This is a genomic window from Sphingomonas sp. (assembly GCF_031361285.1).
In the GTDB taxonomy this organism is placed as follows: domain Bacteria; phylum Pseudomonadota; class Alphaproteobacteria; order Sphingomonadales; family Sphingomonadaceae; genus Sphingomicrobium.
The window spans coordinates 56133-111921 of record NZ_JANMCO010000036.1; the positions used below are offsets into that span (position 1 = coordinate 56133).

The 55789-nt window shown below is 63.2% G+C and carries 58 protein-coding genes, 3 tRNA genes and 1 pseudogene (2 of these 62 only partly in view); 23 read left to right on the forward strand and 39 right to left on the reverse strand.

Translation table 11 applies throughout. From position 1 onward, the window contains the following. The 4 genes and pseudogenes from coaBC to RMO25_RS03695 all read right to left on the reverse strand — a co-directional run. A pseudogene (coaBC, locus tag RMO25_RS03680) lies at nt 1–712 on the reverse strand (bifunctional phosphopantothenoylcysteine decarboxylase/phosphopantothenate--cysteine ligase CoaBC) (it extends 463 nt beyond the left edge of the window). Nucleotides 713–722: 10 nt separating this feature from the next. Further along, nucleotides 723–2345: a DUF885 family protein gene (locus tag RMO25_RS03685; RefSeq protein ID WP_309661252.1), complete on the reverse strand. Its 1623-nt coding sequence runs from the start codon at nt 2343–2345 to the stop codon at nt 723–725. A 75-nt stretch (nt 2346–2420) separates the two neighbouring features. Next, on the reverse strand, nt 2421–3950 hold the full coding sequence (gene ubiB / locus RMO25_RS03690) for a 2-polyprenylphenol 6-hydroxylase (RefSeq protein ID WP_309661253.1): 1530 nt from the start codon (nt 3948–3950) through the stop codon (nt 2421–2423). Then, nucleotides 3947–4678, reverse strand: coding sequence for a class I SAM-dependent methyltransferase (locus RMO25_RS03695; RefSeq protein ID WP_309661254.1), 732 nt, complete (start codon nt 4676–4678; stop codon nt 3947–3949). The genes ubiB and RMO25_RS03695 overlap by 4 nt, the downstream gene beginning before the upstream one ends. A gap of 47 nt (nt 4679–4725) precedes the next feature. Here RMO25_RS03695 and mutM point away from each other — a divergent pair, with 47 nt between their 5' ends. The 3 genes from mutM (at nt 4726) to dnaA (ending at nt 7718) form a co-directional block, all read left to right on the forward strand. Then, nucleotides 4726–5538 carry a bifunctional DNA-formamidopyrimidine glycosylase/DNA-(apurinic or apyrimidinic site) lyase gene (gene mutM, locus RMO25_RS03700; protein WP_309661255.1) on the forward strand — a complete coding sequence of 271 codons (813 nt, stop codon included), beginning with the start codon at nt 4726–4728 and terminating at the stop codon, nt 5536–5538. A gap of 124 nt (nt 5539–5662) precedes the next feature. Next, nucleotides 5663–5926 carry a 30S ribosomal protein S20 gene (gene rpsT, locus RMO25_RS03705; protein ID WP_309661256.1) on the forward strand — a complete coding sequence of 88 codons (264 nt, stop codon included), beginning with the start codon at nt 5663–5665 and terminating at the stop codon, nt 5924–5926. Nucleotides 5927–6317: 391 nt separating this feature from the next. After that, the gene (gene dnaA, locus RMO25_RS03710) at nt 6318–7718 is read left to right on the forward strand and encodes a chromosomal replication initiator protein DnaA (RefSeq protein WP_309661257.1); all 1401 of its coding nucleotides are present in this window, start codon (nt 6318–6320) and stop codon (nt 7716–7718) included. A gap of 96 nt (nt 7719–7814) precedes the next feature. Here dnaA and RMO25_RS03715 read toward each other — a convergent pair whose 3' ends face one another. From RMO25_RS03715 to secB, 4 genes are all read right to left on the reverse strand, one after another. After that, nucleotides 7815–8501, reverse strand: a complete 687-nt coding sequence (locus RMO25_RS03715; protein WP_309661258.1) for a DUF4136 domain-containing protein — start codon at nt 8499–8501, stop codon at nt 7815–7817. A 69-nt stretch (nt 8502–8570) separates the two neighbouring features. Next, complete coding sequence (trpS, locus tag RMO25_RS03720) at nt 8571–9578, reverse strand: tryptophan--tRNA ligase (protein ID WP_309661364.1); 1008 nt, start codon at nt 9576–9578, stop codon at nt 8571–8573. 16 nt (nt 9579–9594) lie between these two features. Further along, complete coding sequence (gene murJ / locus RMO25_RS03725) at nt 9595–11217, reverse strand: murein biosynthesis integral membrane protein MurJ (RefSeq protein ID WP_309661259.1); 1623 nt, start codon at nt 11215–11217, stop codon at nt 9595–9597. Then, nucleotides 11183–11767 carry a protein-export chaperone SecB gene (gene secB, locus RMO25_RS03730; protein ID WP_309661260.1) on the reverse strand — a complete coding sequence of 195 codons (585 nt, stop codon included), beginning with the start codon at nt 11765–11767 and terminating at the stop codon, nt 11183–11185. The genes murJ and secB overlap by 35 nt, the downstream gene beginning before the upstream one ends. A gap of 228 nt (nt 11768–11995) precedes the next feature. On the opposite strand from secB, the gene RMO25_RS03735 reads away from it, so the two are divergent. From RMO25_RS03735 to RMO25_RS03750, 4 genes are all read left to right on the forward strand, one after another. Then, entirely contained in the window at nt 11996–12649 is a 654-nt protein-coding gene (locus tag RMO25_RS03735; protein WP_309661261.1) for a Tim44/TimA family putative adaptor protein, read from the forward strand. Nucleotides 12650–12948: 299 nt separating this feature from the next. After that, nucleotides 12949–13854 carry a murein transglycosylase A gene (locus RMO25_RS03740; protein ID WP_405051832.1) on the forward strand — a complete coding sequence of 302 codons (906 nt, stop codon included), beginning with the start codon at nt 12949–12951 and terminating at the stop codon, nt 13852–13854. Continuing rightward, the gene (locus tag RMO25_RS03745; RefSeq protein WP_309661263.1) at nt 13835–14344 is read left to right on the forward strand and encodes a Smr/MutS family protein; all 510 of its coding nucleotides are present in this window, start codon (nt 13835–13837) and stop codon (nt 14342–14344) included. Before RMO25_RS03740 ends, RMO25_RS03745 begins: the two co-directional genes overlap by 20 nt. 85 nt (nt 14345–14429) lie before the next feature. Then, the gene (locus RMO25_RS03750; protein WP_309661264.1) at nt 14430–16112 is read left to right on the forward strand and encodes an EAL domain-containing protein; all 1683 of its coding nucleotides are present in this window, start codon (nt 14430–14432) and stop codon (nt 16110–16112) included. A 3-nt stretch (nt 16113–16115) separates the two neighbouring features. Here RMO25_RS03750 and RMO25_RS03755 read toward each other — a convergent pair whose 3' ends face one another. From RMO25_RS03755 to dapE, 4 genes are all read right to left on the reverse strand, one after another. Then, complete coding sequence (locus RMO25_RS03755) at nt 16116–17696, reverse strand: sulfotransferase (protein ID WP_309661265.1); 1581 nt, start codon at nt 17694–17696, stop codon at nt 16116–16118. Between the two features lie 3 nt (nt 17697–17699). Then, the gene (locus RMO25_RS03760) at nt 17700–18509 is read right to left on the reverse strand and encodes a hypothetical protein (RefSeq protein ID WP_309661266.1); all 810 of its coding nucleotides are present in this window, start codon (nt 18507–18509) and stop codon (nt 17700–17702) included. A 77-nt stretch (nt 18510–18586) separates the two neighbouring features. Beyond that, on the reverse strand, nt 18587–21826 hold the full coding sequence (locus RMO25_RS03765) for a TonB-dependent receptor domain-containing protein (protein ID WP_309661267.1): 3240 nt from the start codon (nt 21824–21826) through the stop codon (nt 18587–18589). Between the two features lie 201 nt (nt 21827–22027). Further along, the gene (dapE, locus tag RMO25_RS03770) at nt 22028–23152 is read right to left on the reverse strand and encodes a succinyl-diaminopimelate desuccinylase (RefSeq protein ID WP_309661268.1); all 1125 of its coding nucleotides are present in this window, start codon (nt 23150–23152) and stop codon (nt 22028–22030) included. 27 nt (nt 23153–23179) lie between these two features. Between dapE and RMO25_RS03775 the strand changes: the two genes are divergently transcribed. Beyond that, nucleotides 23180–23626 (forward strand): cupin domain-containing protein, encoded by a 447-nt coding sequence (locus tag RMO25_RS03775; RefSeq protein ID WP_309661269.1) that lies wholly within the window; start codon nt 23180–23182, stop codon nt 23624–23626. Here RMO25_RS03775 and RMO25_RS03780 read toward each other — a convergent pair. The 7 genes from RMO25_RS03780 to RMO25_RS03810 form a co-directional block, all read right to left on the reverse strand. Continuing rightward, on the reverse strand, nt 23623–24285 hold the full coding sequence (locus RMO25_RS03780) for a glutathione S-transferase family protein (protein ID WP_309661270.1): 663 nt from the start codon (nt 24283–24285) through the stop codon (nt 23623–23625). The genes RMO25_RS03775 and RMO25_RS03780 overlap by 4 nt on opposite strands. A gap of 12 nt (nt 24286–24297) precedes the next feature. Then, the gene (yihA, locus tag RMO25_RS03785) at nt 24298–24933 is read right to left on the reverse strand and encodes a ribosome biogenesis GTP-binding protein YihA/YsxC (protein WP_309661271.1); all 636 of its coding nucleotides are present in this window, start codon (nt 24931–24933) and stop codon (nt 24298–24300) included. Next, nucleotides 24933–26684, reverse strand: coding sequence for a membrane protein insertase YidC (yidC, locus tag RMO25_RS03790; RefSeq protein ID WP_309661365.1), 1752 nt, complete (start codon nt 26682–26684; stop codon nt 24933–24935). The genes yihA and yidC overlap by 1 nt, the downstream gene beginning before the upstream one ends. Nucleotides 26685–26697: 13 nt before the next feature. Continuing rightward, the gene (yidD, locus tag RMO25_RS03795; RefSeq protein ID WP_309661272.1) at nt 26698–26910 is read right to left on the reverse strand and encodes a membrane protein insertion efficiency factor YidD; all 213 of its coding nucleotides are present in this window, start codon (nt 26908–26910) and stop codon (nt 26698–26700) included. Beyond that, nucleotides 26907–27173 carry a ribonuclease P protein component gene (gene rnpA / locus RMO25_RS03800; RefSeq protein WP_405051833.1) on the reverse strand — a complete coding sequence of 89 codons (267 nt, stop codon included), beginning with the start codon at nt 27171–27173 and terminating at the stop codon, nt 26907–26909. Before rnpA ends, yidD begins: the two co-directional genes overlap by 4 nt. Before the next feature lie 56 nt (nt 27174–27229). Continuing rightward, nucleotides 27230–27364, reverse strand: a complete 135-nt coding sequence (gene rpmH / locus RMO25_RS03805) for a 50S ribosomal protein L34 (RefSeq protein WP_309661273.1) — start codon at nt 27362–27364, stop codon at nt 27230–27232. A gap of 104 nt (nt 27365–27468) precedes the next feature. Beyond that, a complete protein-coding gene (locus tag RMO25_RS03810; protein WP_309661274.1) occupies nt 27469–27801 on the reverse strand; it encodes a hypothetical protein in 333 nt (110 codons plus the stop codon). 136 nt (nt 27802–27937) lie between these two features. Between RMO25_RS03810 and RMO25_RS03815 the strand changes: the two genes are divergently transcribed. Then, on the forward strand, nt 27938–29446 hold the full coding sequence (locus RMO25_RS03815; RefSeq protein WP_309661275.1) for a YifB family Mg chelatase-like AAA ATPase: 1509 nt from the start codon (nt 27938–27940) through the stop codon (nt 29444–29446). A 34-nt stretch (nt 29447–29480) separates the two neighbouring features. Here RMO25_RS03815 and RMO25_RS03820 read toward each other — a convergent pair whose 3' ends face one another. Then, nucleotides 29481–29822 (reverse strand): hypothetical protein, encoded by a 342-nt coding sequence (locus tag RMO25_RS03820; RefSeq protein ID WP_309661276.1) that lies wholly within the window; start codon nt 29820–29822, stop codon nt 29481–29483. Nucleotides 29823–29938: 116 nt separating this feature from the next. Here RMO25_RS03820 and RMO25_RS03825 point away from each other — a divergent pair. Next, nucleotides 29939–30022, forward strand: a tRNA-Leu gene (locus RMO25_RS03825). Here the strand turns inward: RMO25_RS03825 and RMO25_RS03830 are convergent. The 3 genes from RMO25_RS03830 to RMO25_RS03840 form a co-directional block, all read right to left on the reverse strand. Beyond that, nucleotides 30023–30718, reverse strand: coding sequence for a glutathione S-transferase N-terminal domain-containing protein (locus RMO25_RS03830; RefSeq protein ID WP_309661277.1), 696 nt, complete (start codon nt 30716–30718; stop codon nt 30023–30025). Nucleotides 30719–31170: 452 nt separating this feature from the next. After that, nucleotides 31171–31644 (reverse strand): hypothetical protein, encoded by a 474-nt coding sequence (locus RMO25_RS03835; protein WP_309661278.1) that lies wholly within the window; start codon nt 31642–31644, stop codon nt 31171–31173. A gap of 255 nt (nt 31645–31899) precedes the next feature. Continuing rightward, on the reverse strand, nt 31900–32598 hold the full coding sequence (locus tag RMO25_RS03840; protein WP_309661279.1) for a transposase: 699 nt from the start codon (nt 32596–32598) through the stop codon (nt 31900–31902). A gap of 433 nt (nt 32599–33031) precedes the next feature. Here RMO25_RS03840 and RMO25_RS03845 point away from each other — a divergent pair, with 433 nt between their 5' ends. From RMO25_RS03845 to RMO25_RS03855, 3 genes are all read left to right on the forward strand, one after another. Next, complete coding sequence (locus RMO25_RS03845) at nt 33032–34249, forward strand: AI-2E family transporter (RefSeq protein ID WP_309661280.1); 1218 nt, start codon at nt 33032–33034, stop codon at nt 34247–34249. 42 nt (nt 34250–34291) lie between these two features. Beyond that, a tRNA-Asp gene (locus RMO25_RS03850) sits at nt 34292–34368 on the forward strand. Between the two features lie 173 nt (nt 34369–34541). Next, complete coding sequence (locus RMO25_RS03855) at nt 34542–36086, forward strand: asparagine synthase C-terminal domain-containing protein (RefSeq protein WP_309661281.1); 1545 nt, start codon at nt 34542–34544, stop codon at nt 36084–36086. Here RMO25_RS03855 and RMO25_RS03860 read toward each other — a convergent pair. Further along, the gene (locus RMO25_RS03860; protein ID WP_309661282.1) at nt 36083–37390 is read right to left on the reverse strand and encodes a UDP-glucose/GDP-mannose dehydrogenase family protein; all 1308 of its coding nucleotides are present in this window, start codon (nt 37388–37390) and stop codon (nt 36083–36085) included. The two genes, RMO25_RS03855 and RMO25_RS03860, sit on opposite strands and share 4 nt — an antisense overlap. Nucleotides 37391–38080: 690 nt before the next feature. Here RMO25_RS03860 and RMO25_RS03865 point away from each other — a divergent pair. Both RMO25_RS03865 and RMO25_RS03870 read left to right on the forward strand, forming a co-directional pair. After that, the gene (locus RMO25_RS03865; protein ID WP_309661283.1) at nt 38081–39124 is read left to right on the forward strand and encodes an SDR family oxidoreductase; all 1044 of its coding nucleotides are present in this window, start codon (nt 38081–38083) and stop codon (nt 39122–39124) included. Further along, nucleotides 39121–39471 carry a hypothetical protein gene (locus RMO25_RS03870; protein ID WP_309661284.1) on the forward strand — a complete coding sequence of 117 codons (351 nt, stop codon included), beginning with the start codon at nt 39121–39123 and terminating at the stop codon, nt 39469–39471. The genes RMO25_RS03865 and RMO25_RS03870 overlap by 4 nt, the downstream gene beginning before the upstream one ends. On the opposite strand, the gene surE is transcribed toward RMO25_RS03870, so the two are convergent. Continuing rightward, on the reverse strand, nt 39468–40235 hold the full coding sequence (gene surE, locus RMO25_RS03875; protein WP_309661285.1) for a 5'/3'-nucleotidase SurE: 768 nt from the start codon (nt 40233–40235) through the stop codon (nt 39468–39470). The genes RMO25_RS03870 and surE overlap by 4 nt on opposite strands. 310 nt (nt 40236–40545) lie before the next feature. On the opposite strand from surE, the gene dksA reads away from it, so the two are divergent. Then, nucleotides 40546–41010, forward strand: a complete 465-nt coding sequence (dksA, locus tag RMO25_RS03880) for an RNA polymerase-binding protein DksA (protein WP_405051834.1) — start codon at nt 40546–40548, stop codon at nt 41008–41010. Nucleotides 41011–41040: 30 nt separating this feature from the next. Here dksA and RMO25_RS03885 read toward each other — a convergent pair whose 3' ends face one another. Further along, nucleotides 41041–41196, reverse strand: coding sequence for a YdcH family protein (locus RMO25_RS03885; RefSeq protein WP_309661286.1), 156 nt, complete (start codon nt 41194–41196; stop codon nt 41041–41043). Nucleotides 41197–41372: 176 nt separating this feature from the next. On the opposite strand from RMO25_RS03885, the gene RMO25_RS03890 reads away from it, so the two are divergent. From RMO25_RS03890 to RMO25_RS03905, 4 genes are all read left to right on the forward strand, one after another. Then, nucleotides 41373–41573 carry a DUF465 domain-containing protein gene (locus RMO25_RS03890; RefSeq protein ID WP_309661287.1) on the forward strand — a complete coding sequence of 67 codons (201 nt, stop codon included), beginning with the start codon at nt 41373–41375 and terminating at the stop codon, nt 41571–41573. Between the two features lie 94 nt (nt 41574–41667). Further along, nucleotides 41668–42156, forward strand: coding sequence for a DUF1465 family protein (locus RMO25_RS03895; RefSeq protein ID WP_309661288.1), 489 nt, complete (start codon nt 41668–41670; stop codon nt 42154–42156). Nucleotides 42157–42179: 23 nt separating this feature from the next. After that, complete coding sequence (locus RMO25_RS03900) at nt 42180–43325, forward strand: iron-containing alcohol dehydrogenase (protein WP_309661289.1); 1146 nt, start codon at nt 42180–42182, stop codon at nt 43323–43325. Next, nucleotides 43322–43756, forward strand: coding sequence for a thioesterase family protein (locus RMO25_RS03905; RefSeq protein ID WP_309661290.1), 435 nt, complete (start codon nt 43322–43324; stop codon nt 43754–43756). The genes RMO25_RS03900 and RMO25_RS03905 overlap by 4 nt, the downstream gene beginning before the upstream one ends. On the opposite strand, the gene RMO25_RS03910 is transcribed toward RMO25_RS03905, so the two are convergent. Further along, nucleotides 43753–44712 carry a nitronate monooxygenase family protein gene (locus RMO25_RS03910; RefSeq protein WP_309661291.1) on the reverse strand — a complete coding sequence of 320 codons (960 nt, stop codon included), beginning with the start codon at nt 44710–44712 and terminating at the stop codon, nt 43753–43755. The genes RMO25_RS03905 and RMO25_RS03910 overlap by 4 nt on opposite strands. A 71-nt stretch (nt 44713–44783) precedes the next feature. On the opposite strand from RMO25_RS03910, the gene RMO25_RS03915 reads away from it, so the two are divergent. Continuing rightward, nucleotides 44784–46127: a glycoside hydrolase family 43 protein gene (locus RMO25_RS03915; protein ID WP_309661292.1), complete on the forward strand. Its 1344-nt coding sequence runs from the start codon at nt 44784–44786 to the stop codon at nt 46125–46127. Nucleotides 46128–46233: 106 nt separating this feature from the next. Here the strand turns inward: RMO25_RS03915 and RMO25_RS03920 are convergent, their stop codons facing one another. The 10 genes from RMO25_RS03920 to RMO25_RS03965 all read right to left on the reverse strand — a co-directional run bounded on the left by RMO25_RS03920 (nt 46234) and on the right by RMO25_RS03965 (nt 53260). After that, nucleotides 46234–47448, reverse strand: coding sequence for a molybdopterin molybdotransferase MoeA (locus RMO25_RS03920; RefSeq protein WP_309661293.1), 1215 nt, complete (start codon nt 47446–47448; stop codon nt 46234–46236). After that, nucleotides 47445–47915, reverse strand: a complete 471-nt coding sequence (moaC, locus tag RMO25_RS03925) for a cyclic pyranopterin monophosphate synthase MoaC (RefSeq protein ID WP_309661294.1) — start codon at nt 47913–47915, stop codon at nt 47445–47447. Before moaC ends, RMO25_RS03920 begins: the two co-directional genes overlap by 4 nt. Beyond that, entirely contained in the window at nt 47912–48487 is a 576-nt protein-coding gene (gene moaB, locus RMO25_RS03930; protein ID WP_309661295.1) for a molybdenum cofactor biosynthesis protein B, read from the reverse strand. The genes moaC and moaB overlap by 4 nt, the downstream gene beginning before the upstream one ends. Beyond that, nucleotides 48427–48882 (reverse strand): molybdenum cofactor biosynthesis protein MoaE, encoded by a 456-nt coding sequence (locus RMO25_RS03935; protein WP_309661296.1) that lies wholly within the window; start codon nt 48880–48882, stop codon nt 48427–48429. Before RMO25_RS03935 ends, moaB begins: the two co-directional genes overlap by 61 nt. Continuing rightward, nucleotides 48879–49115 (reverse strand): MoaD/ThiS family protein, encoded by a 237-nt coding sequence (locus tag RMO25_RS03940; protein WP_309661297.1) that lies wholly within the window; start codon nt 49113–49115, stop codon nt 48879–48881. Before RMO25_RS03940 ends, RMO25_RS03935 begins: the two co-directional genes overlap by 4 nt. Continuing rightward, nucleotides 49112–50095 (reverse strand): GTP 3',8-cyclase MoaA, encoded by a 984-nt coding sequence (gene moaA / locus RMO25_RS03945; protein ID WP_309661298.1) that lies wholly within the window; start codon nt 50093–50095, stop codon nt 49112–49114. The genes RMO25_RS03940 and moaA overlap by 4 nt, the downstream gene beginning before the upstream one ends. Next, nucleotides 50092–50862 (reverse strand): sulfite exporter TauE/SafE family protein, encoded by a 771-nt coding sequence (locus RMO25_RS03950; protein WP_309661299.1) that lies wholly within the window; start codon nt 50860–50862, stop codon nt 50092–50094. Before RMO25_RS03950 ends, moaA begins: the two co-directional genes overlap by 4 nt. A gap of 18 nt (nt 50863–50880) precedes the next feature. Beyond that, nucleotides 50881–51510: a DUF1223 domain-containing protein gene (locus RMO25_RS03955; RefSeq protein WP_309661300.1), complete on the reverse strand. Its 630-nt coding sequence runs from the start codon at nt 51508–51510 to the stop codon at nt 50881–50883. A gap of 71 nt (nt 51511–51581) precedes the next feature. Continuing rightward, a complete protein-coding gene (locus RMO25_RS03960) occupies nt 51582–52340 on the reverse strand; it encodes a molybdopterin-dependent oxidoreductase (protein ID WP_309661301.1) in 759 nt (252 codons plus the stop codon). After that, complete coding sequence (locus RMO25_RS03965) at nt 52337–53260, reverse strand: cytochrome b/b6 domain-containing protein (protein WP_309661302.1); 924 nt, start codon at nt 53258–53260, stop codon at nt 52337–52339. The genes RMO25_RS03960 and RMO25_RS03965 overlap by 4 nt, the downstream gene beginning before the upstream one ends. Nucleotides 53261–53300: 40 nt before the next feature. Between RMO25_RS03965 and RMO25_RS03970 the strand changes: the two genes are divergently transcribed. Together RMO25_RS03970 and RMO25_RS03975 are read left to right on the forward strand one after the other, a co-directional pair. Continuing rightward, nucleotides 53301–53939, forward strand: coding sequence for a TetR/AcrR family transcriptional regulator (locus RMO25_RS03970; RefSeq protein ID WP_309661303.1), 639 nt, complete (start codon nt 53301–53303; stop codon nt 53937–53939). Nucleotides 53940–54116: 177 nt separating this feature from the next. After that, nucleotides 54117–54192, forward strand: a tRNA-Lys gene (locus tag RMO25_RS03975). Between the two features lie 24 nt (nt 54193–54216). Here RMO25_RS03975 and rodA read toward each other — a convergent pair. Together rodA and mrdA are read right to left on the reverse strand one after the other, a co-directional pair. Further along, entirely contained in the window at nt 54217–55329 is a 1113-nt protein-coding gene (rodA, locus tag RMO25_RS03980) for a rod shape-determining protein RodA (protein WP_309661304.1), read from the reverse strand. Next, nucleotides 55326–55789, reverse strand: partial view of a penicillin-binding protein 2 gene (gene mrdA, locus RMO25_RS03985; protein WP_309661305.1) — the 3' portion only. The gene runs 1477 nt beyond the window's last position; 464 of the gene's 1941 nt are visible here — the last part of the coding sequence; its start codon lies off the right edge, out of view; its stop codon occupies nt 55326–55328. Before mrdA ends, rodA begins: the two co-directional genes overlap by 4 nt.

A 55789-nucleotide genomic window follows, 5' to 3' on the forward strand; every position in this document is an offset into this window, starting at 1 on the left:
TCCAAAGCGACCGGACCGGCGATTAACGTCACCCGCGCGCCGGCCTCAGCGGCGGCGGCGGCGATGGCGAAACCCTGGCGTCCGGATGACCGATTGGCGATCACGCGAACCGGATCGATTGGCTCGTGGGTGGGGCCGGCGGTGACGAGTATGTGCTTGTCGTGGATGGTCACTTGGCGGTCAGAAACTCGGCGCCGAGCCAGGCCATAATCGCCGACGGCTCGGGCAGGCGCCCCGGTCCGAATTCGCCGCACGCCATGTCGCCTTCGTCGGGCTCAATGACCATGACGCCATCGGCCTTGAGCTGCGCGACATTGCGCTGGGTCGCGGGGTGCAGCCACATACGCACATTCATTGCTGGCGCGACCACCACGGGCTTGTCGGTGGCCAGCAGCAAGGTCGAGGCGAGGTCGTCGGCGACCCCGTGCGCCATCTTCGCCATCAGGTCCGCGGTCGCCGGGCAGACAAGCACGAAATCGGCCGCGCGGCTCAATTCGATATGGCCCATTTCGACCTCGTCCTTGAGGTCCCACAGGCTGGTGTAAACCGGACTCTGCGCCAGCGCTCCCAAGGTCATCGAAGTGACGAAATGCTCGCCGCCTTTGGTCAGCACAGGCGTCACCTGGTGGCCGGCCTTCTTCAAAAGCCGCACCAGTTCGAGCGACTTGTAGGCGGCAATGCCGCCGCCGACGATGAGCAGGACGCGGGCCATGCGTTTCGGCCTAGCGTTTGGGCGCCACTTCCGCCACCTCATCCTCGATGATTGCCGGTGGGACGATTCCGGAATCGAGGATTGCGGCGAAGGCGTCGCGGAACACGAACGGCATCTTTTGTTGTTCTGCGCGGTGCGCGGCTTGGGCGAGCAGCCGGTCGAGCTGGAGCTTGCCGATGATATAGCTGGGTCCGTAGCCGGGCTGGCGCAGGTACAGCAGTTGCTCAAACCCGACGAGGCGGCTCGCCGCGTCAGACCAGCCACGCGGGGTCCATGCGGCGTGAAACTTGCCGGCCTCGTCGAGCCCGATCTCGTTCGACTGGACGCGCAGCGAGGCGAGCCCGCGCGCGGCGCGGTTGGCGAGCATGATCCAGACCAGCTCGCGGCCATGCGGGATGTCGTCGTAGAGGCCGGCCTGCGCGACCAATTCCTCCATCGCCGTTGCCCAGCCTTCGGAGCGGTCCTCGAAGATGTTGAACAAGGGCGGAGTCTGTCGGATCGGGCTCGGATGCGGCTCGTGGTGCAGCCGCGCAAGTTCGATCCAGTGCGTCTGGTGGCTCGACAGGGGCAGTGGGTCGAGCGCGGTGACATGCGTGAAGAAATTGCGCTCGGCGGGCGGGGTGTAGTCGCCAAGCTGGGCAGTCAGCGCCGAGCGATAATAAGGTTGGTCGGCAATGAAGCCGGCATCGACCAGCAAGCGGTAGAGCTTCTCGTTATGCGCTTCGCCGAAGCGGCGGTAGGCGGCGGAGTCGCTGATTTCCGCGATCGGCGGCAACGCGCGGTTGCGAACTTCCTCGAGCCGGAGCGAGGCAAGCGAGCGGTCGAGCTCGCGCTGGAGCAAGGTCTGCTGCTGGTCGAAATCATAAGGGCTCAGCAGGACACGTTTGAGGTACCAGTTATAATGGTCCTTGCCGACGCCCGACGGGCCGCCGCGGCGCGGCGCTTCGGCCTTGACCCAGCGCGCGAATTCCTCGCTGGCCAGCCGGGCGTCCTGGACCGCGGCGCGCAAGCCGGGGCTGGCGCCGTCAAGGCTCGCGCTGCGCTTCCCACCGAGGTCGTTCATGACCAGCGTCCCCGCCTCGAGCTTTTCGAGCACTTCGGCCTGCTCGATGAATGCCCGGTCGCCATAGGCCCACAAATCATGTGCCTGGCTGGCGGCGAGGTTGCGTTTGGCGTCGGCAAGCAGAGCTGGCACTGCGTCCAGCAATTCCGTCAGCTTGACATCGTCGGCCGGCGTCAGCGGGTAAGTGAAATTGTGCAAATCGACATTGGGCTCGGCCGACGGGCCCTCATGCGCGGGCACGTCGCTCAATTCCGCAAACACAGTCTGGTAAAATCCGGGGTCGCGGGCCCAAGGGCGAAGCACGCGCAGGAAGAAGTCGAGCCCGTTCATCTCAGCTTCGACCAGGCGATGGTCGCCGCGTTGGGACGCACTCCAGCCCGCCGTGCCGATGGCTGCCAGACGCGCCCGAAAATCGGGCAAGCGCGCGGCCTTGGCGGTCATTGCCCGCGCCGAATAATCGGGCTTGCCGCGGACGATTCGCGGATGGTTGAACGACCGCCATTCGGCGAACAATTGCACGAGCTGCGTGTGGCCGGTGGCGGCAGGCGCGGTGGCTGCGATTGCGGGCACGGCTGTCATAGCAACCGGCGCCAAGATTGCCAGTCTGACGAAAAAACGAAGCATCTCAACACCTTTCCTATAGAATTAAACAATGATTATTAGAAATACGGCGATTGCGGCCCCGACCGCACCCGCTAGTGCGTAGCCCCACCAATAGCGCCGCTCGATGACCGCAATGGCGGGCAGCGGTGGCGGCGGCGGGGCGGCTCCGCGCGGCGGGTAATATTCGTTGATCCGTTTGATGAGTTGCGGGACCAGTTTCAACGCTCGCACCGCGTCGATTATGCGGTCGGCAAGATAGGCTTCGGGGCCAAGTTCCGACCGCAGCCAGTCCTTGAGGAACGGCTCGGCGGTCTCCCACATGTTGATGTCGGGATCGAGGTTGGTGGCGACGCCTTCCTCCATCACCATGGTCTTTTGCAGCAACAGCAAGTGCGGCTGGGTCGGCATGTCGAAGTCGCGGGTGATCGCAAACAGGCTTTCGAGCATCCGCCCGACCGAGATGTCTTTGACCGGCAAGCCCCGGATCGGCTCGCCGGCGGCCCGCAATGCGGTTGCGAACTCCTCCACGTTATGATGCGGTGGCACATATTGCGCCTCGAAATGGATTTCGGCGACGCGTCGGTAATTGCCGGTGATGAGGCCGTACAGAATCTCCGCCAGCCACATCCGCGCCCGCCGGTCGATTCGCCCCATGATCCCGAAATCGATGACGGCTATCCGTCCGTCGGCCAGCGCGAACAAATTACCCTGGTGGAGGTCGGCGTGAAAAAAGCCGTCGACGACTGCCTGGCGCAGGAAAGCGCGAACTAGGATCGCGGCGAGCGCCTTACAATCGTGGCCGGCGGCGACCAGCGCCTCGCGGTCGTTCAGTTTGACCCCGTCGAGCCATTCGAGCGTCAGGACTCGCCGGGCCGTGCGTTGCCAATCAATCTCCGGAACGAAGAAGCCCGGCTCGGCGACCATATTCTCGCGCAATTCCGAGGCCGACGCAGCCTCACGCTGCAGGTCAAGTTCGCGCGCCGTCCATTGCTTGAAATGCGCCACAACTAGCCGTGGCCGCAGCCGCTCAAGCTCGCCGCCGCTATTTTCGACATGCGCGGCCGCCCATTCGTAGGTTTCGATCGCTTGCGCGAACTCCTCCTCGATGCCTGGCCGGAGCACCTTGACCGCGACGTCGTGCCCCTCGGTGGTCACGGCGCGGTGCACCTGGGCGATCGACGCGGCACCGATCGGAACTGGATCGAAGCTTGCGTACAATTGGTCGAGCGGCGTGCCGAACGCGGCTTCGATCGTCGCTTTGATCGCCGGGAAAGGAGAGGGCGGAAGGTCGTCCTGGAGCCGCGACAGATTTTCCGCCGCGCGGTCGCCGACCAGGTCAGGGCGGGTCGACAGCGCCTGGCCGAGCTTGATCGCGGCCGGGCCGATCTCCTGCAGCGCCTTGGCGTAGTCTGGTGTGGGTGGAGCCGACAGTCCGAAGCTAACGATTTTCACTAGCCGGCGGACCTGCGGCGGGGTCAGGGGATCGGCCTCGATGCCCTTCAGAGCGCCGTGGCGGGCGAGCGTCCGGCCCCATTTGAGCAGGCGCCACAGATGGGTAACCGAAGCGGTCAAATCTTCCAGCCGCTGTGGATCGCGACTAGCCCGCCGAGGATTGGTTCGAAAGCGCTGCGAGTGAAACCGGCGGCGGCGATCATTTGCCGGAACGCGTCGGGCTTGGGAAAACGGCGGATCGATTCGACCAAATAGCGATAGCTCGCTTCATCGTCGGCGACCGCCTTGCCGATGCGCGGGATGACGGCGCTCGAATAGGATTCGTAGAGTTTGGCAAACCCTGGCCAGTCGCTGGTCGAAAATTCGAGACAATAAAAGCGCCCGCCGCGGGCCAGCACGCGAAAGGCTTCGCCCAGCGCTGCATTGATATCGGTGACGTTCCGGATGCCAAACGCAATCGTGTAGGCATCAAAGCTGCGGTCGGCGACTGTCAGCTGCGCCGCGTCTTCGACCCGCCACGTGAGACCCTCGATGCCGCGCTCTTTCGATCGCTCCTGGCCGACGCCGAGCATGTCCGGATTAATGTCCGCGACGGTCACCTTGGCGCCGCGCTTGGCCATTCGGAAGGCGATGTCGCCGGTGCCACCGGCCATGTCGAGGATGCGCTCGCCCGAACGCGGTTTCACACGGGCGACGAAGCGGTTCTTCCACAGCCGATGCATGCCGCCCGACATCAGGTCGTTCATCACATCGTAGCGTCGCGCGACCGAGCTGAAGACCGCGCCGACGCGGCGGGTCTTCTCATCCGGGTCGACCAGCTCGTCGCCAAAATTGACCTTGTCGCTCATAGCGGTGCCTCTAGCGGGCTTGGCGTCCCTTCGCCATATCGCGGGCGATGCCCGAGCTTCCCGAAGTCGAAACCACCGTTCGCGGCCTGGCCCGCGTGCTAGACGGCCGTCGCCTGGCGCGCGTCGAAACTCGCCGCTCGGACCTGCGCCGGGCTTTTCCGCAAGACTTGGGTCAGCGGCTTACCGGCGCCTCGGTGATCAGCCTTGGCCGCCGCGCCAAATATGGGCTGATCGGCACCGACCGCGGCGACACCATGGTTTTTCATCTTGGCATGTCCGGCCACTGGCGGATCGATCCCCAGGACCTTGGTCCGCATGATCATTTGCTGATCGATACGGATGACGGGAGGCGGCTGGTGCTCAACGACGCCCGCCGGTTCGGTTCGGTCGATCTTGTCGCCACCGACGACCTTGCAGAATGGCCGCCATTCGCCGCGCTTGGACCCGACGCCCTTGATCCCGATCTCGACGCGCGTTGGTTCAAGCGTGCCTTTGAAGGCCGACGGGCGCCGATTAAGCCGCTTTTGCTCGACCAGCGGATTATTGCCGGCCTCGGCAACATTTATGCCTGCGAGGCGCTGTTTCGTGCCGGCATCCACCCAGCGCGGACGGCCGACTCGATTTCGCTGGCCCGGCTCGCGCGGCTGGCGACGGCGATCCCGGCAGTTCTTGGCGAGGCAGTCGCCGCAGGTGGGTCGAGCCTGCGGGATTTCGTCAGTCCCGACGGAATGCTCGGTTACTTCTCGTCCCGGTTCGATGTTTATGATCGGGAGGGCAAGCCATGTCCATGCGGTGGGGCGGTCAATCGAATCGTCCAGGGCGGGCGCTCGACGTTCTATTGCCCGAGCTGCCAACGCTAAGAGGTTCAGCCTGCGGGCCGCTGGTTGACCCGAATTGCCCTAGCCGGTAGGGGAGCGCGACGTCGGTGCGGCCCATGGGCGCGCGCCGCTTTTCTTTTGACCAGACAAACCCGAGGACTTTTCGATGGCGAACACGCCGCAAGCCAAGAAGCGCATCCGCCGCAACGCAAATCGCGCCGAGATCAACGGCGCTCGAGTCGGCCGCATCCGGACCTTCATCAAGGCCGTCGAGTCGGCGCTCGCTGCGGGCAAGAAAGACGACGCCGCCAAGGCGCTGAAAGAAGCTCAGCCGGAGCTCGCGCGCGGCGTTGCCCGGGGCGTCATTCACAAGAATACCGCCGCCCGCAAATTCTCGCGACTGTCCAAAAGGGTCGCCACGCTGGGCTAAACCGGGCCAAGTCTCTGCCTCAAAAAGGGACATTGAAACCCGCGTCTGGAATAACGGGGATGCGCTGCGGTTTGGTCCTGAATCGGGACCTTCAAAAAAGCGAGCATTTCCGGCGATTCGCACGATCTGCACAATTAAGCTTAGCCAGAAAATCCCGGATTCCTGCGACTGTCCCGGCTTTCCGAGGGTTTTCACTGTCAAGGCTGATTATTTCACTTTTGTGAAAAAACTTGTCTTGAAAGCTTGGCCAGAGGCTTCCAGAAACGTTCCTCCGGGCGCGAGTCAAGCGTCGGGGGGCAAGAGAGAGAAACAATCACAGGCGTTGCGACTTTCGGTCGGGCGCAGCGGTTCTTTTTGTCTCGGCCAACGGAGACAGGAGGCAGGCGGGCAAGTGCAAGGCGATCGAACATTCTCGTCTTCGGAGCTCGCCGACCCACCTATCGCAGCACCGCTCGAGGCAGCCTGGGATTCGATTCGCAGCGGCCTTCGGCGTGACCTTGGCGTCCGTACCTTCGACGGCTGGCTGAAGCCCGCAATGCTTGGTGAGTTCGAGCCAGATAGCGGCTGTCTCGAAATCCTCATGCCAAGCCAATTCATGGCCGATTGGGTTCGCTCCCACTTTGGCGAACGGCTGACGCTCGCCTGGCGGACGATCTTGCCAATCGTGCGTGAAGTTCGAGTCGCCGCCGCCGCTGACGCTCCGCGGCCATCGCCGCTGTTGATCCTCGAGGAAGTCCCGGCGCCGCCGATTGCCGTGCGCGATCCGTCGGCGCCCAATTTCGATCCGCGCTATCGGTTCGAAACCTTCATTGTCGGCAAGGCCAACGAGGTCGCGGCCACCGCCGCGCGGACCCTCGCCAGCGCCACTGCGGTCAGCTTCAATCCCTTGTTCATTCACGGTGGCACCGGTCGCGGCAAGACCCATCTGCTGCACGCGATCGGCCACAGTTTTCTCGCTACCCACCCCGGCAAGCGAGTGGTGTCGATGTCGGCCGAAAAGTTCATGGTCGAGTTCATCCGGGCGTTGAAAGCGAATGATACGATCGGCTTCAAGGGTCGCTTGCGGAGCGCCGACCTGTTGCTGATCGACGATGTGCAGTTCATCGCTGGCAAGGATTCCACCCAGGAGGAATTCTTCCACACCATGAACGAGATCATCACCGCCGGACGGCGGCTGGAGATCACTTCGGACCGTGCCCCGCAGGACCTCGATGGCGTTGCTCCGCGCATCCTCTCGCGGCTGTCATGGGGCCTGGTCGCCGACATCAACGCCGCCGATTTCGAACTTCGGTTCAACATCATCGAAGCCAAGTTGGGCGCGCTCCCGGGCGTCGCGATGCCGCGCAATGTGGTCGACTTCCTGGCCCGGAGGGTGACCTCGAGCGTGCGCGAGCTGGAAGGCGCTTTGAACCGCATCGCCGCTTATGCAATGATGACCGGGCGCGCGATTGACGTCGCCTTCGTCGAGGAAGTCCTCGCCAATGTCTTGCGGGCTAACCAGCGGCGCATTTCGATCGACGAAATCCAGACCCAGGTCGCCGAACATTATCGCATTCGCAAGGCCGAGATGACGTCGGCCCGGCGGGCCCGCGAAGTCGCCCGTCCGCGCCAGGTTGCAATGTATCTGTCGAAGCAGTTGACGCCGAAGTCCTTGCCCGACATCGGCCGGCGTTTCGGTGGCCGCGATCACACCACCGTCATTCATGCGGTCAAGCAAATCGAACGATTGCGCGCCAACGACGCCGAACTCGACGCCGACATTCGGCTTCTGACTCGCCAGCTCGAGGGCTGAGCGCACCAACTTCTCCGGTATCCCGAATAACCGAAGTAAAGGCCCGGCCGGAGCGATCCGACCGGGCCTGCTGCCTTGTCCTCGGCTCAATCGATTTCAGTATGCGCGCGCCTGCGCCGGAGCACGTCCGGGCGGCGGCACGGTGATTTTGACCGTCTCGCCATTGCGGCCCGGGAACCCGGTGAACATCGCTTCGACCAGATTGGGCACGATCCGATTGAGGTCATCGGTCGACGAGCGCGCCCGGGCGTGGCCTTCGAAAACCGACTGGTTGTCGCCCTTGCGACGAATGTCGAGATCGAGGTTGCTCTTATACTCGATATACCGGCGGTCGTTGCCACCGTACCAGAACGGATCGTCCCAGCCGTAGTAAAAGGGACTGTGGTAAAGGCCGAAACGCGAATAGGAAGGACGGTAGAATCCGCCGTAGCCAAACCCGCCAAAACCGTACCGATCGTATGCGAAGGGGTCGGAAACGTATTCGGTGGTTCCCCGGTCGACGCCGTAGCCGACGTTGACGATCAGACTGGCCGCCTGCGCGCTGGCTGCGGGCGCATATCCTTGCGCGGCCATGGCCTGGGCAACGTAGCTGCCGAACCTCTGGAACTCGAGACTGCCGCTAAGGCGCGCATCCATCGGCACAACAAAAAACGTCTGCCCGGCGGGCGCCGGCATGGCTTGATAACGGGCAACCTGGGTCGGGAAACCGGTTGCGCAGCCCGATAGGCCGATCGCGCTTGCTCCAATGAGCATGGCCCCGGCCAACTTGGTGATGCTGTTCATGGCGTGCCTCGAGTCGAAAATCCTGTGGATATCCGGACGCTTAATATCGAAACTGGCCTGAACTGTCGATTAAGCGTTGCGCGACCGGGACAGGCCGACGGCGTCATACGTTCGCGCCAGGGTGGGGGCAGCTAGCGCCGCTGCTTTGCCGGCGCCGTCCGCCAGCAATTTATCGAGCATCGCGGGATCACGACGGAACTCCTCGAGCCGCGTCCTCAAGGGCGCAACCAGCGCAACCACCGCGTCGGCCAGCGCCGGCTTGAAGGCGCCGAAGCCTTGGCCGGCAAAGCGAGTGAGCACTTGCTCGACACTCTCGTCGGTTACCGCGGCATAGATACCGACGAGGTTGCGGGCTTCTGGACGCGAATCGAGAAGCGTCGAATCGTCGGGCAGCGGCTCGGCATCGGTCTTCGCCTTGCGAATCTTCTGTGTAATCAATTCATCATTGTCGGTGAGGTTGATCCGGCTCATGTCCGACGGGTCGGACTTGGACATCTTCGCATTGCCGTCGCGAAGCGACATGATGCGCGCGGCCGATCCGCCGCCGATGTACGGCTCCGGCGGCACGAACAAATCAACGTCGAAGTCAGTGTTGAACTTGATCGCGATGTCGCGCGAAAGTTCGATGTGCTGCTTCTGGTCGTCGCCGACCGGCACATGGGTCGCGCGATACAGCAGGATGTCGGCCGCCTGGAGCACCGGATAGGCGAACAGTCCGAGCGACGAGCCCTCGCGGTTCTTGCCGGCTTTGTCTTTCCACTGGGTCATGCGGTTGAGCCAGCCCATGCGCGCCGTACAGCCGAGGATCCAGGCCAGCTCGGCGTGGGCCGGAACCGCGCTATGGGCGAAGACGATCGACTTTTTCGGGTCGATACCGCTGGCGATCAGCGCCGCTGCCATTTCGCGGACGCTCGCGCGCAGCTGCACCGGATCGACGTCGACGGTCAGCGCGTGCAGGTCGGCCAGGAAATAGAGGCATTCGGCTTCATCCTGCATCCGCACCCAGCGCAGGATTGCCCCCAAAAGGTTGCCGAGGTGCAGGTCGCCGGTCGGCTGGATGCCGGAGACGACGCGCATCGGCGGACGGTCGGCTTCACCCGGCATCGGTGTAGGGCCTCCTGCGCTTCAACAGCGATCGAAGCTCGTTCTTGTCGGTGCCGCCGAGTACCCACACCAGCGGAAAATAGACCGCCATGCCACCGCCAACGATGGCCATCACGCCGGCCAGGCGATGCCCGACCGATCCCGCGAACCAGTCAGCAAGGACCATCCGGATGATGACCAGGGCCGCGACCATCGCCGCCCCGGCAATCAGCTGCCGGACAATGCGCGAGGCGAGCCACGCCTCGATCCGGAAATGCCCGCGCCGGTGGAGGATCACATAAAGGATCACGCAATTGAGCCACGAGCAAATTGCGATCGCCGAAGCGAGGCCGGCAATCCCGAACCGCGGGATCAACGCGAAATTCAAGCCAATATTGGCCAGCAGTACAATGCCTGCGGTCTTGACCGGAGTTGCCGTGTCCTGGCGCGCGTAGAAGCCTGGCGTCAGCACCTTGACCAGCACATAAGCGGGGAGGCCCATGACGATGATCGCCAGTGTCAGGGCGGTGATCGAAGCGTCACCCGCGCTGAATCGCCCACCCTGGAACAGCGCCGACACCAGCGGCCCGGCGCTGACCGCCAACGCGAGTGCCGCGGGCAAGCACAACAGCATCGCCAGTTCGGCGGCCTGGCCCTGGACACGCGCTGCTTTGTCCGCCTCGCCGGCGCCGACGTGGCGGCTGACCTGCGGCAAGATAGCGGTGCCAAGCGCTGCCCCGATCACGCCGAGCGGCAGCTGGTTCAAGCGGTCGGCATAGTTGAAATAGCTCATCGCGCCGGTGCCGATCCGGGTCAGGAAGAAGGTGTCGATGAAAGCGCTGATTTGATAGACGCCGGCACCTAGCGTCGCCGGAATGACAACGCGAACGAATTGACGGACGCCGGGGGTCATGCGGGGTCTTCGTAGCTTCAGCACGATGCCGGCCCGGGCGCAGGCGGCCATCAGCAGCCCGATCTGCAACACGCCGCCGGCGGTCACCGCGATCGCCAGCGCGGTGGCGGTCACCTGGCCGCCGGTCGGGACGAAGATCAGCGCTGACAACATGGCCAGGTTGAGCAGCGCCGGAGCGAAGGCGGCGGCGGTGAACTTGGCGAGTGAATTCAAGATGCCCGAAAACAGCGAAACCAGGCTGATCAGGATCAGGTAGGGGAAGGTGATGCTGGTCAGGAAGGTCGCCAGCGCAAGCTTCTCGCCATGGTAGCCGGAAAGAAGGGCGACGAACGGCCCCATGATGACTTCGAATACCAGCGTGAACAGGATCAACGTTGGAGCAAATACCGCCAGCACTTCCTCGGAGAAATTCTTGGCCTCGGCCTCGCCGTCCTTGCCGTGCAACCGCTGGCTGTAAAGCGGCACGAAGCCAGCCGAGAACGCGCCTTCACCGAACAAGCGGCGGAAAGTGTTGGGGAGACGGAAGGCGACGAAGAAGGCATCGGCCTGCCAGCTCGCGCCCATCACCCGCGACATTAGCATTTCGCGGGCAAACCCCGCGATTCGGCTGACCAACGTCAGGCCGCCGATCGTTCCGGTGGCCCTGATCAGGTTCACCGGCGCGAGCTTGCGCTGAGGACGCGGCTCAGGCGTCGTCGGTGGCGTCGGTTGGCTCGGCATCGCCGCTCGATTCTCCACCAAAGCTCGCTTCGCCGCCAGTCTCTCCCGTCGATCCATTGCCGCCGGAGTCGACCTGCGCCTGCTCGGTTGCCTGCAGCTGCGCCATGTAGGCGGCACCGAAGTCGATCGGGTCGAGCAACAGGGTTGGAAATCCTGAGTTCTGCGCGGCATCAGCAATGATTTGGCGCGCGAATGGAAAGAGCAAGCGGGGCGCCTCGATCAACAGGAACGGCGGCAACGCCTCCTGCGGGAAATTGCGCAGGCCGTAGAGGCCAGCATAGCTCAAATCGATCAGGAAATGGACACCCTGTTCCGAGCGCGCCGCCACTTCGATCTTGAGCATAACCTCGTGGACGTCGTCCGCGACGGCGTTGACGTTAATGTTGAATTGCACCTCCAACTGAGGCTGGGCCTGCCACTGGAATGCTTGCGGTGAACTTGGGCTTTCGACTGATAAATCTTTGATATATTGAACGATTGTTGCGACCTGTGGATCGCTTTCCGGATCTCCGGAACCATTTCCGCGATTGATCGGGTCCTGGTCGGCCATGCTGCTTCGTCCTTCGAGGATATTGTGGGTTGGTCGCGGACCCTGAAACCGGGGCCGCGCGTTGCGGGGGCGACTAGCAGTCGTGGAAATTGGGCGCAATGGCGACTGGCGCGTTGCCAGTCGGATGCTCTACCATTGGGTGAGAATAGTGAAATGGTTTGGGCTAGACTTTGAACTCGGCGCCTTGCGCATTATGTTGTGGGCGAATTAGGAAGGATCGGATCAAGCTTGGCCGTCATTGTCATCCTCGCACTGGTTGCACTGTTCATTGGCCTGCGCCTCTATAGCGTATTGGGTGAGCGCACCGGGCATGAGCAGCAGCCGATCCTGAAGCCAGCCGATCCCGATGCGATGGTCGAACCACGGGCCGCTTCGCCTTCGATGGTCCCGCCGAGCATCGGCGACGCCGGCGACATGGCCTATCTGCCGACCGCTGGCCCGGCCGTCCGCGCGATCCTGGCCGCGGATTCAAGCTTTAATGTCGCCCATTTCCTGGAAGGCGCCAAGGCGGCCTATCGGATGGTGCTTGAAGCTTATTGGAAGGGCGAGCTCGACGGCGTAAAATCGCATGTCGACGGCCATGTGCTCGAAGCATTCAGCGACGCCGCCGCCCAGCGCAAGAAGGAGGGCCTGACGCTCGACAATCGGCTGGTGGCGATCGAGCAAGCGGTGATTGCTGAAGCCGCACTCGAGAAGACCGTTGCGGTGGTCACGGTCCGGTTCGAGGCCGACATCGCTGCAGTGACTCGCAACAAGGCGGGGGAGGTCGTCGCCGGCTCGCTGAGTGATGCAGTGCAGACGCGCGATCTGTGGACCTTTCGCCGCGACTTGGCGGCGCGCGACCCCAACTGGCTTTTGATCGAAACCGACGAGGAAGAGTGAGTCGCTCGGCTCGCGTTCTCGCGCTTTTTTCGCTCGCATCATTGTCGGCCTGCGCAACCCGACAGCTACCGCCTGCGGAAGTGGCGCCCATAATCCCAGCACCAATCCCCACTCCGACGCCAGCGCCGATCCCGGTTCCGGCTCCAGCGCCGGCACCTACCCCGACATTCACTAATGCAATCGCCGCCGGGGTGACGCTGACCCCAGCCAAAACCCCCGGCCCGGACGAGGCAAGCCGCGCGCTATCGGCATTTCGGCTGAGTTGCCCCGCGCTACTGCGCCGCAGCGACCGGTCTGGCTTGGCTCAGCCGGGTGACTGGCGAGGCGTTTGCGCCGAGGCCGCAACCCTGCCCGATGTTTATGCGCCGGGCTTCTTTTACTATCGGTTCGACTGGGTCAGAGTCGGCGACGGCAAGGCGTTCGCGACCGGATATTATGAGCCGGAGATCAGCGGTTCGCCGGTCAAGACAAGCGGGTCCGCAGTGCCGATATACCGCGTTCCGCCCGACCTCATTCGCTGCACCCGGGCCGATGGTGGCAACGGGCGCGGGCGGATCGCTTCCAATGGGCAATGCGTGCTCTATTTTACCCGCGCTGAAATCGACGATGGTGCGCTTGCAGGACGCGGGCTGGAACTCGCCTGGGCCGCCGACCCGGTTGAACTCTTCTTCCTTCAGATCCAGGGTTCGGGCCGGGTCAAGCTTCCCGACGGATCAATCTTGCGGGTCGGTTATGCCGATCAGAATGGCCGCGACTATGTCGCCATTGGCCGTTTGCTCCGCGATCGCGGTATCCTGCCTCCCGGTGGCGCCTCGATGCAGGCGATCGTCGATTGGATGCGGGCCAACCCGGAAGCGGGCAGGGCGCTGATGCGCGAGAATTTGTCCTACATCTTCTTTAGGGAGCTCAACGGGCCGCCGCTCGGCGCCCTCGGCGTTCCTGTCACCGCGCACGGAACAGTCGCTGCCGATCCGGCCTTCGTGCCGCTCGGCGCGCCTGTATTCCTGACCCTCGATCGCCCCGAGGCCAGCGGCCTGTGGGTCGCCCAGGACACCGGCGGGGCGATCAAGGGGCCCAACCGCTTCGATACATTCTGGGGCGCCGGCGCCGACGCGACCCACACCGCCGGCGGCATGTCGGCCGCGGGCCAGGCCCTGATTTTGCTGCCCAAAAGGAGCACGGCGCGTGCGCCCGCTCAGCCCTGAAGAAGCCGCGCTTTGGGCGCGCGTCACCGCGACCATTCGCTCGCTCTCGCGACGGCCAGAAACTGAACTCAAGCAAGCGGAAACTGTTCAGGCAAAGCCGCCATCGCCGCAACCGCTTCGCCGGGCGGCGGCACCGCCGCCACGTCCCCAACCTGGGACCACGCTCGACGGCAGCTGGGACCGAAAATTACAATCGGGTTCGGTGGTGCCGGATCGCATCCTCGATCTGCACGGCCACAGCCTTGATCGGGCGTGGAGCGCGATCGACTTGGCCTTGGAGCGCGCGATCGACGACGGCGACCGGGTTTTGCTCTTGATCACTGGCCATGAGCGGCCCGGGTCGGCTCCGGTCCGCCGAGGTCAGATTCGGGCTGCCGTCCACGACTGGCTGGCGGTGTCGCGGCATGCCCCTCGGATCGCCGCGGTCCGCGCGGCCCATTCCCGCCATGGCGGCGGCGGCAGCCTCTACATAATTTTGCGCCGCGGTTAGTTGCGCCCACTCCACATTTTCTTAACCGCTCTGATGTAATTGCCGGTGGAGACGGAACTACCGTCCGCGGGGCGCAAACTTAGCGATGAAAGAAGGCACGGCCCAGAAAGTCAGCAACGCGCTTTTGTCCGGCGTGGCCGGCTTTGCTTCGTTCATTTTTTCTCTCGTTGCCTTGCTTTATCTTACTGAATTCGATGCAAAAATTATTGCTTCGCTGGCCGCGGGCGCATTCTGCCTGCTTATCAGCTACATCGCATCAGAGCGCCCCAATAGCGAAAACGCCCGGGCGCTCGCCGCCCTTGGTGACCGCCTGCTGGCGGTCGAGGATGGCGATCTTATTTCGCCCGCGCCCCCCTTGGTTCGCAAAACCATGCCCAAGATTGCGGCCGCGGTAGATACGCTTTTCTCCGAAGTGCGCGCGTCCATCGAGAATGCTCACGCTCTCGGCATGTATGATCCAGTGACCTCGCTCCCCAACCGCCTTCATTTCCGCTCCGAAGCGGACAAGCTGCTCGGCGAAATGCTACCGGCGGATCAGTCGGCGATGCTGTTTGTCGATCTCGACCGTTTCAAGTTGGTCAATGATAGCCTTGGCCATGCCCGCGGTGACCAGCTGTTGATCATGGTCGCCAACCGCCTCCGCGTAGTGGTCACGGCGGAATTTGGCGAGGCTTTGCAGCGCCGGCCGTTATTGGCGCGTCTCGCCGGCGATGAATTCACGCTGTTCTTTCCCGATATCAAGTCAGCAGCGGAAATCGAGCGCGTCGGGCGCCGCATTGCCCTCGCGATCGCCGAGCCGTTCGAGCTTGGCGGCCACAGCGTCGATATCGGTGCCTCGATCGGTGTGTCGATCTGTCCCGACAACGGGACGACGATTGAAACCCTGATGCGCGCGGCCGACATCGCGATGTATCATGCCAAGGCCAGCGGCGGCGGCAAGCATTGCCTGTTCAATGACGCTCTGGCCGCCGAGCACCAGCAAAAAGTGGAAACGGAGCGGGCGCTGACCGAAGCCGTCCAGCGCGATGAGTTTATCCTCGCCTTTCAGCCCCAGCTGAGCCTCGTCAGCGGCGAAATCGCCGGTGCCGAGGCACTGCTTCGCTGGAACCATCCGCGCGATGGCCTGCGCTTGCCGGGGACATTTATTCCGATCGCTGAGAAAACCGGGGTGATCACCGACATCGGCGATTGGGTGATGGCTGAAGTCGCCTCGGTGCTCAGTTCCTGGATGGCCGACGGCGTTGCCCGTCGGCTCGCGTTTAACGTTAGTCCGCGGCAAATCGATCGCGCCGATTTCTTCGCCCGAATGCGGCAGTGCTTTGCCGACCATGCGGTGCCTTTGTCACTGGTCGAGCTCGAGTTTACCGAGAGCGCGGCAATGGAAGTTTCCGACACGGTGCTAGCCGAAATCGCCAGTCTGCGAGCCGACGGCGCCACCATTGCTATCGACGACTTCGGGACCGGCTACTCCAACATTGCGCGCCTGCGGACCATGCCGCTCGACCGAGTCAAGCTCGACCCGTCGCTGATTGCCGACATCGAACATTGCGAGCGCGCTCGGGTGGTCGTGCAAGCGGTCATCCACCTGATTCGCGGGGTCGGCTGCGAGATTGTCGCCGAGGCCGTCGAAACGGTCGCCCAGGCCGACATCTTGCGGGCCATGGGCTGTGATGTCGTCCAGGGCTTCATCTTCGCCCACCCAATGTTCGAAGACGAGTTCCTCAACTGGACTACCAACCCCCAGCGCAGCTCGCGCTCGGTCGCCTAGCGTTCAGTCGCTGGCGAGAGGCCCAAGCGCGTCATGCAACGGGCCAAGCCATTCCGCATAGGGTTTCCACGCGCCAACGCCTTCGCGGTTGAGTGGGCGGCGGACCTGCTCGACGCTGGGAGTGCGAATGGTTCGCTTGGACTCGTAGAACCGCAAGAGCGATGAATCCCATTCCAAATTGAGATAGTCCAATGCCTGACGCAGAATCGGCTCGGCGTCCGCGATGAGCTCTTCATAGCGGATGAAATGGATGAGCCCTGGTGCGATCGATCGCAGGTAATCCGTCATGCGAACGTGATCGACATAGGCGGAGCCAATGTGGCGCTGCGAGAATGAGGACGAATGCGCGCGTGAGAAATAGTGGATATAATTGGAAAAGCAGCAATCCATCGCGTCGCGTCTAATCTCGATGAAGCGGGCTTGGGGAAGAATCCGGCGAATGAACGGGATCTCCGTCCAGTTCATCGGCATCTTGTCGATGAAATAGCGCGGCCGCCCTTTCCAGTGCAACGAAGCCCGGTGCATGTAATCTTGACTGAACGCTTTCGCTTCGTCCGAGCTCATCTCGAGGACCATTTCGGGAACCGTGAGTGGCCGGCGGCAAGTGTGGATCTCGAGGGCGCTTCGGACCAAGGCCCGGACATAAGGAAGCTCGCCGACGGCCTCGATGTCCGGATGCTGGTCAAGCATCTGCTCAAGCAAGGTTGAGCCGGCCCGCGGCATGCTAATCAGAAAGACCGGCGTTGGCGTGTCGATTGCCGTCACCGTATCCGGCTGCGTGAAGAAGTCCGGGCCAAACAGGCGTTTGATTTGATCGACCTCGGCGCTCAGTTCCTCCGGTACGTAATTGATGGTCGTGGCGCGCAGGCTATTGCCGGTTTCGAAATGCCGGAAGGCCTGCTCGTAGAGTTTTCGGTCGTGAAAGGCCCGGCCGAGCGCGAAGTGGATCGGAATGATGTTGCGTTGGTCGATCGCGATCTCCAGCGCGGAGGTCATGATCGCGACGTCTTCGTCGGTGAGGATCTTGGTCTTGATGTTGGCCAGCGCCCACCACGCGTCTCCGTATTCGGGATCGGTAGTCACCGCACGGCGGAGAGCCGCGATCGCTTCGTCATTCCGGCCGGCCCAGCGGAGGCTGTTGCCGTAAGCGAGCGAGTTGCGTGGATTGAGCGGATAAGCGGCGACGAGCTGTTCGTGCTCGCGGAGCGCTTCGTTATTGCGGCCAAGCTTGTCGAGGATGACTGCTTTTGCCGCCTGGATGTCTGGATCCCGAACCTGTTGCTCAAGGACGATGAAGGCGCTTAGCGCGTCAGCCAGCCGTTCCTGGCGATGCAGTACCGACGCGAGCTCGCGTTGGACTTCAAGCGCACGCGCGCCATGCGCAATCGCCTGCCGTAGAAATTGTTCGGCCTGAACCAGCGCGCCAGTTTTGAGCGCGATCGAACCGAGAAGGGCCAGGCCGCGCGGCTCGTTCCTGTGTTCGCGCAGATGCCGGATGACCATCGCGGACGCAGCGTCCATCCGATTGTCCGCGAGCGCCTTTTCCGCCTCGTGAAGGTGAGGGTAGGCGGCGATCACGCTCATGATCTAGGATTGCCGCCGGTTATCAGCATAACCGAGAATTTCCCGGAGTCCGGGAGCGACATATTCGATCAATTGACGATGCTTCTCCGGCAAGGTCGCCGGGATTTCGACGCGGATGCCGCTTAAATTTTCGCGGGCCGTGCCGCTCTGGCGACGGTCCGCGCCGACCAAAACCCGCTCGCGCCAGTTTGCCGGGACGGGGTCAATGCCGCAGGCATCGAACAGCGCGGCGAAATAAGTTTCCGCTTCCGGCGTTTTGATCTGCTGCACGTGCTTGACGAGATCCTCGTATCGGACGCGGAACGCATCCGAGGCGAGCCACGCCACGACGTTAAGCTCGTACATGTCGGGCAGCGACGGGATCAGCGAGCGGACACCGAAGATCATGAGCGTCAGCAGATCATCGACGCTGATGCGGCCGTCCTTGAGATGTTCGAGATCGCCCTGGAATTCATCGGAAAGATGGAATCGCGCCCGCGCCAGGACCCAGTCGCGCGGATCTCGGTAAAGCAGGATCTTGCGGACGTGCGCGAGTTCGATTGCCGGGCCGTCGGTAAAGAATAGATGTCCAAAGCTCATGTAGTTGCGAGTGGGATCAAAGGCAGCGAGATGCTGCGCCATATTGGGCCATTGGATGAATTGATCGCGATATTGCTGCTCGATTGGAACGAACATCCGCATGATGTTCCGCAGCAGGTGACTGCCACTCTTCTGAATGCTGTTGAGAAACAGGGGTTGCCGCAGTGGCGCCGGGGAGAAGCGCGCCGTGTCGGCGTCCAGAGTATCAGGCCTGACTTTGATGACCGGTGGCACCGACGATTACCATTCGCTGCAAAAAAAGAGGGGGCCGCAGAAAATCCTGCGGCCCCCTGCGAAGCCAAGCTGAACGACTAGAATTTTCTCGAAACGTTGATGAACATCCTGCGGCCCAGGAAGTCATACTGCGATGTCGACAGAACGGGACCAATCGTCCCGGGAATGCCCGTGCCGCCAATCAAGCTAACCTTCGGCGGCTTGGTGTTGAAGACATTCCTCATGCCGAGGGTCAGCTCGAACTTCTTGCCAATCTCTTTGGTAATCGACGCGTTGTGATACCAGGTCGCCGGCACTTTGACGTTGACGCAATAATGGCCGCGAAGCGGGATATTGGTCGGATTCCCATCGATGTCGAGGTTGAACGAATCGACGCAGAGCGAACCGCCATTGTTTGCGCGGAACTCTTTCTCGTTGCTCGCTCCGCTGAAGATCTCCGTTCCCCAGAAGAACGTCCACCCGCTCGGCACACGCCAGGTCAATCGGAAGTCGCCAACCCATCGCCTCGTGCCCGTGCGGGTACCATTGTCGAGGTCGATAACTCCGAGCAGATCTTCATTCTGCCCCGCAAACAAGGCGAATGACTGCTTGAGCGTCCAGCTCATGTTCGCGAGGAAGCTCAGTTGGCCCAGCGTTCCCATTTCATGCTGGACAAGGCCCGTGACGTCGATGCCTTTGGTCTGCTGCTCCGCGATGTTGATATATTTGTCGTTGATGGTCAGGATTTGGCCTGGATCCGGTGTTCCAGTGCCCGAACGGCTGAACAAATCGCAATACTGGTTCGGAAACGTGGCCGAATTGTAGCATTGCTTCAAAATCGCGGACGCGCCGAGCTGCGAGACTTCGCCCTTCACCTTGATATCGAAATAATCGACGGCGACGCTGAACCGGGTATCGGGCAGGAAAGCGAAGGTCGGTGTGAGGATGACGCTCGCCGTCTTCGCTACGGACGTTTCCGGATTGAGAACGCCAATGCCGCCCTGCGAAACTACTGTCGCGCTTACGGTGCCGCCGCCGTAGGTAAGGGGATTCGGGACACCCAACGCCGTCAATTCGGCCAAGCAGCGGTCGTGCACTTGCTGGCTTATGTTGTTAGCCGCAAGGTTGGCATCAATCCGCCGGCACGGGTCGACGCGCGATGTCGTAACGAAGGCCGTTTCGTTCGCCTTGAACTGCTCGAACAACGCCGGTGCGCGGAAGGACGTGCCATATGTCCCGCGGAAGCGAAGCCACCTGTTGATGGCCCAATTGCCGCCTACCTTATATGTGAAGTTGCCATTGTCATGGTCGGTGATTCCGGTGTCCCGCTGGACGGACGTCACGTTCGTCACTCGACCGGCAGCGGACAGGCTGAGGTCACGGAAGAAAGGCTTGTCCTTGAAGAGCGGGATCGAGAGCTCTCCAAACGCTTCCTTCGTCACGCTGTGGCCGGCAGTGATACCGCCGGAGCTCACGCCCCATGCATTGCTGTGAAATTGCTGGCACGGATAGAATGGCTCCGCAGCGAAATGCTTCGTGCATGTGGTGCTCGTCAGCGGAATGGTCGGATCGTAATAGGGGTTAGCGGAGTAGGTAATTGACCCCGGCGTGTCGACGATCGAGTCACGCCGCGCTGTAATTCCAAGCGCAACGCCAACCGGGCCCGCGGGCAGGTCAAACAAATTGCCGGTGATCGACCCCTCGCCGCTTAGCTGGTTGTAGATCGTCTTGCCGGTCTCCCAGTCAAACATATAGTCGATCTGTGCTGGCGTCATTTGGCCTGCCAGGAAGAAAGGATCCGTCCAGGGCAGGTCAATGCACTGCTTGCCGGAAAATGGCAGTGTCTGGCCGACGCACGAGGCAGATTGATAATAGGACGAGTCGTAAACGTCCTGAAGGAACTGCTCGCTGCTATAAAGTCCCTTGTTGTGGCTGTACTGGACGTAGGCGTCGTATGACCAGCCCTTGAGCAATCCGCCGAGATTCCCACGAAGACCGCCCACCCCGCGCAAATAGTCGACCTTCTGCTTGGAATCGGAATGGTTGGTAATCGTCAGCGGGCTTAGCACATTATCCCCGCTCCAGCCCTGTCCCCAGGGGTTGTCAGGATAAATATCTTCGCCGTAGCCGTAGGTCCACAATTGCCGCCACGCGTTTTGGTAAGTTTGGCGTCGGTTGCCCAGGAATTCCGCATAGGCCTCGATCCCATCGCTAAATTCGTAGGAGGCGTCGCCGTAGATCGTGTAGCGCTTCGTCGACGGAATGATGGACTGCTGATCGACGAATGGATGGTAGGCGTTCTGCACCGAAGCCGATGCTGTGTCATAGCCCGTTGGGAACCATCCCGGTGGAGCCGAGAATCCCAGTGACGGGTCTATCGGCGGCAGATTTAGATTCTCGCCCGGATACTGATATTGCAGCAGGTTGTACCCCGGGCCAGCGGTGTACCGACCAGTGGTCGTATAGAGCGTGGAACCCGTTTCATAGGTCCACACGTGTCCCCAGCGCAGGTCCTCACAGTGGTATTTTCCGGTTCTCGGGTCGACTAGGTCAGCGCGTGTGCCGTGGCTCTCGTCCGTGAAAACGTTGGCCTCGGGACAGCCAAGATAATTGAGATCGCCGCGCGATAGTTCTTTTTGGCGATAATAATCGGCCGCGATCAGGATGTGACCCCGATCGAACTTCTTCCCCCATGAGCCCGAGATCTGATAGGATTGGCCTGCTCCATAGAGGGGAGCCGACACGCTGCCATCGAGCTCAAATCCATTCCTGTCGGTATCGGTGAGGATGTTGACCACACCGGCGACGGCATCTGAACCGTAAATCGACGATGCGCCGGTCTTTAGAATGTCGACCCGGCTGACGATGGACTGCGGAAGCACGTTGAGGTCGAAGGACGAAACGCCGCCGCGTGTACCTGCTGGGCCGGCGCGCCGGCCATTCAGCAGCACCAGCGTACGATTGGCCCCAAGGCCCCGAAGATCGATCGACTGAGCGCCCGGTCCGCCATTGGTGACCAGGTTCGACGAGATTGCCGCGGTGATCTGGGCCGAGCCCGCCGCGATCGGAGACGATTGCAGAGCGTCGGCGAAATCGAGCTTGCCTTCGCGCTTCGCGATCTTGGGGTCGATCGAGGTGACCGGGTCCGAGCTGGTGAATTCGGGCTGCCTGATGCGTGTACCGGTGACGACGATCGTCGTCTCGTCGGTCTTGGTGTCCGGGGCCGAATTTACGTCCGTCGGTATCTGAGCCGCCGCTGCCTGATCGTTGGTTGCCGGAGCGTCTTGCGCCAGCGCCGGGTTGGCAAAGATCAAAGCGCCGACCGACGCACTGATCATTAGCGCGGATCGCGAAAGTGTATTGGCCCGATTTCGCTCAGACATTCACGTTCCCCCAGAACGAAGCCGAAACCGGCTTTTGTTAACAGGAGCTGACAGTTTCATTGGGCATGATGACTGTCAACTCACCGGGGCATTAGGCGGCATCACTGTTGCCACTCAGACACAGTTTGGGTTGCATTGAGGCGGGCGCTCGACCCTCTAGCCCAGCACAGTCCGCAGGATGTTCTCGTAGATGCGTGATAAGGCGGCGATGTCTTCGATCGTCGCGCTCTCGTCGAGCTTGTGCATGGTCGCGTTGGGCAGGCCGAAATCGACCACTGGGCATAGCTGGATGAGGAAGCGGCCGTCCGACGTGCCGCCGCTGGTCGACAGCTCGGGCGCAAGGCCGGTTTCTTCGCGGATGGCGGCCACCAGCACATCGAACAAGGGTCCTGGCGGAGTCAGGAACGCTTCACCGGAGATCCGCGCCGCGACCGTCGTCCCCGGCGCCTCGCGCGCAGCAATATCCTCGACCATGGCGACGAGGTCGGCGCCGCGCTGGAGGTTGTTGAAGCGGATGTTGAGCTGGGCGGTCGCTGCGCCAGGGATGACGTTGTTCGCCTGGGTCGGCGTCAATATCGCGGTGAACTCAAGGTTGGAAGGCGGAAAGGCATCAGTGCCGTCGTCGAGATGGACCGCCTCGAGCGCGGCGACGACCCGCGCCAGCCCGGGGATCGGGTTGTCGGCGCGGTGGGGGTAGGCGACATGGCCCTGCGTGCCCGGCACCGTCATCGTCATGTTGACCGAACCGCGCCGGCCGATTTTGACTGTGTCACCGAGGCGATCGACCGAGGTTGGCTCGCCGATCAGGATCATCTCGGGGCGGATCGAGCGCTCATTGAGCCAATCGATGATCCGCGGCGTACCGTAGGTGGAGAAGCCTTCCTCGTCGCCGGTAATCAGCAGCGAACAAGTGCCGCGCGCCTGTTCACTGCGCGACAGCGCCGCGACGAAAGCGGCGATCGCACTTTTCATGTCGTTGGCGCCGCGCCCGATCAGCACGCCGTCTTCAATTCGCGCCTCGAACGGGTCACTGCTCCAGCCGTCGCCCGGCGGAACTACGTCGAGGTGCCCAGCAAAGCCGAAATGCGGCGCGCCGGACCCGCGAATCGCGACCATGTTTTCTGTCGGACCATCGGGCGGTTCGCCGAGCACGAAGCGATGGACGTCGAAGCCGAGCGGTGTAATCGCTGCTTCGAGCACATCGAACACGGCGCCGCGTGCTGGCGTGAGGCTTGGGCAGTTGATCAGCGCGCGCGCAAGCGCGATTGGGTCAATTGACATTGTCGTCGCCTAGCAAAGGACAACAGGATGCCCAAGGTCGACCTCACCAGCATCGAGCAGATGAACCGCACCGGCTACCCATCGCCGTTCAACGAGGCAGTCGCCGGACGGCACTACCGCCGGCTCGCGCCCGCGACAGCCCTGACCGACTTCGGAGTCAGCGAAGTGACCCTCGATCCCGGCGCCTGGTCGAGCCAGCGCCACTGGCACGACGGCGAGGACGAGTTCCTGGTGATGATCGAGGGCGAAGCGGTGTTGGTTGAAGATGACGGGCGCACGGTCCTCCATGCCGGCGACCTCGCCGCCTGGCCCAAGGGCGTCACCAACGGTCACCATCTGATCAATGAAAGCGAACGGCCGTGCCGGTTTGTCGTCTTCGGCGGCGGTACCAACACCGGCGGCGGCTATTCGGACATCGACCTGAAGTTCACGCCCGACGGCCGTTACACCCACAAGGACGACACGCCTTATTAGGCGGCCGCCTCATATTGTTCGATCACCCACGGCTCGTCCTGCGCCTGGTCGATCCACTGGTGGACGTTCGGGTGTGACAACACCGCCTTCATGTAGAGCGCGGCGAACGGTGGGACCGGGACCGCATAGGTGATCAAGCGGGTGACCACCGGCGCATACATGATGTCCGCCGCGCAATAGTCGCCGAACAGGAAATTGCCGGTGCCGCCGAAGCGGGCGCGGGCCTGCGCCCACAGTTGCAGGATGCGGTTGATGTCGTCCTTGACGCCGTCGCTGAGGTCGCGCGGGGGAAAGCTCTTGCGCACGTTCATCGGCAGCTCGCGGCGCAGATTGGCGAAGCTCGCATGCATTTCCGCAGCCATCGATCGGGCCATGCCACGGGCGGCACCGTCCGTCGGCCAGAAGCGGTCGCGCCCGACTCGGTCGGCGAGAAATTCAATGATCGCGAGGCTGTCCCAAACGACGCATTCGCCGTCCCACAGGATCGGTACCTTGCCCAGCGAGGGGGCGAATTCGTCGCCTTCGCGACGTTTCTCCCATTCGTCGTCGAACATCGGCACGACCAGTTCTTCGAACTCTTCGCCCGATTGCTTGACCGCGAGCCAGCCACGCATCGACCAGCTTGAGTAGGCGCGGTTGCCGATGATCAGCTTGAGCATGGGTGACAGTCCCTATTCGGTCGCTTCAAGGATTGCGGTACGCAACTCGGCGATACCGCTACCGGTTTCGCTCGACGTGGTGAAGATGTCGGGGTGGGCGGCCGGATGCTTGGCGGCTTCGACCACGGTCTTCGCCAATATGGTCGCAAGCTCGGTCGCTTTGACCTTGTCGGCCTTGGTCATGACCAAATGATAGCTGACCGCGGCGGCGTCGAGCATGTCCATCACTTCATGATCGACCGGTTTCAAGCCATGACGGGAATCGACCAATACCAGCGCGCGCTTGAGCACCTGCCGTCCGCGCAGATAGTCGTTGATCAGGAAGCGCCAGCGCTTGACCATGTCCTTGGGCGCCTCGGCAAAGCCGTAGCCGGGCATATCGACCAGCCGGATTTGCAGCGGCTTGCCGATTTCGAAGAAGTTGAGCTCCTGCGTGCGGCCTGGCGTGTTCGAGGTGCGTGCCAGCGTCTTGCGATTGGCAAGCGCGTTCAGCAGCGAGCTCTTGCCGACGTTGGACCGCCCGGCAAAAGCGATTTCCGGCACCGTCGGGTCGGGCAAGAACTGCAATCCCGGCGCCGACTTCAGGAAGTCGATCGGCCCCGCGAAGAGCTTGCAGGCGCGCTCCGCCAGATCCTCTTTCGCCGCCACTAGCCGGTCGCCGGCACAGGTTCGACCTTGTCGAGCCCGTAGCGTTTGTACAGCCACCACTGCTGCGCGATCGTCAGGATGTTCGACACCACCCAGTAGAGCTGCAGGCCGGCGGCGAACGGCGCCATGATGAACATCATAACCCACGGCATGATCGCAAAGATCTGCTGCTGGGTCGGGTCCATCTGGGCCGGATTCAATTTGAACTGCATCCACATGGTGACGCCGAGCAGGATCGGAAGGACGCCGATCGCCAGGAATCCTGGTGGATGGAAAGGCAGCGTGCCGAACAGGTTGAGCACTGTCGCCGGATCGGGCGCCGACAAATCGTGGATCCACAAGGCGAACGGCTGGTGGCGCATTTCGACCGACACCATCAACACCTTGTAGAGCGCGTAGAACACCGGGATTTGGAGCAGGATCGGCAGGCAGCCGGCGGCGGGATTGATCTTCTCGCTCTGGTAAAGCTTCAAAATCTCCTGCTGCTGGCGCGGCTTGTCTTCCTTGTGGAGTTCCTGGATCGCCTTCATCTTTGGCTGGACCTTGCGCATCGCCGCCATCGACTGGAACTGCTTTTGCGCGATTGGGTACATCAGCCCGCGGACGATCAAGGTCAGGCAGATAATCGCGACGCCGAAATTGCCCGTGGTCCTGAACAGGAATACCAGAAGATTGAAGATCGGGATCATGAACCAGCGGAACCAGCCCCAATCAATGGCCCTGGTAAAGCCCGGAATACCCGCTTTCTCATAAGCTTTGAGCGCGTCGATTTCCTTCGCACCGGCAAACAATTGCGTCTCGGTCGTAACCTCCTTGCCGGGCGGGATTACGATCGGCTGGCGAGCATAATCTGCCTGGTAGGCACCGGTGGGCGCCTTGCGGAAACTCGCCGCGATCGCGGAATTCCCGGACGGTGCCAGCGCGGTCAGCCAATATTTGTCGGTAAAGCCGACCCAGCCGCCGTCGGTCGAGAAACTGTTCGGGCCGGCTTTGGCCGAATTGCCGAAAGTCTTACCGAAAAAGCCGGGCTCCTGGCCGTCCAGATTCTCGAAGCTGACGTCGTACTGGGCGGCACCGTTGAACACCCCAATCGGGCCGACATGGTTGGTCCACGACGACAGGTCCTTTGACTTTGCGGCCCGGCTGACGAGGCCATAGGGGCGCACGACCATGGCGTTGGGGCTGGCATTGGCGACGCGTTGCTTGACCGTGAAGAGGTAATCGTCGTCGACCGCAATGCTCTGTTCAAAGGTTTGGCCGTCGGGGCCGGTCCAGCTTAGCGTGACCGGCCGGCCGGGGGTCAGGGCCGGCGCGTTGCTGGTCCACACAGTATCGGGGCCGGGCGCAGCCAGGCCATCGCCGGTCCAGCCGAAGCTGGCGAAATTCGCGTTCGGCGCGCCGGCTGGCGACAGCAGCCGCACCGGCGGCGAATGCTTGTCGATCGTCTGCCGCTGACGTAGCAGGACGAGATCGTCGATGCGCGCGCCGGTGAGATTGATCGATCCTTGCAGGCTCGGCGTATCGATCCGCACGCGCGGCGTTGAGGCAAGGACCGTGGCCAGGCTCTTAAGCGCCTGCGGCCGTTCCGCGGCAATATCGGCGGGTTGCGCAATCGGCTTGGCCTTGCCGTTTTCAACCTTGACCGTTTGTGGCGCGGCAGTCGGGAGAAAGCGGTCGGACAGCAACGTCCAGCCAAGCAGGACCAGCGCGCTCAGCACGACGGCGAGGATCATGTTCTTATTGTCGGTCAATTCGGAAACCTCGTCATGGAACGGGATCATGCCCTTGGCCGCCCCAGGGATGGCAGCGGAAGATGCGTTTCACTGCCAGCCAGCTGCCCTTGGCCGCCCCATAGCGCGACAAAGCCGTGATCGCATAGGCCGAGCAGCTTGGCTGGAAGCGGCAGCTTGGCGCGAGGACCTTGGACGGGCCCAATTGCCAGCCGCGGGCGACCCAAATCAACAGCCGCGCGATCATCGGCGAAGCTTGTCCAGCGCGATTGTGAACTCTTGCCGCAGAAGCGCAAAATCGCGTTCGACCCCGCCGGCGCGGCCAATCAGCACATGATCGGCGCCGACAAAGCCACCGGTGGGCAGGAATTCGCGGGCAAGGGCGCGCAGGCGTCGCTTCATCCGGTTGCGGACAACGGCGCCGCCGATCTTTTTGGTGACCGTGAAACCGACCCGAACGGTCGGGTCGCCGTCGGCACGGTCACGAACCAGCAGGACAAAGCCGGGCATGGCCGCGCGTTTGCCGGCGTTGGCGGCCAGGAAATCGGCGCGTTTGCGAAGAGTGACTAGGCGCTGAGCTTCTTGCGGCCACGGGCGCGGCGCGCCGCGAGGATCTTGCGGCCGCCGACCGTCGCGCTGCGATGACGGAAGCCGTGACGCCGCGCGCGGACCAGGTTGCTCGGCTGAAAAGTGCGCTTCATCGCTCATGCCCTAGAAATTCAAAGTGAAAGTAAGTTCAATGAAAAAGGGCCGCCAATGAGGCAGCCGCTGTTGAGTGCGCCGATAGTGGAGGGACCGGGCGAAGTCAAATGTCCGTGCCCGACGGTGAGACGTCAATTTGCTCCGCCTCGGTCTTGCGAACCGCTTCGCGGCGGCGGGCGCTTGGCCGCCTCAGGCCCCGGTCCATCCAATGCCCCGCCTTGGGCTGCCACCGCTTGAAGCGCACGTAGCGCCGCTTGGCCCACATGCTGGTCTTGAGCACTAGCGCCAGACCCGGAACGATGAAGAATATCCCGCCCGGACCGGGCAGCGGCGCAACCACGATTCCGGCAATGATGAGGAGCACGCCGAGCCCGAACATCCCCCATTCGACCAGCGGGTGGTCGATAAACCTCAGCCATTGCCGCCGCGTGATCATGGTGGCGGATGTGGTTCGCGCACTGCCGTCATGCAAGGAGCTTGTGGATAGCAGGGCGTAAGGCGTAGCGTGTCCGCGCCGAGTGAGGGGGTTCCCTGAATACCGATTTCCGGTCGGCTGCATCGCGTGGTGCAGGATGACGGCAACTGTCGCCACTGTCGCTTATCTCGGCCTCGAAGCCCGAGCCGTCGAAGTCCAGGTCCAGCTGTCGTCGGGGCTGCCGGCGTTCGTCATCGTTGGGCTGCCGGACAAGGCCGTGGCCGAAAGCCGCGAGCGCGTGCGCGCGGCGCTGGCGGCAATTGGCCTCGCGCTGCCGCCCAAGCGTATCACCGTCAATCTGTCGCCGGCCGACTTGCCCAAGGAAGGGTCGCACTATGATTTGCCGATTGCGCTCTGCCTGCTGGCGGCGATCGGCGCCGCGGACGCTGAAAGCCTGTCGCATTATGTCGCGGTCGGTGAGCTTAGCCTCGACGGCCGGATTGCCGCGTCGCCGGGGGTGCTGCTCGCGGCGCTCCATGCGTCGGCCAACGATAAGGGGCTGATCTGCCCCGCGGTGCAGGGCAGCGAGGCGGTGTGGGCAGGCGACCTGGAAGTCGTCGCCGCCCCTGACTTGCTGGCGTTGTTGGCGCATTTGAAAGGTACGGCGCTGCTCGCTCCACCGGTCGAGGCAGAGGTCGAACCGCTGGGGCACGGTCCCGACCTCGCCCAGGTCAAAGGGCAGGAGGTTGCCAAAAGAGCGCTCGAGATCGCCGCCGCCGGCGGACACAACCTCTTGATGAGCGGGCCGCCGGGGGCCGGCAAATCGCTACTGGCCGCCTGCCTGCCACGGATCCTGCCGCCGCTCGAGCCGTCGGAAGCGCTTGAAGTGTCGATGGTGGCGTCGGTCGCGGGCGAGATGAACGGCGGCAAGATCCGCCGCCGCCGGCCGTTTCGGGCGCCGCACCATTCGGCGTCGATGCCGGCGCTGGTCGGCGGTGGTCTGCGGGTGCGGCCGGGCGAAATCAGCCTCGCGCATCTGGGCGTGCTATTCCTCGACGAATTGCCCGAATTCCAGCGCGCGGTGCTCGATTCACTCCGCCAGCCGCTCGAGACCGGGAGCGTCAGCGTCGCCCGCGCCAACACCCATGTGACCTTCCCGGCGCGGGTCCAGCTGGTCGCCGCGATGAACCCGTGCCGCTGCGGCCATCTTGGCGATCCGGCGCTGGCTTGCAGCCGGGCACCGCGCTGTGCCGCCGATTATCAGGCCAAGGTGTCGGGCCCGTTGCTCGACCGCATCGACCTGCATGTCGACGTCCAGGGCGTTTCGGCGGTCGACCTGACGCTGCCGCCGCCAGCCGAAGGCAGCGCCGAAGTGGCGTCTCGCGTGGCCGAGGCCCGCGCGGTCCAGTCGCGGCGCTACGAGGGCCACGGGGTGCGGACCAATGCCGAGGCCGACGGCGAGCTGCTCGACCGGGTCGCGACCCCCGACGATCCCGGGCGCAAGCTGCTGGCCGACGCGGCGGCGGCGATGCGCTTGTCGGCGCGGGGGTTCCATCGCGTGCTGCGGGTCGCCCGAACGATCGCCGATCTTGCCGGGGCCGAGCAGGTCGGGCGAATCCACATCGCCGAGGCTTTGAGCTACCGCCGGCAGGCGCCGCGCAACTGATTTCTAAACCGCTTCAGAGCCGGCGCTAGCCTGATCAGGCGTTGGCGCAGGCATATTGGAACTCGGCCTCTCCGGCTGAGCCGGTGACCACCGCCCGTCCTTCATTGCGCCAGTTGGGATAAGCGATGCCATCCATCACATAGAGCTTCAGCGTGTAAAGTGTTCGGCTGTTGCAGTCCGCCGCCCGGTCGGCCTTGTCGGGGCCATCCGAGACGAAATAGACCAACCCGTCGGCGCCGCGATGGACACTGTCCTTGTCGACAGCCATCCAAATCTCTGACTGGTCGTCATCGAAAACCGTCACCCAATTCTCGGCCGAGACGGAAGTGGCGCAAAAGCCAACCGCCAGGCCCATGAATATTTTCGCCAATGTCATTGAGCCCCCGCCCAGGTTGAGACCAATCGCCGATCGATGGGCTTGCGCCCGCTTGATGACAAGCCATTGCCCGCGGCGGCCGCCATCGCTAGCAAAGCGCGGCCAGTGCCTGTTGGGCCCCCGTGGCGGAATGGTAGACGCGCTCGACTCAAAATCGAGTTCTGCAAGGAGTGTCCGTTCGAATCGGACCGGGGGCACCATCATTCGGGGATCTTGAGCCCCCGCTGCACCGCCGGACGGGCGAGGGCCCTCTCCAGCCACGCCGCGACATGGCCATAATCGTCGAACCCGACCAGATCGCGCGCGCCGTAATACGTGATCAGATTGTGGACCAGGCCGATGAGGGCGATGTCGGCGATCGAATAGTCGTCCATCACCCACTCGCGGCCGTCGAGCCGCCCGTCGAGCACAATGAGCAAGCGCTGGCTCTCCTCGACATAATGCTGCAGCGGGCGCGGGTCGTCGATGGCTTGGCCGGCGAAGCGATGGAAATAGCCGACCTGGCCGAACATCGGCCCGACGCCGCCCATCTGCCAGAACAGCCACTGGATGGTTTCCCACCGGCGAGCGGGGTCGCCGGACAGCAATTGGCCGGTCTTGCCGGCGAGGTAGAGCAGGATCGCACCGCTTTCGAACAGCGCTAGCGGTTGCCCGCCGGGGCCAGCGGGGTCGATGATCGCCGGGATCTTGCCGTAGGGATTGAGCGCCAGATATTCCGCGCTCCGGGTGCCATCGTCGCCGAACGGGATGCGGTGCGCCTCGTAGGGCAGGCCGGTCTCCTCGAGCAGGATCGAGACTTTGACCCCGTTCGGGCTCGGCTGCGAATAGAGTTGCAGCCGGTCGGGGTGCGCGGCCGGCCAGCGGCGGGTGACGGGATAATCGGACAGGTCGGTCATCGCTTGCTCCGGCGGCGGCGCCCGCTGGGGAGCGCAAATGCCCCTTAAGGTCACGATTGTCATGCACGAGAGCGCCATTTTTGTGACTTTAGACGCGCTCGGGGCAAGCCTAGATTCTTCGGAAGGTTGCCAAAGTCACTCCGCATGGCGCGCGGGAGCGAGCTAAGGTTGGCGCCACAGCTGGCGCCAAGGCTGGCGAGGGCGTGGCGATCGGGCGCGAACAGCGGTGACGGGAAGGCCAGCATCGCTCGGCTGTGCCACGAGGGATGCGGTGTAGGACAGCGATTTTTGAATGCGGCGAGTTTGGTGAATTTAGTAAATTGTCATTTGAATTCCTGTCCAACGCCCGCGATGCGCAAGCGCTATCAATTGGGGGTTATCGCACCTGTCACCGTAATGATGTCACCGTAATGACCTGTCACCGTAATGACCGTAATGCTGTCACCGTAATTTCACCGTAATTTAATTCCTGTCACCGTCATTCCAAGCGGCACGGATCGAATGGCGAAAAGGTGGTCCAAGACGATGGTCCCCTTGTTTGCACCGGCCTTCAAAAGCGACTTTCTGCCGCGAAATTCGATCTGGTAGGCCATTGGTTTCGTGGCGTCGTTCAAATGAGCCTTAAAGCTCAACTGCTTCTGAACGATTAGTTGATACTGACCTGAGCTAAGGCCGGACTCTGCTGGAACCACCGTGTAATTATCGCGAAACGTAGATACCTCGAAACCTACGAACCATGTCCCCGCGAATTTTTCACTCACACCAAGGGGCTCGCACTCTGTCACAAGCAAGTAATCATCGGTCGATCGTTGATGACTCATGCATGCTAAGACCGATTTCGCTTTCGCCGTCTCGTCCGAAGCTTTGGTGCTGCAACCTATCAAGGCGCATGCTGCAAGGGGCGCCAGCGCTAGCAGTCGTCTCATTTTTCAATGGCCATATGACGAAATGACCCCCCATCTTGATCCGATGATTCCAATAGACTGGCAATGCGCGTCAAATCCAAGATCGCCAAAACTTGGACCGGATGCCGCATACCAAGTGCCCGGGTGTACATGGTAGTCGCCCCAAAAAATGCCTGCCTCAATTACGGTGACAGGTGAATTACGGTGACAGGAATTACGGTGCAGGAATTACGGTGAATTACGGTGACAGGTGCAATAGAATTACGGTGACAGGAATTACGGTGACAGGTGCAATAACCCCTCAACTCCATTTCCCATCTTCGGTGCCGGTCCTCGCCTGCCCGGCGCGAGCTTGAGTCCGGTCCGCGCCTCCATCGCCCTGATCCAGTCCGCCGACCCTGCCGGGCGGCCGACGCCTTCGGCCTTGCGCAGGCCGGCATAGGCCTCGGCCTCGACGAACGGTTGGTCAAGGAACGCAGCGAAATCGCCCACGCGCTCCAGCGCCGGCGCGACCCGAACCACATGGTCGTCCTCGCCCGCGATGTGCGCCCGCGCACTCGACCATCGCCAGTCGGCCGCCCGGGCGCAGAGCTTCGCGCGCACCGGATTGAGCGAGACATAGCGCAGCGAATTGACAAAATGTGGCTCATCCATCGCCACCGAGCCGAACCGCCCCTGCCACAAATGGCCGGTCGTGCGCATCCGGGCGTTGATGAAGCCGGTATAATGGCGATGGACGAAGCGGAAGGTCCGCCTGAGCCCGTCTTCGTCCGCAGGCACGACCACGATGTGGACGTGATTGGGCATCAGGCAATAGCACCATACTTCGGTCCGCGCGCGGCCCGCGGCATCGGCCAGCAAATCCAAATAGAGCGCGTAATCGCCGTCCTCGAAGAAGGTCGGTTGGCGCCGGTTGCCGCGCTGCGTCACATGATGCGGTATGCCGGGGATCACCACGCGGGCAAAGCGAGCCATTCACATGGACTCCTGGGGCGATCCGGCGTTGGCGAGCCTGACCGCAATGTCCGCGATGGGCAAGCGCGATCAATTGGGGGTTATTGCACCTGTCACCGTAACCACTGTCACCGTAACCACGGGGTTATTGCACCTGTCACCGTAACCACACACCGTAACCACACCGCTGTCACCGTAACCACACCGTAACCACCAATTGGGGGTTATTGCACCTGTCACCGTAACCACACCGTAACCACCAACTCGTCAGCTAGACGCGCTCCGATTACGCTGACAGTAACCGAAACTCTCCCTGCTGGACTCGTGGCACCGGTCTAGGCCCGCGCTTTCGCGCCGCCTAGGTGCAGTTGGAGAAACCCCACCGACCCAGCAACCCCAATCGTTTCGCCCGCGACCGCTAGCGGAGGCGCGCCGGCGCCGATATGGTGGCGTCATGGACGCTCGGCCAGCCAAGCCCAAGGGGCCCCAGCCCGCGCCGCCCGCTGGCGAGGCGGCGCCGCAGCCGCTTGTGGGCGACACCACCAAGCGCGACCGGTTGCTGGCGTCGTTGACCTTGACCGCGGCGGTCGGGCTGATCGTCGCCATTCCGTTCGCGCTTCGAGAAGGGGCCGAATTTTTCCTGCCGGTGACGGCGGCGCTGGTCATTGCCATCGCTTTGGTGCCGTTGCTCGAATGGTTCGAACGGCGCGGCGTGCCGTCGCGGCTGGCCGCCGGGCTGTGCGTGCTCATTTTCCTGATGATCGCGATTTTCGCCATCGCGTCGATCGTCATGCCGGCGATCGACTGGGTAGCATTGGTCCCGGAACGCCTGCCCAAGGTCAAGTCCGCGCTGGAACCGGTGCTCGACCTCTACAAGGCGCTCGACAAATTCGTCGGCAAGATACTGTCGCAGGTGGTGATTACGCCGCAAACCACGCGCACGGTGCGGATCGAGACGCCCAATTCGATTTCCGGCCTGTTGACCTCGTCGGCGCCGCACCTGCTGATCCAATTGTTCTTTTCGCTGCTGGTGATCTTCTTTTTCCTCGCCGGGTGGACGGCGATGCGCAAGCAGACGATCGTCAGTCGCGGCAGCTTCGAAGGCGCGCTGACCACCGCCCGGGTGATCCAGCAAGTGGTCGATGCGACCTCGACCTATCTCGGCACGATCACGGTCATCAACGTCACGTTGGGCGGGCTGACGGCGCTGATCCTGTGGCAGCTGGGGATGGATTCGCCGTTGATGTGGGGCGGCATCGTCGCGGTGCTCAATTATATCCCCTATCTGGGGCCGATCGCGTCGGGCATGCTGCTGTTCTTCGGCGGGCTGATGGTCTTTCCCGACGCCTGGGCGGCGCTGCTGCCGCCGGCGATTTTCATTTCGCTCCATCTGGTCGAGGCCAATTTCATCACCCCGATGATCGTCGGCAAAAGGCTGACCATCAGCCCGCTGGCGATCCTCATCTCGTTGAGTTTCTGGTCGTGGGTGTGGGGGACCACCGGGGCGCTATTGGCGGTGCCGCTGCTGATCATCGTCAAGACGATCTTTTCGGCCGCGGGGACGCCCGACATCGCCGGATTCCTGTTCGAGGACGGCACCTTGACCCATGTCGGCGAGCATGAGGATGATGACGATGGCCTGGCTGCTGTTCGGGCCGACCGCGCTGGTTGACAGTGTTGGGGGGGTAACTTAGGTGCCCGCCTCGCCGATCACGCGGGTGTAGCTCAGTTGGTTAGAGCGCCGGCCTGTCACGCCGGAGGTCGCGGGTTCGAGTCCCGTCACTCGCGCCATTTCCTGGTCGAACAGCGCCGCGCTCGTTAGGCGACGTCACCGAACTTTCGGCCGTGAGGTCGGGATTGTCCTGACCTGTCCGGGGGTTGGCCGCTGGACGGTGGCGCGGCCCGTTCCTATACGCGGCCCCGGTCCCAATTTCTGGGCAGGTTCGCAAGCATAGGCGGTCCATTTGTTTCCCTATTACGGTTGGGCGGGGAAGGATTTCGTCTTCGCGTCGGAATTAAAGGCGATCCGTGCTCATCCGCGCTTTCAGGGGGAGATCGACCGCCGCGCTTTGCACCTGTTCGCGGCCCGCACTTACATCCCGGCGCCGCTGTCGATCTACAAAGGGCTGTTCAAGCTTGAGCCGGGGTGCGTGCTAACGATTACGCCGGAAGCGGCCGGGACGCCGCTGGATGCTCCGCCCCGGGAAGGTGATACCGCTCGTGGCCTTAGCATCCGCCGCTACTGGTCGTACCGCGACGTGGTCCGCGAAGGCTTGGCCAATACCATCGACGACGAAGCCGACGCCCTGGTCGAGCTCGAGAAGGCGCTAGCCAAGGCAATCTCCGACCAGTCGATCGCCGACGTGCCGGTCGGGGCCTTTCTGTCGGGCGGGATCGACAGTTCGACCATCGTCGCGCTCTACCAGAAATATTCGAACGTGCCGGTCCGCACCTTCACCATCGGCTTCGAGGAAGCAGGTTTCAACGAAGCCGAGGACGCCAAGGCCGTGGCGAAGCATTTGGGCACGGTGCACAGCGAGCGCACTGTTACCGTTGCCGAGACCCGCGACGTCATTCCGCTGCTGCCGGCGATGTATGACGAGCCATTCGCCGATAGCTCGCAGGTCCCGACGTTCCTGGTCAGCCGCTTCGCCCGCGAGACTGTGACCGTGGCGCTGACCGGGGACGGTGGTGACGAATTGTTCGCCGGCTACAACCGCCACTTGGCCGCGCCGCGGGCCTGGCGGCAGCTGCGCAAGCTGCCCAAGCCGTTGCGCTCGGCGATCGGGTCGCCGTTGAGCCGGCTGCCGACGCAATTCTGGCACGGCGCCGCGAGCCTGCTGCCGGGATCGCGCCAGCCTCATTTCGGCGGCAAGATCCAGAAAGGGCTGCGGATCGCCGGCTCGGTCAGCACTTTCGACGAGCTCTATGCAAGCTTTCTCGACGAATGGAGCTTTGAAGAGTCTCCGGTTCGCGGCGGTGACGGCGATGACGCAGCGTGGGACTTGGATATCGCGGACCAGGCGCCGGACACGCTGCGCATGATGTATTGCGACGCGGTTTCCTATTTGCCCGACGACATATTGTGCAAAGTCGACCGCGCGTCGATGGCGGTGAGCCTCGAGACCCGCGTGCCGTTTCTCGATCATCGCGTCGCCGAGCTTGCCGCCCGCATCCCGCTCAGCATGAAAGTGGGCGGCGGAACCGGCAAGCACATCCTTCGCAAGCTGCTCCGACAGGAGGTGCCGCGTGAGCTGATCGAGCGCCCCAAGGCCGGGTTCGGAATCCCGGTCGGCGAGTGGATGAAGGGGCCGTTGCGACCGTGGGTTGAGGATTTGCTCGATCCTGCGCGGATGGCCGGGGAGGGGTGGTTCGATGCCGGCATTATCCAGCGCCGCTGGCACGATCACCTGACCGGCCGGCGCGATTCGACCCCCGCTTTATGGGCGCTGTTGATGTTTCAGGCCTGGCTGCGGGCACAAAACGAGATGTTGCGCGAGGCGGCTTAAGCGGCGCCCCTGCCAATCCCGTGATAGATTAGGCCAGCGCGCTCGGCGTCCGCCCGATCGTAGACATTGCGTAGATCGACCAGCACCTTGCCGCGCATCGCGGCGGCGAGCTCGGCGAGGTCGAGCGCGCGAAATTCGTCCCATTCGGTGACGATCACCACCGCGTCGGCGCCCTTGGCGGCGGCCTGGGCGTCGGGCGCGAACTCGACCAGTGGCATCAGCAGGCGGGCCTGCTCGGCCGCCACCGGATCATAGGCCGCGACCTGCGCCCCGTCCGCGATCAGCCCCTCGATCAGGGGAAGGGACGGGGCTTCGCGCATATCGTCGGTATTGGGCTTGAACGCCAGGCCGAACACGGCGACGCGCTTGCCCGCGAGGCTGCCGCCCAAGGCCGCGGTGACCCGCGCCGCCATCGATGCCTTGCGCCGGTCATTGACCTCGACGACGGTGCTGACGATGCGCTGGTCGACGCCGGCTTCCTCGGCGGTCCGCAGCAACGCCAGTGTGTCCTTGGGAAAGCAGCTGCCGCCATAGCCTGGCCCGGCGTGCAGGAATTTGGGGCCGATGCGATTGTCGAGGCCGATTCCGCGGGCGACATCCTGGACATCCGCGCCGACCGCTTCGCACAAGTCGGCGATCTCGTTGATGAAGCTGATCTTGACCGCGAGGAAGCCGTTGGCGGCATATTTGATCAGCTCGGCGGTGCGCCGGCCGGTGAACAGGATCGGCGCCTGGTTAAGGAACAATGGCCGATAGACTTCGCGCAAGACTTCGCGGGAGTGCTCGTCCTCGGCGCCGACCACGATCCGGTCGGGAAGCTTGAAGTCGCGAATGGCTGCGCCCTCGCGCAGGAATTCGGGATTGGACGCGACGGATACGGTTTCGACACCCTCTTCGGCGAGAATCTCGACAATCCGGTCGCCGGTGCCGACCGGCACGGTCGATTTGGTGACGATCACCGTGTTCGGTCCGATGACCTTGGCCAGCTCGCGCACCGCGGCGTGGACGAAGGTCAAATCGGCGTGACCGTCGCCGCGCCGCGCCGGGGTGCCGACGGCGATGAACACCGCTTCGGCGCCCTCGACCCCGGCGGCGAGGTCGGTGGTAAAGCGCAGCCGGCCGTGCCCGGCGTTGGCCTTGACCAGCGCTTCGAGCCCCGGTTCCCAAATCGGCATCTTGCCGGCGTTGAGGGCCGCGATTTTGCCTTCGTCCTTGTCGACGCAGGTCACCTGGTGCCCGAAATCGGCGAAGCAGGCGCCGGACACCAGTCCGACATAGCCGGTGCCTATCATCGCGATCCGCATGCAATACTCCTGCTGTCAGAGGCGCGCCTCTTAGCCAGCGGACCAAGGCAATGCCAGCGAGTGCTGCGGGGATCAGTCAGGGTTCGCCTTGAACGCCGACGTTCAGTCGAAGGTAGCCGCCACCTTTGTGGCCGGACGCCGGCGGTCGTTGCCAAGCTCGGATATGGGCAGCCATCGGCCCGGGCCAATCCGCTCCATCCGCGTTCGGCACAGATAACAGCGGCTGGTCCAAATTCCGCCCGCGGGTCGCCGGTGCCGCTTGCTGCGATGATGGCCCAACAGGGCGCAGACGAGGTTGATCATTCCACCGCTCCAGGCCGCGGCCGGAATGAGCGGTTCCGGAATCGTCGAACCGGGCGACATAGTCTTGCCCGGTCTCAGCGCAGCGTTAACAATATATATAATTAATATGAGTTAATCAACATTCTGCAATATTTGTTGCGATTGAACCGGGCTCGAACAGTTCTGAGCGGCGATTTCCGCTGCGGATTCAACCCGATCCAGCCGGCCGGACAGTGGGGTTTCCTGATTTGCCGCTACTCACCGCCAGGAAATATCGGTGGCCAGCGTTTGCCGTAGATTAAATCTTGGCAATGTTGGCCGTGAAAAGCGCCGGCGGACTTTCGGTTAGCCGCCGGCTCGGGCTAAGGGGGCGTCGCTGTCACCCTTTAAAAATGAGCCTAGCCAATAATGCCAGATGCCCCGCACGACGATTTTTCCGGCCGCCTGAGCAATGCTGGCGGTCGCTGGCTGGTGACGGGAGCAGCGGGCTTCATCGGGTCCAATATCGTCGAAACGCTGATCGCCGCTGATCAGGAGGTGGTCGGGCTGGATAATTTCGCCACCGGGCATCAGAGCAATTTGGACGAGGTAAAGACCAAGGTCGGGGACGATCGCTGGCGCCGATTCCGGTTCATCGAAGGCGACATCCGGGACCGCGAAGCTTGCGCCCGTGCGGTCGACGGGGTCGATTTCGTTCTCCATCAGGCGGCGCTTGGCTCGGTTCCCCGGTCGATGGCGGATCCGTTGAATTCCCACGATTCAAACGTCACCGGCTTCGTCAACTTGCTCGACGCGGCGCGGCTCGCCCGGGTCAAACGCTTCGTCTATGCATCGTCGAGTTCGGTCTATGGCGACGAACCCAATCTGCCCAAGCGCGAGGAGCGGGTCGGCCAGCCGCTGTCGCCTTACGCGGCGACCAAGGCCATCAACGAAGTCTATGCCCAGGTGTATGAGCAGGCGTTTGGCTTTCCGTCGATCGGCCTGCGCTACTTCAATGTCTTCGGGCCGCGCCAGGACCCCAACGGCGCCTATGCCGCGGTGATCCCCAAATGGCTGTCGGCGATGACCGCGGGCCGCTCGATCGAAATCTATGGCGACGGCACGACCAGCCGTGATTTTTGCTATGTCGCCAATGCGGTCCAGGCCAATGTTCGGGCGGCGATGGCCGGTGATGCAGCCCAGAACCAAGTCTATAATGTCGCGGTCGGCGGTCGGACGTCGCTCGTCGAGCTGTTCGGCCTACTGCGTGACGCTTTGTCGCGGCACCAGGTGCATTACACCAAGGAGCCGGTGTTCGGTGACTTCCGCCCTGGCGATGCGATGCATACCGAAGCCGACATCGGCAAGGCGAGCCGGTTGCTCGGCTTTGCGCCGACGCACGACATCAGCGAAGGTATTGCCGAGGCGCTGCCCTGGTATCTGGGAATGGCGCGCCGAACCGCCGCGCAATGAAGGCCGATTTTCTCGCGTGGACCCGGCTGTCCGCAGACGACTGGTATCAGGTAAAGCTATTCCTCGAGCGGGCCAGCGGGTTCAGCATGGACTCGTTGCACGTGGTCGTTGGGGTCGTGCTCCAGCTGCTGTTCGCCTTGCTGTTCCGGATGTCAGTGGCGCGGCCGTGGCCGTGGCTGGCGGTACTGGCGCTCGAGCTGGTCAACGAGACCAGCGACTTTCGCGTTGAGCGGTGGCCACAGCCGGGCATGCAGTTCGGCGAATCTGCCAAAGATGTTATCCTGACGATGCTACTGCCGACCGTGATCCTGTTGGTCGCGCGATATCGGCCGAAGCTGCTGCGTTAGACGCCGAGTTGACGGGCCAGCGGACCAAGCGAGTCGTCGTGGGTCAGGTCAAGGTGGAGCGGGGTGACCGAGACGAATCCGTCAGCAACCGCTTCAAGGTCAGTCAGATGCCCGGGCGTCTCGACCATCGGGCCGAGGCCGAACCAGTAATAATCATAGCCGCGCGGATCGGTGCGCTGGACAATTCGCAGCCGCCCGTAATCGCGGATCCCCTGGCGGCAGACGCGAATGCCCTTGACCTCGTCGGATGGGAGCGCGGGGAAATTGATGTTAATCAGCGCGCGGGGTGGGGTTTCGAACGTCAGCAGCGGCGCCAGCACGCGTTCCGCCCAGCCTTCCGCCGCCGCGAACGGCACCGTATCGCCCATGCCTTCGTGCGAATAGGCCTGGCTTAAGGCGATCGAGCGCACCCCCGCCAGCGCCCCCTCCATCGCCGCCGACACTGTGCCCGAGTAAGTGACATCTTCGCCAAGATTGGCGCCGCGGTTGATGCCCGACAGGATCACGTCGGGCGGCGAGTCTTTCATGACGTGGGCCAGCGCCAGCATCACCGCGTCGGTCGGAGTGCCGGTGACCGAAAAGCGCTGGTCGCCGTGGTGGCGCAGGCGCACCGGTTCAGTCAGGGTCAGGGAATGGCCGGCGCCGGACTGTTCCTCGGACGGCGCGACCACCCAGATGTCGTCAGCGAGTTTACGTGCAACCGTCTCGAGCAGGGCCATGCCGCGGGCATGGATGCCGTCGTCATTGGTCAGGAGGATGCGCATCGACCCGCCCTATGGGCGTCGAGTCCATAACCCGCAACCAGCCCGTGACTGGGGCCTTTCAACGGCATTATTGCGCCATATTGGCAACATCTTCCGCTTTTCTTCCAGTGACTTCGGTCAGTCCTTGTTAAGCGATTCGGCCTTATCTATAGGCCGCGTCGGGGATGACCGACTTGCCCGGCACGTAAGCCCCGGGAAAGTCTAGTGTAATCGCCTCCGGCTGCACCGGTGGCCCCGGCTGCAGCAGGCGGCGGGGCGTGTGGCCTCCATCGAAGTTACCTTTCGGTGGGCCCGCGATTGGGGAGGGATTATGGCAACCGCACTTGTCGACCTTTATGGCGGCGAACCGCTACCGTTTGACCGGCTCGTTCTGCCGAAAGCCTACAGCCCGACCGAGCGCGAAGCGTTCATGTGCGACAAGCAACGCGCTTATTTCCTCCGCAAGCTCAAGACCTGGAAAGAAGCGATCATCGATGAATCGCGGGCAACCATGGCCCAGCTGCAAGTCGATTCCATGCGCGAACCCGACCTTGCCGACCGTGCATCAAGCGAGACCGATTGGGCAATCGAGCTGCGCACCCGCGACCGTCAGCGCAAACTGATCGCCAAGATCGATTGCGCGATCCGCCGCCTCTACGAAGGTGAGTATGGCTATTGCGAAGTGACGGGTGAGCCGATTTCGCTGGCCAGGCTCGAAGCGCGGCCAGTCGCGAACATGACCTTAGAAGCGCAGGAGCGCCACGAACGGGTCGAAAAGGTTTCGCGTGACGACTGAGTCGACGCCTTTGGTGACTAATCCGGTCGGCTAATGGCCGAGCATCTCGTCCTTTAGTCTCAATTTTTCCTTTTTCAGGCGGTGCAGCAGATCTTCGTCGGGGTGCGAACGATGCTCTTCCTCGTCGATGAGGGCGTGCAACGCCGCATGCTTGGATGCCAGATCCTCGGCGGGTGCCTTGTCCATCGGCGTAATTCCTTTCGGCTACGAGTGACAGCATTGGCCAATAAATCATGATTCGCCGGCTTTGTCTCGGACGATCATTACGGTTTGACGACAAGTTCGCGCGGCCTGTCCCACCCGAGCCGCTCGCGACCGCTGGGAATTTTCCATTCAGCGCTCGAATGGACTAGGTGGGCGCCATGAACGACGACGAGACGGCCGCCCAGCAACTCGCCGCGCTGAAATTCGAGCATCGCACCCTTGATGCAGAGATTGCGGCCCTGATCGCCGACGGCGCGGCCGACCAGATCGAGATTGCGCGGCTGAAGAAACGCAAGCTTCGCCTCAAGGACGAAATCGAACGGATGCGTGACCACAGCGTGCCCGATATCATCGCCTGAAGCCGTCCCTTCGCGGGACAAATCGCGGTTAAATCGCCCCCGGCCGCCATTCTCAATCGTTTCCAGCGGCGTTCATCAGTGGCATCTAGGGCATATGGACGAATCGGTAGACATCCTTGGGACCGAAGCGCGGATTACGCCGCGGCTGGTCGACTCCTTTTACACGGAGGCGATGGTGCTGGCGGATGAGGCGAGGTCATATTTCGACGATGCCGGGCGCTTTGCGCGCCAGGAACTCGACCCGTTCGCGCGCGTCGGCTTCGCCTGCGAGTCGTTGAAGGTGACGACGCGGATCATGCACATCGTCGCCTGGCTGTTGACCCAGCGGGCGATTGAAAGCGGTGAAATCCCGGAACGCCAGGGCCGTCGTCCCGAGCGCCGCCTGGGCCATGCCCAGGACAGCGACCCGGCAATCGTCGAACAATTGCCCGAGGCGGCGCAGCGGCTGATCCACGGCAGCGCCGATCTCTATGCGCGGGTCAAACGCCTCGATGAGGGGACAATGGACGACGAACCGGCGCAAAGCCCCGCCCGCGCCCTGATGGGCCGGCTCGAGCGTGGCCTTGGTGGGCAACAGCAATAATCCGCGCTAGCATTGCTTGAGCGATGCCCAGTTTCACATTCCATCCCGGTCCACGGTTGCTTGCCGGAGCAGGTGAGGCATCGTCGCTGGCCGACAAGCTTCCCGATGGCCCGTGCCTGTTCGTAACGGACCAGGAAGTCGTTCGCCTCGGTTTGACCGACGCGTGCTGCGTGGCGCTCGAAGCCGCCGGCAGAACAGTGGTGTTGTTCGATGACGTAGAAGCCGACCCGTCGCGCGCGACCCTGATGGCCGCAGTCTACGCCGGTGAGGCGGCCGGGGTCCAATCGGTGATCGGGTTCGGCGGTGGCAGCCCGATGGATGTCGCCAAGCTCGCCGCCTATCTGCTCGGCTCGGGGGACGACCTCGACACGGTCTGGGGAGTCGATATCGCCAACGGTAAGCGTTTGCCGCTGGCGCTGGTCCCGACCACGGCAGGCACGGGTTCCGAAGCGTCGCCGATTTCCGTCATCACCTGTGAGGGCGGCGTTAAGATGGCGGTCAACGCGCGGCCGCTGACCGCCGACTGGGCGGTTCTTGATGCGACGCTGACGCTGGGCCTGCCGCGCCACGTGACGGCGGCGACCGGCATCGATGCGATCGTTCACGCCGTAGAGGCCTTCACGTCGGCGCGGCTCAAGAACCCGGTCTCCGATGCGCTTGCCCGCGAAGCCTTGCGACTACTCAGCGCCAATCTTCTCACCGCCTGCAACCAGCCGGACAATCTTGAAGCGCGCTCGGCGATGCTGCTTGGCGCTCACTTCGCCGGCCTGGCTTTTGCCAATGCGCCCGTCGCCGGAGTCCACGCTTTGGCCTATCCACTGGGCGGCATTCATCACCTCGCCCACGGCGTCAGCAATGCGTTGATGTTGCGCCACGTGCTCGCCCACAATGTCGAGGCGGCCCGCGATCTCTATGCCGAGCTAGCCGAAATCATCGCGCCGGAATGCGCCGGGCAGGGAAGCCAGGCCCAGGCCGCCGTGCTGATCGAGCGGCTCGACCAGCTGGTATCCGACAGTGGCATTGCGCCGCGGCTGCGCGATCACGGCATCGGCGAGCAGGACATTCCGGCGCTGGCCAGCGAAGCGATGAAACAAGGGCGGTTGCTGGTGAACAATCCGTGCCCGATCGAGGAAGCGGACGCGCGCCGCCTATACGAGGCGGCGTGGTGAACCGGGAAGCGAGGGCGTCGCGCCCGGACTTCCAAGCGTGGGCGACATTTTCCACCCGATGGGCCGACAATGACGCCTACGGGCATGTCAACAATACGGTCTTCTATGAGTGGTTCGACAGCGCGGTGAACGGCTGGCTGGTCGGGCAGGGCTTGCTCGACATCGCCGCCGGCGATCCGATTGCTTTGGTGGTCGAAACGCGCTGCAATTATTTCGCTCCACTCGCTTTCCCCGGGGATGTCGAGGTCGGCCTGAGGGTTGCCAGCCTCGGCCGATCGAGCGTCCGTTACGCAATCGGTGTGTTCGCGGTCGGTGAGGGCTTGGCCGCGGCGCAGGGCGAGTTTGTCCACGTGCTGGTGGGTCGCGCCAGCCGGCGGCCGGTCGCGATGCCGGACAGCTGGCGGCAAAGGCTGGAAGCGATCGCCGACTAGCGGCAGATGGCCGATTTCGCGGCGGCATATTCTTGGGCCAGTCGGGCAATCAATTCGGCCGTGGAAAGGATCCGGTCGACCGCGCCGACGCCCTGGCCCGAGCCCCAGATATCGCGCCACGCCTTGGACTTGCTTGAGCCTTCCGAGCCGAATTTCATGGCGTCGATATTGCCCGCTTCGAGCGCGTCCGGATCGAGGCCGGAAGCGACAATCGACGAGCGCAGATAATTGCCGTGCACGCCGGTGAACAAATCGGTGTTGACGATGTCGGCGGCGCTGGCCTCGACGATCGCCTGTTTATAGCCGTCCGAGCTGTTGGCTTCGGGCGTGGCGATGAACGGCGAGCCGACATAAGCGAGGTCGGCGCCCATCGCCTGCGCGGCGAGGATGGCGTCGCCGGTCGCGATCGCTCCCGACAGGATCAGCGGCCCGTTGAACCATTTACGGATTTCGTGGACCAGCGCGAACGGCGACCAGCGCCCGGCGTGGCCGCCGGCGCCCGCCGCGACTGCGATCAGCCCGTCGGCGCCTTTCTCCACTGCTTTACGCGCGAAGCGGTCGTCGATGATGTCGTGCAGCGTAATCCCGCCCCAGCCGTGGACCGCGTCGTTCAACTCAGTGCGCGCGCCGAGCGACGTGATGATGATCGGCACTTTCCATTTCGCGCATACCGCCATGTCATGCTCGACGCGATCATTAGAGCGGTGGACAATCTGGTTGACCGCGAACGGCGCCGCCGGCGTGTCGGGGTTGGCCCGGTCATACGCTGCCAGCGCCTCAGTAATCTCGTGCAGCCATTCGTCGAGTTTTGCGGCCGGGCGCGCGTTCAAGGCGGGAAAGCTGCCGACAATCCCCGCCGTGCACTGGGCAATCACCAGCTTGGGGTTGGAGACAATGAACAAGGGCGCGCCGATCATCGGCAGGCGCAGGTGCGACAGGATCGGGGGCAGGGCCATGGCCATGCTTAGGCCACAACTTGTCGCCGCTGCCTAGACTGGGCGCAAGCGCGCACTTATCCCGCTTGGCGATGGTCACCTTTCAGGTCGATGCCGTGGCGCATGGCGATGGCGCGCAAATCACCGTGCGCTCGTCGGATGGTAAAGCCAGAACCTACGCCGTCGCTGGCCGTGAGCAGCAGCATTATGCGGACTTTTATGCTGCTTTGGCCCGCGACTTCGCCGCCCGGTTGCCGCATTTTGCGGGACCGGCCGACTACCCGCCGAGTAAAGTGGTTTGGCGGCCGCTACTGACGACCAATATCTCGCCGCGGATCCTGTGCGGTTATGGCGACCCGGCGGTGCTCAAGACCGCCGCCGGTTTTTATCTCGTCGCGACGTCCAACGACGCGCCCGATGCGTATCCGATCCTATATTCGGACGATCTTGAGCATTGGCAGCACCGCGGCTTTGTCTTCCCCGCAGGCATGGCCCCAGCGTGGACCGCCACTGGCCGCCACATCGCCGATTTCTGGGCACCGGAAATGGCCAGGGTCGGGGACGAATATTGGCTGTGTTTCACCGCGCGGCAGATATCGAGTGTCCTCGCCATCGGCCTGGCCAAGAGCCGCGACCCGGACGGGCCGTGGGTCGACATCGGCCGCCCGTTGCTGACAGGCAAAGTCGGCGGGGTGATCGACCCGCATTTGTTCATCGATGCCAACGGCGATCGATATTTATTCTGGAAAGAGGACAGCAACGGCCTGTGGCCGCGCCCGCTCGCCGGGCTGCTCCACGAGAAGCCCGAGCTGATCGAGCGCCTGTTCGCCAGCGAGGAAGATCGCCGCACCGCCGCCTTCGCCGCGGCAATCGTTGGCTGGGCCAACGGGCGCCGGCCGATGGAACGGTTTTTCCTGATGCAGCCGTTCATCGCCGCGGTGTTGAACAATTGGCGCCAAGCGAAACAGGTGATCGCCGACTTCGGACTGGCACCCGCGATTGTTGCCGCGATGACGACGCCAGTCTGGGCCCAGCGGCTGGCCGAAGACGGGCTGTCATTCACCGGCGAACCAGCTTTAATCCTGACCAACGACCAGGGCTGGGAAGGGCATCTGATCGAGGGCCCGTTCGTCACGCTCCAAAAGGGCCGATACTGGCTGTTCTACGCCGGCAACGACTTCGCCAGCCCATATTACGGCATCGGCGTCGCCGTCGCCGACCATCCGCTGGGCCCGTACGTCAAGCAATCGGAGCCTTTGCTGCATTCGAGCCGGGCGTGGACAGCGCCGGGCCACCCATCGGTCGCCCTGGGCCCGGACGGCGAGCCTTTATTGTTCTTTCACGGCTTCCATCCCGGCACCGGCGGCTACAACGCATTTCGGGCCTTGCTGACCGTGTCGCTGCACTTTTCGGAATTCGAGGTCACCGTCGGCTGAAAAATGATGGACGCATTAGGGCTCAAACCTATGACCCGCTGATTAAGCGTGCGGCTCGAACGTCGTTTCCAAGTGCTCGACCATCGCCACCGCCGATGCGCGGTCTTTAAGGACGGGAAAATGGCAGGAACTGGACCGTCGATCCGGCCGCGCACGGCGCCGAGAATGGCAGGCGTCTGACCAGAGCGTTCGCGGACAACAATGGAGTTTGCAGGCCGCTGTCCTGGCGCGGATCGACGGTCGTCAGCGCTCGTCCCGCAGCATCAATCGCCACATGCGCTCGAAGCCACGCCTCGCGCGCGCCATTTTCACCAATCGCATCGGTCAGCGTGGCGATTTGCAGGGCCATGCTCGGCGCCGGATCCCGACCGAGACAAAGATCGATCAGGGGCCGGAGGAGCAAATGCGCACAAACGAACGCCGAAGACGGATTGCCGGGCAGGCCCAGGACGGGTCGCCCATCGGCCAGACGGGCGTGCCAGCACGGTTTGCCGGGAACCACATTGATGCCCCAGAACAGCATCTTGGCACCGACCATTTCGAATGCCGGTCGGAAGAGGTCGCGGGTTCCGACGGAGGCTCCGCCAAGCGGCACGATCAGGTCGGCACTGTCTTCCAGCGTGCGGATCGCGCTGACAATGCGGTCCAAATCGTCGGGCAAGACGACAGGGCGAATGGCAATTGCGCCCCATTCTTCGACCAGCGCCTCGAGCGCAAAAGTAGCACTATTGTAGATCGCTCCCGGAGCTAGTGGCTGGCCAGGATCGCGCAACTCGTCGCCGGCCGCCAGGATTGCGACACGCGGACGGCGAGCGACCGCGACCTCGGCCAGTCCCGCCGCGGCGATCAAGCCGATCGCGGCTGGACCAAGGCGCTGGCCGGCCTCGACGAGGATCTGGCCATAAGCGAAATCCATCGCCGCCGGCCGAACGAACGGCGGTCCAGAGGAGTCGACGATCGTCACGACGCCGCCAGCGCTCGCCACGTTTTCCTGGATGACAATACGATCGGCGCCGTCGGGAACGATCCCCCCGGTTGCGATTTTGACGCATTCGCCTGGTCCCAGCAGGCCGGCGAACGGCGCGCCCGCTGGCGCCTCGCCGACGAGCCGGAGACGCGCGCCTTGCATCGAGTCTGCCGCGCGCACTGCATAGCCATCCATGGCGGAAGTGGGCGCCGGCGGCTGGTCGTGTCGAGCAGTGACATTTTCGGCGAGCGTTCGGCCTGAAGCGTCCGCCAACGAAACGATCTCGCTGCCGAGCGCGCCATGTCCGTCGAGCAGGATGCGCCGCGCCTCGTCGAGTGGCAGGAGCGGGGTCATTCCCGCCGCCACGTCCCCGATTTTCCGCCGCGTTTCTCAATCAGTTCGACGCGCTCAATCCGGATGTCGCGCGCCGCGCTTTTCAACATGTCGTAAAGCGTCAAACAGGCGACCGCGACGGCGGTCATCGCCTCCATTTCGACGCCGGTGCGCGCGGCCGTGGCTGCCTGTGCCGTGATCTCCAGTCCCCCCTCCGCCGGGCAAATTCGCACCTCGACCGAATCCAGCGAGAGTGGGTGGCACAGTGGAATCAGCTCGGCGGTTCGTTTGGCGCCCATGATCCCGGCAAGCTCGGCGACCGCGATCACGTCGCCTTTGGAGATCATCTTGTCGGCGATGCGTGCAAGCAAGGCGTCCGGCACGGACACGAACCCGCGCGCAATCGCCACCCGGTCGCTTACCGACTTGGACGAAACATCGACCATGCGGGGCCGCCCGTCGCCGCCAAAGTGGGTGAGGTCGCTCATGACTCCATTAGGCGCGGCATGATCTCGATCAGGTTGCACGGGCGGGTGCGATGGTCGAGCTGGGGCGCGATGACCTTGGTCCAGCCGTCGCGGACCGCCCCGTTCGACCCCGGCAAACAGAAGACGAAGCGGCCATTGACGACCCCGGCGCAGGCCCGCGACTGGATGGTCGACAGGCCGATGGAATCATAACTGACCCGGTGCCACACCGCCGCGAAACCCTCGATCACCTTGTCGAACAACGGCATCACCGCTTCTGGCGTGACGTCGCGCCTGGTGAGCCCGGTGCCGCCGGTCGAGATGATCACGTCAACCGCTCCGTCATGGCAGAATTCGCGCATTTGCGCGGCGATCCGCTGCGCATCGTCGGGGACGATGGCTTTGCCCGCAAGGCGATGGCCGGTCTCGGCGATGGCGGACGCGAGATAGCGGCCCGACGTGTCGGTCTCGTCGGTGCGGGTGTCGGAAACGGTCATCACCGCGATCCCGACAGGAATGAACTCCCTCGCGCTCAGTGCGTCTCCTCCCAGCGAGCCCGATCCATTTGGTCCGAGGACCGCGCTTCGATCCAATGATCCCGCCCAGTGTGGGTCTCGCGTTTCCAGAATGGCGCTTCGGTCTTGATTCTGTCCATTGCATAATCGACCGCGTCGAAGGCTAAGCGGCGACGCGGCGCGGCGGCGGCGACGAACACGATCGGCTCGCCGGGGCAAACTTCGCCGACGCAGTGCACTATTGCGATCGCCAAGAGCGCGAAACGGGTCCGGGCATCGGCGGCAATTCCCTCCAGCGCTGCTGGAGTCATTCGTTCATGGAAATCGAGCCATAGTTTCTCGACCGCGCGGCCTTCGTTCAGGCCCCGCACCACCCCGGTGAAGGAGGCGATTCCGCCGGCGCCCCTGGCGGTCGCGATGAACTCGGCGAGCAGCGAAGGCGGGTCGATCGCGTCGGTTGCAATGCCGATCATCCGCCCGACACCGGCGGCAGGAAGGCGATTTCGCGGGCGGCGCCAAGCGGCGCATCCCCCAGCACGAGGGAATCATCAAGGGCCATGCGGACCGATTGGTCGAGCAGGTCGGGATGGTCGCGCCCGAACCAGCTCCGCACGGCTTCGGTGGTGGCAACATCGGGCGGCAAGTCGATGTCGCATTCACCGTCCTCAACGAGGCTGCGCAGCCGCCCGAAGAACCGCAATTTCACCCGCCGGTGACCGACATGTGCCGATTGACTGCACCGGTGACTTGGGCGGCGATGCGGAAATCATGTCCGAGCGGCTTGCGACAGATCACAGCAGCGATCGCGTTTTCGAGCGGTTCGGTCGGGGCGTGATTGCGGAGCATGGCGCGCAGGTCGACCCCTTCGTCTTGACCCAAGCAGAAGCACAATTGGCCGGTCGCGGTCACCCGCACGCGGTTGCAGCCACCGCAGAAGTTCTCGCTCAGCGGGGTGATGAAGCCGATTGTCCCACCCTCATCGGTGGTGAAATATCGCGCCGGCCCACCCGTCTGCGCCGCGCTCGGGGTCAAGGTCCAGCGCTGGTCGAGAAGGTCGCGAGCAGCGGCCATCGGGACATGCTGGTCGATGCGTGATTGCTCGACATCGCCCAACGGCATGACCTCGATGAAGCTGATCGAAGCGCCGCGGCCGTGCGCCCACTCGGCCAATTCAACGACCTCACTCAGATTGTCGTTGCGCAGCACGACGGTGTTGAGCTTGACCGCGATCCCGGCCGCCAGCGCCGCGTCGATCCCGGCAATGACCCGGTCGATCTGCCCGCCGCGCGTGATCTGGGCGAAGCGCGTCGGGTTAAGGCTGTCGAGCGAGACATTGATCCGCCGGATGCCGTTCCTGGCGAGCGCCTCGGCATGGCGTTCAAGCTCGGTGCCGTTGGTGGTCATGGTGATTTCGTTGAGCGCGCCCGAGACCAGGTGACGCGACAGGCGGCCGACGAACTCGACGAACCCCTTGCGGACAAGTGGCTCGCCGCCGGTCAGGCGCAAGCGCCGAACGCCAAGCGCGACGAAGGCGTCGGCAACAGCGCCGAGCTCATCCCAATCGAGCAGATCGACGCGCGGTTGGAACCGCATCGCCGCGGGCATGCAATAAGTGCAACGCAAGTTGCAGCGGTCGGTGACCGACAACCTCAAATAAGTGATGGTCCGCCCGTATGCGTCGATCATCCGGCGCCTCCGTGAATCGCCCCCCACCAGCGGAGCGCGAGCCTGACCCCGACATAGAGGATCAGCAGCGCGGTGACGATCCGCAGCAATTTGGGGTCGAGCCGCCCGCTGCCCACAGCAGAACCGATCAAGCCGCCAACGATTACCGCCGGGAACAGCCAGAGATGGTCGCCGATCACGGCGCCGGCCACGGCAAGGCCCTTGCTCGCTTGGCCGACCAGGCCGGAGATCGAATTGACCAGGATGAAGGCGGCGCAGGTCGCGGCGATCGCCTTGGGCGAGGCCCAGCGCAACAGGTAGAGCAACGGCGCGAGGAAAATCCCGCCGCCGATCCCGACCACGCCGGCGACAAAACCCAGCACTCCGCCGGCGACCGGTTCGACCCAGCTGGCGCCGGTTCGTGGCGATTGCGACGCGTGCTCCCAATAGGGCTGCCACAGCATCAGCAGGCCGGCGATCAGCAGCGCCGCCGCGAGCAGGCCAACGAACAAGGTCTCACCGATGACTAGCCGTCCGCCGAGCCAGGCCGCCGGGACCGAAGTCACGAACAATGGCCATGATCGCTTGACGTCGAGGTGGCCGGCGCGGGCGAAGCGCCAGGTGCCGACCGACACCACCAGGATATTGCACAACAGGGAAATGACCGGGATCGCCCGATAGTCTGAACCCACCAGCACGAGCAGTGCGGTATAGGTTGACGCGCCGCCAAATCCGGCGACGGCGTAAAGCAGGGCGGTGAGGAAGAATAAGCCGGCTAGCAGGAACATCGATCGGTCCGCGCGGAGTCAGATTTTGCGCGCGGCGATGATCGGCCCGCCCTTGCCGCGTTGGACGAAAATCGCGCTGCGCAACGCCGGATCCTTCGGCACGGCAAGCGCAAAATGGCGCGCTGGACCGGACCACGTCCCCAGCGCTTTGAGTCGCGTGACAATATTGCGGTGGGGCAGTGTGCGGCCGCCATTCTCCCCCGCCCGGATCGCGACATTGCGGACACGGGGGTCGTAAGTGACTTGCCAAACGGTCGCGGGCCTTTGAGCCTTCGCCGCGCCGATTTCCACCGCGCTGCCCGATATGGCGATTATCGGTCCGTTCCTGGGCGAACCCGCTTTTGCGGCAGCCTGGCGTAGCGAGCTCGCTTGGCTTCCCGCGTTCACGCCATTGATTACGAATTGCGGCGTGAAAACGCGATTGCCGCTCGCGGCATGAGCATAATCATATTGCCTCTGCGTATATTCCGGCCTGGCGAAGCCGTCCTTCCACCCGAGTTGGTCCCAATAGGTCACCGCAAAGCTAAGCGCGAGGACAGCCGGGTCGGAGGCGATCGCGTTGAGCGCGGCATTGGCCGGCGGGCAGCTCGAGCAACCCTGGCTCTGGTAAAGTTCGATAACGATCGGCGCCAGGCCTGCCCGTGGCATCGGTGCCGATGCGCCCGGCGAGCAAGACACCAGGGCGATTCCTGCGATGAGAGCGGAGCCAGCGCGCATCGTCAAATTCCCGCATACCAGGCGTAATCGCCATGATCTTCCCAATAGCCGCCTTTACCAGCGAACAAATCGTCGATGCGGCGGCGGGCCTCGATCCGCATCACGAACTTGGCATTTTTGTAGCCAAGCTGGCGCTCGACCCGCAGGCGGGCTGGCGCGCCGTGGCCGATCGGCAGCTTTTGGTCGTTCATCAACAGGGCCAGGATTGTCTGCGGGTGGAATGCATCGACGATGTCGATCGATTCATAATATTGGGCTGCCCCGATAGAGTCGGCGCAGTGGAAGACGATGAAATTGGCCTGGGTCGACAAGCCCGCCAGGCGCAAGATTGGACCCAGTTGCGGCCCCTGCCATTTGCCGATTGCCGACCAGCCTTCGACGCAATCGTGGCGGGTGATCTGGGCACGCTGGGGGAAGCGGATGAGGTCGCCGAGCGAAAGCGCCAGCGGACGCGCCACCAGCCCGTCCACGACTAGCCGATAATCAGCGAAATTGTTCGCCACCATCGCCGCATATTCGGGTGTGTTGGGCATGGCCGTGCCATTGACCCGGAACCGCGGCGACATGTCCGCCACCGAATATTCCCTGGCCAGCGTGTCGCGCCCGGCGACAATCCGCTGCGCGCGGTAGTGCAGCTTCTCCGAGCTTTGGAGAATCGCCTTGAAAGCGGGTGACCGGTCGAGCCGGTCGCATCCGGCGAGCGACAGGCCGCCGAATCCGGCGATCCCGGCGATCAGCGAGCGGCGGTCGATGCCGTTCATGGCTGCGCACCTTTCTCCTGAGGCAGCCGATACCGACCCGTGATCATCGACCGCACTTCGTTGAATGGCCCCGCCAGAACCACCATCGCGACATGCACGAAAAAGAACCCGACCAGTAGCCAGGCGACAATGAAATGGATCGACCGCGCCGACTGCCGCCCGCCGAAGATGTCGAGGAGAAACGACCAGCCCGAGTCCATCTGCGGCGACATGGTCAGCCCGGTCAGGACGATCAGCGGCAGGAAGACGAACAGCACCGCTCCATAACTGAGCTTCTGGAGGATGTTGTAACGCGCCGCCGCGGCCCCGGTCGGGAAGCGCAGCCGGGCATGATCCTTGATGTCCCGCCAAATGTGCGACGGTGCGATCTCCTCCCTTGTCGGCGCCAGGTCGCGCTGGACGTGGCGGTTGACCAGCGAGATGATTAGGTAGCCGATCAGGCCGATCGCGAGGATCCAGGCGAAGGCCAGATGCCACAGCCGCGCATGGGCCAGGCTGTAGGTCGAGGGAATCGTCAGCCAATAGGGAAAGGCGCGATGCTGGATGACGCCATGGACATCCGGCCAGGCTCCGAGCAGCCCGGTGGTCTTGACCTGGAGCGCGCCGAGCTTGGCGAAACCTTCATTGCCGTGGGATCCGATCTCGAACCAGGCAGTGTCGAAATTGGCGCCATATTGTCCCCAGTACAGCCGGGGGTGGGCGTTGAAGATCATCAGCCCGCTCAGCAGCATGACGAACAATGCCAGCGCATTGGTCCAATGCCACAGCCGGGTCGACAGGCGATGGCGCTTGACGATGTCGCCACCGTGGACCGGTGCAGCAAACGCCTCTGCTTCGGGGAATGTTTCGGCAGGCGCGTCGGTCGGCGGCGATACGTCATCCGCCACGCCTTCGTCTGGCGTTCCGGTGGTTTCAGTCATGTCGGGTGATTGGCTCATCTTCGACCTCAAACCGAGCGACTTGCACCTTCGCTATTCCATGATAGTTAGTTGGTCAACTAACATTTCGGGAAAAGCGATGGGCAGGAAAAGTACGGACAAGAGGGCGCGTTTGGTGCAGTCCGCGGTGAAACTTTTTCACCTCGAGGGGCTGCAGGCAACGTCGATCGCCAACATCGCCCGCGACGCTGACGTGCCGGTAGGAAACGTCTTTTACTATTTCCGCACCAAGGAGGATCTCGTCAGAGCGGTCGTTGACCATTGGCTCAAGCGTATCGATGTGGCTCTGGACTCGCTGCTGCCCGACGCAAACCCAGAGTTGCGGCTGGAGGCCTTTCTCGATGCCTCGGCCAGCTCTGCCGACGTTTATGCGTCGGTCGGCTGCCCGCTCGTCGGGCTTGCCCGCGATCTCCGCCTTTCCGACGATTCGCTTGCACCGTTGGCCGGAGAAATGGCCGCCCGCCAGTGCAGCTGGATCGGGCGATTATTCGAAGCCACGGGATTGAACGCCGCGGACGCGTTGATCCGCGCGCGTTCCTTTTTGGCGACCCTGCAGGGCAGTTTTCAGCTGGCCTTCGCCTTGCGCGATCCCGAAATAGTGCACGAGTCCATCGCCGCGCTTAAGCGGCACGCACTAGGGTTCGAACCTGGGACCCGCTGAGTAAGCGTAATCGTTGCTTAACCGAAATGAAAATATCTAATTTCAATAACTAAGAGAAACCCCAAATCGAGGTTGGGCACCCTAAACTAGACCAGCTGAGTCTATCGTTCGGATGCGTGTGACCAACCACTTGTAGGACTGACGTACCACGCTATATGCCCGCCATCCCTACAGCGTGGATCGGTAGCTCAGTTGGTAGAGCGTTCGACTCTTAATCGAATGGTCCTCGGTTCGAGCCCGAGCCGATCCACCATTTTTCGTGCATCAACCCGGCCGGTCAAACCAGCTTCGACGTCGTTCGTTGCTGCCGCTCGAGCGCCATTAGCAAACCGAGGCACAGCATCACGGTCATCACCGCCGAACCGCCGAAGCTGACCAGCGGCAGCGGAATGCCGACCACCGGCGCCAGGCCCATGACCATCATCAGATTGATCGAGACGTAGAAGAAGATGGTTGCCGACAGGCCGGCGGCGGCGAGCTGGGCGAAGCGGCTGCGGGCATTGAGGCTGACCATCATCCCCCAGCGGATCACCGCGCCGAAGGCGAGGATGACCAGCAAGCCGCCGACCAGGCCCCATTCCTCGACCATGGTTGCGAAGGCGAAGTCGGTATGGCCTTCGGGCAGATAGTCGAGGTGGCTCTGGCTGCCGTTCAAGAAGCCCTTGCCGAAGATGCCGCCCGACCCGATCGCGATCTTCGACTGGCTGATATGATAGCCGGCGCCGAGCGGGTCGCTTTCGGGGTCCATGAAGATGAACACGCGCTTGCGCTGGTAATCGTGCATCATCGAAAACGCGATCGGCGCCGCCACCGCGACCGCCGCCGCGCCGGCGAGGAACAGCCGCATCGGCACGCCGGCGATGAACATCATGGTGATGCCACCCAGCACGATCATCATGCAGGTCCCGAGATCCGGCTGGACCAGGATCAAGACCGCGGGCACGCCAATCAGCGCCGCCGCCGGCCAGATCGCCCGCCATTTGCGGATGTCGCCGGCCGGCAGCAGGTCGTAGAAGCGGGCCAGCACCAGCACGATCGCCGGTTTCATGAACTCGCTCGGCTGCAGGCGGATGACGCCGATATCGAGCCAGCGCTGGGCACCCTTGGTGACGAACCCGAGAAGCTCGACCAGCACCAGCATCACCAGCACCGCACCATAGAGCGGGAAGGCGATGCTCTTGATCGTCGTCTCCTTGATCCACGACATGCCGATCGCGATGCACAGGAAGACGAGGAAGGTGATCGCTTGCTTGAGCGCCCACGGCCGGATCGAACCGCCGGCCGCCGAATAAAGCGTCAGCAAGCCGACCATGGCGATCCCGGCGACGAGGAAGATCAGCCGCCACGGCAGCTTGGCCAGCGGCTGCGGAATGATTGCCGAGGAGATCATGCGGTTAGTCGCCTGGCAGCGGCGAGGGCTTTGAATTGCGCGGCCTGGCGGGCGTTGCGCTCGGCGAGAGTCCCGCCCCACTGCCGCTCAAGGGGGGCGAGGGCGTCCATGGCCTTCTGCTGGTCGAATAAATAGGTCATCGTGTCGCGCACGATCGGTGCCGCGGCCGAAGCGCCAAAACCGCCATGCTCGATGATGCAACCGATGGCGAACCGCGGCTTGTCGGCCGGCGCAAAAGCAACAAAAAGCGCATGGTCACGAAGAGCCCAATTCGATTGATGGCCGCGGTTCCCAAGCTTGAAAACCTGGGCGGTTCCCGTCTTGCCCGCCATCTGGATGCCGTCGAGCGGAAGCTTCGACCCGACTGCTGTGCCGTGTTCGTTGACAACTGCAGCCATGGCCTTTCGGACAAACTCGAGATGGTCCGGATCGACGTCGAGGTCGCTTATCGGCTTTCGCT

Coding starts and splice junctions, on each gene's coding strand:
- RMO25_RS03695 (WP_309661254.1), bottom strand. CDS start 4,678: ATGAGCGACAAGGTCAATTTTGGCGACGAGCTGGTCGACCCGGATGAG.
- mutM (WP_309661255.1), top strand. CDS start 4,726: ATGCCCGAGCTTCCCGAAGTCGAAACCACCGTTCGCGGCCTGGCCCGC.
- rpsT (WP_309661256.1), top strand. CDS start 5,663: ATGGCGAACACGCCGCAAGCCAAGAAGCGCATCCGCCGCAACGCAAAT.
- RMO25_RS03715 (WP_309661258.1), bottom strand. CDS start 8,501: ATGAACAGCATCACCAAGTTGGCCGGGGCCATGCTCATTGGAGCAAGC.
- trpS (WP_309661364.1), bottom strand. CDS start 9,578: ATGCGCGTCGTCTCCGGCATCCAGCCGACCGGCGACCTGCACCTCGGC.
- murJ (WP_309661259.1), bottom strand. CDS start 11,217: ATGCCGAGCCAACCGACGCCACCGACGACGCCTGAGCCGCGTCCTCAG.
- secB (WP_309661260.1), bottom strand. CDS start 11,767: ATGGCCGACCAGGACCCGATCAATCGCGGAAATGGTTCCGGAGATCCG.
- RMO25_RS03750 (WP_309661264.1), top strand. CDS start 14,430: ATGAAAGAAGGCACGGCCCAGAAAGTCAGCAACGCGCTTTTGTCCGGC.
- RMO25_RS03755 (WP_309661265.1), bottom strand. CDS start 17,696: ATGAGCGTGATCGCCGCCTACCCTCACCTTCACGAGGCGGAAAAGGCG.
- RMO25_RS03765 (WP_309661267.1), bottom strand. CDS start 21,826: ATGATCAGTGCGTCGGTCGGCGCTTTGATCTTTGCCAACCCGGCGCTG.
- dapE (WP_309661268.1), bottom strand. CDS start 23,152: ATGTCAATTGACCCAATCGCGCTTGCGCGCGCGCTGATCAACTGCCCA.
- RMO25_RS03775 (WP_309661269.1), top strand. CDS start 23,180: ATGCCCAAGGTCGACCTCACCAGCATCGAGCAGATGAACCGCACCGGC.
- RMO25_RS03780 (WP_309661270.1), bottom strand. CDS start 24,285: ATGCTCAAGCTGATCATCGGCAACCGCGCCTACTCAAGCTGGTCGATG.
- yidD (WP_309661272.1), bottom strand. CDS start 26,910: ATGATCGCGCGGCTGTTGATTTGGGTCGCCCGCGGCTGGCAATTGGGC.
- rnpA (WP_405051833.1), bottom strand. CDS start 27,173: ATGCCCGGCTTTGTCCTGCTGGTTCGTGACCGTGCCGACGGCGACCCG.
- rpmH (WP_309661273.1), bottom strand. CDS start 27,364: ATGAAGCGCACTTTTCAGCCGAGCAACCTGGTCCGCGCGCGGCGTCAC.
- RMO25_RS03810 (WP_309661274.1), bottom strand. CDS start 27,801: ATGATCACGCGGCGGCAATGGCTGAGGTTTATCGACCACCCGCTGGTC.
- RMO25_RS03815 (WP_309661275.1), top strand. CDS start 27,938: ATGACGGCAACTGTCGCCACTGTCGCTTATCTCGGCCTCGAAGCCCGA.
- RMO25_RS03820 (WP_309661276.1), bottom strand. CDS start 29,822: ATGACATTGGCGAAAATATTCATGGGCCTGGCGGTTGGCTTTTGCGCC.
- RMO25_RS03830 (WP_309661277.1), bottom strand. CDS start 30,718: ATGACCGACCTGTCCGATTATCCCGTCACCCGCCGCTGGCCGGCCGCG.
- RMO25_RS03835 (WP_309661278.1), bottom strand. CDS start 31,644: ATGAGACGACTGCTAGCGCTGGCGCCCCTTGCAGCATGCGCCTTGATA.
- RMO25_RS03840 (WP_309661279.1), bottom strand. CDS start 32,598: ATGGCTCGCTTTGCCCGCGTGGTGATCCCCGGCATACCGCATCATGTG.
- RMO25_RS03845 (WP_309661280.1), top strand. CDS start 33,032: ATGGACGCTCGGCCAGCCAAGCCCAAGGGGCCCCAGCCCGCGCCGCCC.
- RMO25_RS03860 (WP_309661282.1), bottom strand. CDS start 37,390: ATGCGGATCGCGATGATAGGCACCGGCTATGTCGGACTGGTGTCCGGC.
- RMO25_RS03865 (WP_309661283.1), top strand. CDS start 38,081: ATGCCAGATGCCCCGCACGACGATTTTTCCGGCCGCCTGAGCAATGCT.
- RMO25_RS03870 (WP_309661284.1), top strand. CDS start 39,121: ATGAAGGCCGATTTTCTCGCGTGGACCCGGCTGTCCGCAGACGACTGG.
- surE (WP_309661285.1), bottom strand. CDS start 40,235: ATGCGCATCCTCCTGACCAATGACGACGGCATCCATGCCCGCGGCATG.
- dksA (WP_405051834.1), top strand. CDS start 40,546: ATGGCAACCGCACTTGTCGACCTTTATGGCGGCGAACCGCTACCGTTT.
- RMO25_RS03885 (WP_309661286.1), bottom strand. CDS start 41,196: ATGGACAAGGCACCCGCCGAGGATCTGGCATCCAAGCATGCGGCGTTG.
- RMO25_RS03890 (WP_309661287.1), top strand. CDS start 41,373: ATGAACGACGACGAGACGGCCGCCCAGCAACTCGCCGCGCTGAAATTC.
- RMO25_RS03895 (WP_309661288.1), top strand. CDS start 41,668: ATGGACGAATCGGTAGACATCCTTGGGACCGAAGCGCGGATTACGCCG.
- RMO25_RS03900 (WP_309661289.1), top strand. CDS start 42,180: ATGCCCAGTTTCACATTCCATCCCGGTCCACGGTTGCTTGCCGGAGCA.
- RMO25_RS03910 (WP_309661291.1), bottom strand. CDS start 44,712: ATGGCCCTGCCCCCGATCCTGTCGCACCTGCGCCTGCCGATGATCGGC.
- RMO25_RS03915 (WP_309661292.1), top strand. CDS start 44,784: ATGGTCACCTTTCAGGTCGATGCCGTGGCGCATGGCGATGGCGCGCAA.
- RMO25_RS03920 (WP_309661293.1), bottom strand. CDS start 47,448: ATGACCCCGCTCCTGCCACTCGACGAGGCGCGGCGCATCCTGCTCGAC.
- moaC (WP_309661294.1), bottom strand. CDS start 47,915: ATGAGCGACCTCACCCACTTTGGCGGCGACGGGCGGCCCCGCATGGTC.
- RMO25_RS03935 (WP_309661296.1), bottom strand. CDS start 48,882: ATGATCGGCATTGCAACCGACGCGATCGACCCGCCTTCGCTGCTCGCC.
- moaA (WP_309661298.1), bottom strand. CDS start 50,095: ATGATCGACGCATACGGGCGGACCATCACTTATTTGAGGTTGTCGGTC.
- RMO25_RS03950 (WP_309661299.1), bottom strand. CDS start 50,862: ATGTTCCTGCTAGCCGGCTTATTCTTCCTCACCGCCCTGCTTTACGCC.
- RMO25_RS03955 (WP_309661300.1), bottom strand. CDS start 51,510: ATGCCACGGGCAGGCCTGGCGCCGATCGTTATCGAACTTTACCAGAGC.
- RMO25_RS03960 (WP_309661301.1), bottom strand. CDS start 52,340: ATGAACGGCATCGACCGCCGCTCGCTGATCGCCGGGATCGCCGGATTC.
- RMO25_RS03965 (WP_309661302.1), bottom strand. CDS start 53,260: ATGACTGAAACCACCGGAACGCCAGACGAAGGCGTGGCGGATGACGTA.
- rodA (WP_309661304.1), bottom strand. CDS start 55,329: ATGATCTCCTCGGCAATCATTCCGCAGCCGCTGGCCAAGCTGCCGTGG.